Source organism: Cupriavidus sp. H19C3, from assembly GCF_049393815.1.
Classification (GTDB): Bacteria; Pseudomonadota; Gammaproteobacteria; order Burkholderiales; family Burkholderiaceae; genus Cupriavidus.
In genome coordinates, this window is sequence record NZ_CP184985.1 from 3601166 (window position 1) to 3657064 (window position 55899).

Genomic DNA, 55899 nt, shown 5'->3' on the forward strand with positions numbered 1-55899 from the left:
ATTTCTCGATCGGCATCGAGATCGAAGGCACCGACGATCAGCCGTTTACGCCGGCCCAGTACGACACCGCCGCCGCGCTGGTGAGGGCCCTGCGCCAGGCGTATCCGGTGGCGGCCGTGGCCGGGCACAGCGATATCGCGCCCGGGCGCAAGACCGACCCCGGACCGCATTTCGACTGGGAGCGTCTGGCCCGGCTGCCGGCCACGCTCTTGCCGTACCATACCGGCCCGGCCGACGGCCCAGGCCGCTGAGCGCTTTGGCGTGGTGCAGGCGCTGGTGGCGCGTGCCTCATATGCGATCCGTCACGCCGTGTCGGTCGTGTGAATTCCCCGCTACGGGGAAGCCTATCGACGCACCCCTGCCATAGAAAAAAATTTAAGTTTGTGTGCGGCAGCGGACGAACAGGCGGCATCCCTTGGCCTAGCGCGGCTGGCGGGAATGTGGCGCTGCCGCATCCGAGGAAAAGCGGGCGGAATGGCCCTTGTCAAGACTGTTCATCCGGCAACGATTCACTATACTTAGCCCAGTTTTTCGCGATGACCACTACATCTAGTGGTTATCTTCGGGGACCGCCCCAGATGTGAGGCCCGCGCCGCAAGCTCTTGCGACGCCGGCGCCACAGCAGCGGATGGGGCGGTAAGCATTACCAAAGTCCCTAGCAGAATGAACGCCTGTGCAGTTGGGTTCTCGCCCGGCAAAGCCGGATTCGAGAGTGTCTTCTGAAGCGCATTTTGCTAGGGACTTTGTCACTTCAAATACAAGGGGAACTACCTCATGCAAACGGCCCAGAACGAATTCGCCTCCGGCGTATCGGGCGTTGCCGGCGCTACCGGCACGTCGCAGTCCACCCCCGCCGCTGCGGGCGCAGGTTATCAGGACTACAAGATCATTCGCCGTAATGGCGCCGTGGTGGCGTTCGAGCCGAGCAAGATTGCCGTTGCCATGACCAAGGCCTTCCTGGCCGTCAATGGTGGCACCGGCGCCGCCTCCGCGCGCGTGCGCGAGCTGGTGGAACAACTGACCCAGAGCGTGGTGCGCGCGCTGCTGCGCAGCCGTCCCAATGGCGGCACGTTCCATATCGAGGACGTCCAGGATCACGTGGAACTGGCGCTGATGCGCTCGGGCGAACATGAGGTGGCCCGCGCCTACGTGCTCTATCGCGAGAAGCGTACCCAGGAACGCGCGCAAGCCAATGCACAGGCCGTGGCCCGCGTGCAGCAGGGCGGCGTGAGCGTCAATGTGACCGACGGCGGCACCGTCCGTCCGCTCGACCTGGTGGCGCTGCACGAGCTGATCGACACCGCCTGCAGCGGCCTGGGCGAAGGCGTGAGCGCCGAGCCGATCCTGAAGGAAACGCTCAAGAACCTGTACGACGGCGTGCCGATGACGCAGGTCTACGACTCGGCCATCCTGGCCGCGCGCACCCTGATCGAGAAGGATCCGGCCTACAGCCAGGTGACCGCACGCATCCTGCTGCACACCATCCGCAAGGAAATCCTCGGCGCCGAAGTGACCCAGGCCGAGATGGCCACGCGTTACGCCGAGTACTTCCCGAAGTTCATCGCGCGCGGCATCGAGGCCGAGCTGCTCGACGAGAAGCTCGCCACGTTCGACCTGGCCCGCCTGGGCGCGGCGCTGGACGCCTCGCGCGACTTCCAGTTCAACTACCTGGGCCTGCAGACCCTGTACGACCGCTACTTCCTGCACGTCGATGAGGCTCGCATCGAGATGCCGCAGGCCTTCTTCATGCGCGTGGCCATGGGCCTGGCGCTCGAAGAAAAGGATCGCGAAGCGCGCGCGATCGAGTTCTACCAGCTGCTGTCGTCGTTCGACTTCATGTCGTCCACGCCCACGCTGTTCAACGCGGGCACGCGCCGTTCGCAGCTGTCGTCGTGCTACCTGACCACGGTGTCGGACGACCTCGAAGGCATCTACGAGGCGCTCAAGGAAAACGCGCTGCTGTCGAAGTTTGCCGGCGGCCTGGGCAACGACTGGACCAACGTCCGTGCGCTGGGCTCGCATATCAAGGGCACCAACGGCAAGAGCCAGGGCGTGGTGCCGTTCCTCAAGGTGGTCAACGACACGGCCGTGGCCGTGAACCAGGGCGGCAAGCGCAAGGGCGCGGTCTGCGCGTACCTGGAAACGTGGCATCTGGACATCGAGGAGTTCCTGGAGCTGCGCAAGAACACCGGCGATGACCGCCGCCGTACGCACGACATGAACACGGCCAACTGGATTCCGGACCTGTTCATGAAGCGCGTGATGGAAAACGGCGAGTGGACGCTGTTCTCGCCCGCGACCTGCCCGGACCTGCACGACAAGGTCGGCAAGGAATTCGAAGCTGCCTACCTTGGCTACGAAGCCAAAGCGGCCAGCGGCGAACTGAAGCTGTTCAAGAAGATCCCGGCCATGCAGCTGTGGCGCAAGATGCTGGGCATGCTGTTCGAGACCGGCCATCCGTGGATCACCTTCAAGGATCCGTGCAACATCCGCAGCCCGCAGCAGCACGTGGGCGTGGTGCACAGCTCCAACCTGTGCACGGAGATCACGCTCAACACCAATGACAGCGAGATCGCGGTCTGCAACCTGGGCTCGGTCAACCTCGTCGCGCACCTGAAGCAGCAGGCCGACGGCACGCATGTGCTCGACCACGCCAAGCTGCAGAAGACCATCCGCACCGCGATGCGCATGCTCGATAACGTGATCGACATCAACTACTACGCGGTCAAGAAGGCGGAGAACTCGAACCTGCGCCACCGTCCGGTCGGCATGGGCATCATGGGCTTCCAGGACTGCCTGCACGTGCTGCGCGTGCCGTACGCGAGCGATGCCGCGGTGAAGTTCGCCGATACCTCGATGGAAGCCGTGTGCTACTACGCGTACCTGGCCTCGACCGAGCTGGCCGAGGAACGGGGTCGCTACAGCAGCTATACGGGCTCGCTGTGGGATCGTGGCATCCTGCCGCAGGACTCGCTCAAGCTGCTGGCCGAGCAACGCGGTGGCTACCTCGACGTCGACATGTCCGCCACGATGGACTGGGATACGCTGCGCGCCCGCATCAAGCAGCACGGCATGCGCAATTCGAACTGCATCGCGATCGCGCCGACCGCGACCATCTCGAACATCATCGGCGTGTCCGCCTGCATCGAGCCGACGTTCCAGAACCTGTACGTCAAGTCGAACCTGTCGGGCGAATTCACGGTGGTCAACGACTACCTGGTGCGCGACCTGAAGGCGCGCGGCCTGTGGGACGAAGTGATGGTGGCGGACCTGAAGTACTTCGACGGCTCGCTGGCCCGCATCGACCGCATTCCGCAAGACCTGCGCGACATCTATGCCACCGCGTTCGAAGTCGAGCCGACGTGGCTGGTGGAAGCCGCCAGCCGCCGGCAGAAGTGGATCGACCAGGCGCAGTCGCTGAACATCTACATGGCCGGCGCCTCGGGCAAGAAGCTGGACGACACCTACAAGCTGGCGTGGCTGCGCGGCCTGAAGACGACGTACTACCTGCGCACGATCGCCGCCACGCACGTGGAGAAGTCCACGGTGTCGCGCGGCTCGCTGAACGCGGTGTCGTCGGGCGCCGACACCGGCGGCGTCTCCGCGCTGGAAGCCGCCGCCGCCGCGGCCCCGGCCATGCCGGAAGCCGAAGGCGCGGTCTGCACGATGCGCCCGGGCGACCCCGGCTTCGACGAGTGCGAAGCCTGCCAGTAAGCCAGTTCCATACGCTATCACCGCGTCATCACCGCGCCATACCGGTTGCGTACGCGGCGCCCCTGACGCAGGGGCGCCGCCGGCAAAGCGGTCCGGGCCCGACGGTTTGCGCCCGAGGGTCCTGCACCCCAGGTCCGCGCCCGAGAGCCTGCACCTGAGGGTCCGCTTTTCACGCAACCGCGAACACTAATCGGAGAATCATCATGCTGAGCTGGGACGACGACGTTCAAGCCACACCGCAAGCTGCGCCGCAGCCTGCGCTACAACCCGCCACCCGCGCTACCGCCGACGAACAGGGCGCGCTGCCGCCCGCGGCCACGCAGCCGAGCGGGATTCTGGGCAACCACCCCAACGCCGCCGCCGCGCAAAGCGAGCGTCGCGTGAACGCGGCCGACAAGCGCGTGATCAACGGCTCGACCGACGTCAACCAGCTGGTGCCGTTCAAGTACAAGTGGGCGTGGGAAAAGTACCTCGCCGGCTGCGCCAACCACTGGATGCCGCAGGAAATCAACATGTCGCGCGACATCGCCCTGTGGAAGGACCCGAACGGCCTGACCGAGGACGAGCGCCGCATCATCAAGCGCAACCTGGGCTTCTTCGTGACGGCCGACTCGCTCGCCGCCAACAACATCGTGCTGGGCACGTACCGCCAGATCACGGCGCCCGAGTGCCGCCAGTACCTGCTGCGCCAGGCCTTCGAGGAGGCCATCCACACGCACGCGTACCAGTACATCGTGGAGTCGCTCGGCCTCAATGAAGCCGAGATCTTCAACGCGTACCACGAAGTGGCGTCGATCCGCGACAAGGACGAGTTCCTGATCCCGTTCATCGACACGCTGACCGATCCGTCGTTCAAGACCGGCACGCTCGAGACCGACCAGAAGCTGCTGAAGTCCCTGATCGTGTTCGCCTGCATCATGGAAGGCCTGTTCTTCTATGTCGGCTTCACGCAAATCCTGGCCATGGGCCGCCAGAACAAGATGACCGGTGCCGCCGAGCAGTACCAGTACATCCTGCGCGACGAGTCCCTGCACTGCAACTTCGGTATCGACCTGATCAACCAGATCAAGCTCGAAAACCCGCACCTGTGGACCGCCGAGTTCAAGGCCGAGATCGTCGAACTGTTCAAGAAGGCCGTCGACCTCGAATATCGCTATGCCGAAGACACCATGCCGCGCGGCGTGCTGGGGCTGAATGCACCGATGTTCAAGTCGTACCTGCGCTTCATCTGCAACCGCCGCTGCCAGCAGATCGGCCTCGACCAGCTGTTCCCGAACGAGGAAAACCCGTTCCCGTGGATGAGCGAGATGATCGACCTGAAGAAGGAACGCAACTTCTTCGAAACCCGCGTGATCGAGTATCAGACGGGTGGGGCGCTGTCGTGGGATTGAGCGCTCAGCGCTGACCCGGCAGGACGACCGCTACGGTCCGTCCTCGCGCATCGCCAAAAAGCCCGGCAAGATTTGCCGGGCTTTTTGTTTGTGTCGGCCCCTGCCTGGCCATCCATGCCACGCCGGACGGCACGATGCACTCACCGATGCAGTTTCCTCACCACGCTCGACTGGCTGATGCCCAGGGCACGCGCGACGTCGCGGGTGTTGCCGTGGGTGCGCAGGGCGTCTTCGATCAGGCGGCGTTCGAAGCGGCTGACCCGCTGGCGGAAGGAGCTCTCGGGATGGGCTTCCAGTACCTCGGGCGGCAGTACGCCGTCGAGCAGGGCGGGTTCGATCAGGTCGCCCTGGCTGGTCACGACCAGTCGTTCCACCACGTTGCGCAGCTCGCGCACGTTGCCGGGCCAGTCGTGGGCGATCAGCAGGGCCATGGCCTGTTCCGAGACCATGCGGCGCAGGCCGTAGCGCGCGTTGAATTCCTCCAGGAAGCTGAACACCATGGGCGCGACATCGTCCTTGCGCTCGGCCAGCGGGGGCACCTGGATCGGGACGACGTTGAGCCGGTAGTAGAGATCGTCGCGAAAGGTGCGGTCCGCGACCATGGCCTTGAGGTCGCGGTTGGTGGCGGCCACGATGCGTACGTCCACCGGCACCGTGCGCGTCGCGCCCAGCCGCACGATGACGCGATCCTGCAGCACCTGCAGGAGCTTGACCTGCAGGTCGAGCGGCATGTCGCCGATTTCGTCGAGGAACAGCGTGCCGCGGTTGGCCAGTTCGATCAGGCCCGCCTTGCCGTGCTTCTGCGCGCCGGTGAACGCCCCGCCTTCGTAGCCGAACAGTTCCGACTCGAGCAGGTCGCGCGGCACCGCGCCGCAGTTGATCTTGATGAGTGGCCCATTGGCCCGCGCGCTCTCGCGGTGGATCAGGCGCGTGATGACATCCTTGCCGGCCCCGGACGGACCGGTCACCAGCACCGTCGCATCCACCTTGGCGACGCGCATGGCCAGCGACGCCACGCGCTGCATGGCTTCGCTCCGCAGGATCAGTCCGTCCACGCTGAGGTTCTGGCTGCGCAGCGCGCGTACCTCGTCGTCGACGCGCTGCAGTTCGGCCTTGGCCTTGGCCAGCGCGTCCTGCAACTGGACGAGCTCGGTGGTGTCGCGCGAATTGATGATGACCTTGCGCACACGGCCGGTATCGTCGAGCAGCGGGATGCCCGTCACCATGATGGTCTTGCCGGTGTGGGTGCGCTGCGTCGTCGTGATGCGTTGCGCGGTGCGTGCCACGTGTTGCGCGACCACCGGGCGGATCCAGCCCTTCTGTTCGAATTCCGATACATGGTGGCCGATCAGGTCGCTGGCGCGCACATCGTAGTTGCGCTCGCATCCTTCATTGACCATCACGGTCACGCCGTCGCCGTCGGCCACGAAGATGCCGTCGAACGAGTTGCGGAAGATTTCCTCCAGATCCTTGCATAGCTGGCGCTGCCGGCCGAGGTCCGGAAAGATGCCGGCGCAATGGTGCTCCGGCAGCAGCCAGAGCAGATGGCCCTCGGCCGTGGCGGAGGTGCCGACGTAGTACGCGCCGCCGGACACCTGCAGCCGCTCGGGCGCGGCGCCGCGGTCGTCGCCGAGCAACAGCGCGACGGCACGCTCGCCGTCGTCCGTGGTCCTCGCCTCGGCCAGCGCATGGCGCGCCAGTGCGTTCTGCCACAGCAGTTGTCCGTCGCGCACCCAGGCCATGCCGATGGGGACGTCTTCCAGTATCGCCAACATGCTTTCCAAGTGTCTTCCCCGTCTTGCCGCGCGGTACGTGCCGAGCTGGGACTTATACCACCGGCCCGATACGCCTCCGATGCTGCGACGCACCACGCAAAAATGCATCAGCGCGCCGCAGATGCGGTTCAGCCACGCGCGCCTCCATCGTGCGCCCATCCGCGCAGGCAAGCAAACACCGCGATAGCAGGTTCCGGCACGGCGATTGCAGTAGAGAGCCGGCGTCCGGCGCGTTCACACGCGTGACCGAGACGCAGCCCTGCCGGCAGGCGGGCATAACCATGGAGACACGCAATGATTGAGTTATCGCAGGACGCAGCGCTCGTGGGCCAGGCCATCGCGCCAGACGCCCACGCCGCGCGCGGGGCGCGCGACGCCGTGAATACCCCCGCATTCCATCGGCTGGTGGAGGCCAGGCGACGCATCGTGGTGCCGCTGCTGGGCGTGAGCCTCGCCTATATCTTCGCCATGACCCTGCTCGCCGGTTACGGCAAGCCGCTGATGGCCATCAAGGTGTGGGGCGCATTCAATCTCGGCTACCTGATGGTCCTGGCGACCTATCTGCTGTGCTGGGTGGTGGCCGTGATCTACGTGCGTGTGGCCAACCGGACGTTCGAGGCGCTGGGTCAGGAGGCGGTGGCGGAAGTCCGCAGGGGAGCCGCATCATGAAGGCGCTCACGATCGGCATCTTCCTCGTGATCCTCACGCTGACGCTGGTGATCACCTACTGGGCCGCGCGCAAGACCAACACCGCGAGCGAGTTCTACGCAGCCGGCGGCAACCTGACCGCGCGCGCCAATGGCTTTGCGCTGGCCGGGGACTGGATGAGCGCGGCGGCGTTCCTCGGCTTCTCCGGACTGATCGCCACCAGCGGCATGGACGGCTCGCTCTACGCGGTGGCCGCGCTGACGGCGTTCCTGGTGGTGCTGATGCTGGTGGCCGAGCCCGTACGCAATACGGGACGCTTCACCTATGGCGACGTGATCGCCGAACGCATGCGCAGCCGGCATGCGCGCCTGGCCGCGGTGATCGGCACCTTTGTGGTCAACCTCGCGTACATGGTGCCGCAGATGGCCGGCGCCGGCGCGCTGATCAAGCTGATGCTCGGCATTTCGTACGAGGCGGCGGTGGTCATGGTCGGCATCGGCATGATCGTGTACGTCCTGTTCGGCGGCATGATCGCGACGACGTGGGTGCAGATCGTCAAGGCGGTGCTGCTGCTGGCGGCGGCGGCCGTGCTGGTGGTCATGCTGCTCGCGGCCGTGAAGTTCGAACCGCTGACGCTGTTCTCCGCGGTCGAAGCGCGCTACGGCGCTCACATGCTGCTGCCGGGCGGCTACTTCAAGCACGCGCTCGATCCGTTGTCGCTGTTCCTGTCGTTTATCTTCGGCGTGGCGGGATTGCCGCACATCATGACGCGGTTCTATACCGTGCCCGATGCGCGCACCGCACGCAAATCCGTGCTCTGGCTGATGTTCCTCGCCGGCAGCTTCTTCCTCGTGACCACGCTGATCGGCTTTGCCTCGGCGATGTTCGTGGGCCAGGATGCCATCCGCGCGGCGGACAAGGGCGGCAATCTTGCCCTGCCGCTGCTCGCACAGTACCTCGGCGGGGGCCCGGGCACCTTCGGCGGGCAGTTCTTCCTCGCGTGCATCTGCGCGGTGGCGTTTGCCGCCATTCTCGCGGTGGTCGCCGGCCTGACGCTGGCATCGTCGGGTGCGATCGCGCACGACCTGTACGTCAACGTCATCCGCCGCGGCGAGGTGCCCGAGGCGGAACAGGTGCGCGTGGCGCGGCTGGCCACGCTCGCCGTGGGCGTGCTCGCGGTGGCGCTCGGCCTGCTGGCGCAGGGCATCAATGTGGGCGTGCTGGTGATTCTCGCCATCGCGATTGCGGCATCGGCCAACTTCCCGATCATCGTGCTGTCGATGTTCTGGCGCCGCTTCAACACCGCCGGCGTGATCGGGGGTGTCACCGCGGGCCTGGTGTCGTCGGTGGTGCTCGCTTTCCTCGGCCCGGCGTTCCTCAAGGACCAGGCCGTCTTCCCCATCGTCAATCCCACCGTGCTGAGCATGCCGATCGGCTTTCTGGGCGCGTGGCTGTGTACGGTGATGAGCCGGCGCAGCGCCGAGCACGAGAACCGCTTCGACGCGTTCGTGTTCCGGGCGCAGACGGGCGTGGCCCCGGAGTCGGCTACGGGCCGGGATTGAGGTTTTGCATGCGTACGCAGTGACGGGTTTTTTCTTGTTTTTCTTGGAGACATAGATGGATATTCAGGGCGTTGTTTTCGATCTGTACGGCACGCTTTACGACGTGCATTCGGTGGCCGGGCGCTGCAGCGAGTTCTATCCGAGCCGCGGCATGGAGATGAGCATGCTGTGGCGGCAGAAGCAGCTCGAATACACCTGGCTGCGCAGCCTGATGGGGCAATACCTGTCGTTCGAGCAGGCCACCGAGGACGCACTCGTGTACACGTGCAACCGGCTCGGGCTCGACCTCGACGCGCGTACCCAGGCCATCCTGTGCGAGGAATACCTCAAGCTCAGCCCCTATCCGGAAACGCCGGCCGCGCTGGCCACGCTGCAGGCCATGGGGTTGCCGCTGGCCATCCTGTCGAACGGCTCGGTGCATTCGATCCATCGTGTGGTCAGCCATTCCGGCCTGCAGGACCGCTTTGCCCATCTGATCAGCGTGGAGAACGTGGCGGTATTCAAGCCGCATCGCACGGTGTACGAACTCGGCGAGCAGACCTTTGGCGTGGCCCGTGATCGCATCCTGTTCGTGTCGTCGAACGCGTGGGATGCTTCCGGTGCCAAGCACTTCGGCTATCACGTGGCCTGGGTGAACCGCACGGGCAATACGTTCGAGGAGCTCGGCGTGCGCCCCGACATCGAGGTGAAGTCGCTCGACGGGCTGGCCCCCTGGGTACGCGAGCGCGCTGAAGCCTGACCGGCTGACAGGCCATACCGGAGAGCCGGCGGCGTGTGCCGCCGGCTTTTTTTTTCATGACGGCATGCGCCGCGGCGCATAGCCGAGCGCCAGCGAATCGTAGATCGGTGGCGCCAGCCCGCGTGCCACGGCGTGGCCGACCAGCGAAGCGGTCATCAGCGGCAGTGCGGCGTCGAGCGAGCCGGACATCTCCATCACGATCACGAACGACATCACGGGATGGCGCGTGACGGCGGCCAGATAGCCGGACATCGACAGCGCGATCGATGTCGCGCTGTCCGCCATCAGCCACGGCTGGAGCGCCGCGCCGAAGGCTGCGCCGATGGTGAGCGACGGCACGAAGATGCCGCCTGGAATGCCGGCCAGGCAGGTCAGCAGCAAGGCGAGCAGATAAGCCAGCGGATAGGCCAGCGGATACGCCATGGATAAGGCGCTACCCGCGCTCAGCGCCTGGATGGTCTGGTGGCCAGTGCCGAACATGGGAGGGCCCGCCGCCAGCGTCAACGCCGCCACGGCAAGGCCGCAGCAGGCGCTGAACCAGACCGGATGCTGTGTGCGCAGTCGTGCCATGGCAGGCGGCATCCAGCGTGCCGGATGCACCAGCAGCCACGAGAACGCACTGCCGGCCAGCCCTGTCACCAATCCCGCCGCCAGCGCCGCGCCGAGCGTCCAGTGCGCCGATTCGCGCACGCTCACGGCATGGAGCAGCGGCGCGCGCCCAGTCATGGCGGCGCTGGCGCAGGCTACCAGCACGACCATGAAAAGCGGGCCATACAGGCGCGGTTCGAACCGCCGCAGCAGGCGCTCGGCAGCGAAGGCCAGGCCGGCAAGCGGGGTCTGGAACGCGGCGGCAAGGCCGGCGGCAGCGCCGAGCACGATGAACCGGCGTGCCCACGCGCGCGCGGCGGCCTCGTGCGGGGCGGGCGTCCAGCGGCGCAGCCGATGCATGACGACGGCGCCGACGAACACCGTCGGGCCTTGCCGCCCCACCGGCAAACCGCCGGCCGTCGCCAGCACCGTCAGTCCGATCCTGGCCAGCGCCAGCCGCACCGTCAGCAGCCGCAGCCTGACGGCCTCGCCGCCATGCAATGCGGCGAGCGTCTGCGGAATGCCGCTGCCCTCCGCACCGGCAAAGTAGCGCCGGGTCAGCCAGACCGAGGCGGCGCCGACGGCAGGGCAGAGCAGCAGCATGATGGGGGCATGGCCGGTGACGGCGCCGACGAACCACCTGTGCGCCTGCTCGATCAACCATGCGTAGGCCGATGCCATCGCGCCGATCGCCAGCGCGCCAGTCACCAGTGCGCCGATCCATCGCGCGCGTTGCCGCAGCCATTGGCTTTGCATCTCGCGTCGCGGTAACGCGTTCGGTATCCGGCCTGGCATGGTGTCTCCGTACGTTGTTGGGATGGGCATCTGCGATGGGCTGCCGTAACGCAGATACCGTGCCAGCGATGCGAGCACCGTGCGCGATGGCCCGGGGCGTGCGCGGCGCCGCCGTCGGGTGCGCGGTGCCGCGCGACGTTGCGCGTCTCTTGTGCGTCCCCTGTGCGTCCCCTGTGCGTCCCCTGTGCGTCCCTTGCGCGGAGCGCGACCGCGCCGCGCCGGTGAGACGATCGAGCAGATTATCGATCCAGGCGGCACATCGGAGACATGGGCTAGCGTCCTACTCTTCCTGTGTAGACGCGCAGCACGAACACGAACCCCGCTTCAAGGACCGGGCTTCGGTTTTGCGGCGCGGGGGGCGCCACGCACCGGCGTGGTGTCGAATCCAGTCTTGCAGGAGGTATTCATCATGCGTTCCGTTTCTCTCAAGCATCTTGTGTCGGTGGCAGTGGTTGCCGCCGCGGCGTCGGTATCGTTTGCCGCCAATGCGGCGGATGTGGTTGGCAATAGCGCGTCGGCTGGCCCAGCGCCTGTGACGCACGCCAGTCTGATGAAGGAGCTGCAGGCGCTGCGCGACGTTGGTTACGACATGTCGGACGACAAGTTTCCCGAGTCGCTGGAGCGCGCCCAGCGCAAGCTGGAGGCCAAGCGTCGCGGCGAGCCGGTCGGGTCGGTGCAGTGAGGACTTCGTGGGTGTTGTATTTTGTCCGGGTGTAATTGATTCCTACAATAACACCCGGATATAATCTCCTGCATCTCGACCATTGCAGGAGACCTGATGCGTTCCACTCGACCCCCAACTGCCGCCAGGGCCGCTGCGCCCACGGCCTCCCGGGCCTCCACCGCCCCCACCGCCGCGGCATTCGCCACCGCCTTTGCCGATGAGCAGGTGCTCGCGCGCGGGTCTCATCTGCAGGTCGCGCTGGCGATCAAGGCGGCGCTGGAGGGCGGATCCACGGCCACGATCCTGAGCTTCGACGATGCCACCGGCCGCCAGCTCGACTTCGATCTGCGCGGTTCGGCGGAAGACGTCGCCGCGCGCCTGTCGACGTCCGACGCCGGCGCCGAAAAGAAGCGGGCGGGCCGGCCCGCGCTTGGCGTTGCCGCGCGTGAGGTCACGCTGCTGCCACGGCATTGGGAATGGCTCGCGGACCAGCCCGGCGGCGCGTCATCGACGTTGCGGCGACTGGTCGATGCGGCCAGTCAGGCGCCGGAAGCCAGTATCCGCCGCGCCCAGCAGGCAGCGGACCGCTTCATGTCGACCATGCTGGGCAACCACCCCGGCTACGAGGAAGCCGCGCGCGCGCTCTATGCATCGGATCGCGAGCGCTTCATGGCATTGAGCCGGAAGTGGCCGAAGGATCTGCGCGAACATGCGCGCCGGCTGGCGGCGGGGGCGTTTGTGCAGGCCGTTTGATCGCACCCTGTGAGCGGCCCCTGTGAGCGGTCCCTGTGAGCGGGTGCCGGACGCGAGGCGGCCACGGCCATGGTTTCGCCCCGCAATTTTTTACAATCCGGCGGCCGCCGACAGCGCTAGCCTATGGGGTATCGACATTCCCTGTTTGTGACCGATCATGCCAATCGAAGTCCCCGCCCTCGGCTTTAACAGCGACAACATCGCCGGTGCCGCGCCTGAAGTCATCGAAGCCCTCGTCGCGTGCAACGCCGGGCAGAGCGCGCCGTATGGCAACGACGAATACACCGCGCGCGTGGAGCGCAAGTTCGCCGAGCTGTTCGAGCGCGACGTCGACGTCTTCCTGGTGCCCACCGGCACCACCGCCAACGCGCTGTGCCTGGCCACGATGACGCCGCCGTGGGGCAGCATCCTGTGCCATCCCGGCAGCCATATCAACAACGACGAGTGCGGTGCGCCCGAGTTCTATACCGCCGGCGCCAAGATCGTTACCGTCGACGGCCCGGCGGCCAAGATGGATCCGGCGCGGCTGCGACAGGCGGCGACGTCCAAGGTGGGCGACGTGCATACCGTGCAGCCCGCCGTGGCCAGCATCACGCAGGCCACCGAAGTCGGCAGCATCTATCGGGTCGACGACATCGGCGCCATCGCCGAGGTGTGCCGTGCCGCGTCGATCGGCTTGCATATGGATGGCTCGCGTTTCGCGAATGCCCTGGTCGCGCTCGGCTGCACCCCGGCGGAGATGACCTGGAAGGCCGGCGTGGACGCGTTGTCGTTCGGTGCCACGAAGAACGGCGTGCCCTGCGCGGAGGCGATCGTGCTCTTCGACAAGACGCGGGCCGCCGAGATGGGCTATCGTCGCAAGCGCGCCGGACATCTGTTCTCGAAGATGCGTTTCCTGTCCGCCCAGATCGACGCCTACCTCGAGAACGACCTGTGGCTGCGCAATGCGCGCCAGGCCAATGCCATGGCAAAGCGCCTGGCCGACGGCATTCGTCATCTCGATGGCGTGGAGATCCTGGACGGCGCGGAGGCCAATATCCTGTTCTGCCGGTTGCCGGACGCCACCATCAAGGGCCTGCTCGCTGCCGGATTCCGCTTTTACGCGGAACGCTGGGGCCCGGGCGTGGTGCGCTTTGTCACCTCGTTTGCCACGCAGCAGGCCGATGTCGACCACCTCGTGGCCCATATCGTCCGGCTTGCACGCTGACACGGGCGGGACCTCGGCCGTCGGCACGCACATAGGCCAGCAACGGGTCAGTAACGGTCCAGTAGGTAACGATCCAGTACCGGGTCAGTAACGAGACGGAGCGACGCCGAACGCGTGGCGAAACGCGCGGTTGAAATGGCTCTGGTCGTAGAAGCCGACCTCGAGTGCCACCTGCGCGATGCTGCCGCCGTTTCGCTGCAGCAGCGCGCAGGCCTGCTCCAGCCGCAGTCGCACCAGCCAGGCATGCGGCGTCATGCCAACGGTCTGCTTGAAGAGCTTGAGAAACTGAAACCGGTCGACGCCGCACAGCGCGGCCAGCTCGTCGAGCGTGATCTTGCGCGCGAGATGCGCATGACAATACGCCTTGACCTGCTCCCATTGGCGCGGCGACAGGGCTCCCTTGACGGCTTGCGAGACGACACTCCGCGAGCGGGAAAACAGACGCTCCATGAGTGTCAGCCACGCCGACTGCATATGCAGCGGCGACGTGTCATCGCCGCCAAGCAGGGCGTCGTGCAGGCGCATCAGGGAAGCGGCCAGCGCGGGGTCGTCGAGCACGGCGCCAGCCAGTGCAGGTGGCTGCGGTGTGCCGGTGATCTCGCCCGTCACGCTGGCCAGCAGGGCAGGGGAGAGGCGAAACGTCTTGAGCGAATAGGCCTCGCCGCTGTCCGGATCGCCGTCGTGAATGTCGCCCGGCGGCATCAGGCAGATGCGCCCGGGGCCGAGCCGGTAGGTCTCGCCAAGATAATGCTGGCGCTGGACGCCGGCCGTCACGAGCCCCACGTGATAGTCCAGGTGGTAATGACGGCCGAAGCGCAAGCCGACCTGCCGGGCCTCGCTGAGTACGAGGCCGGGCACGGCATCGGCGCGGCGGTATTCGACCTGGTCTGTCATGAGCGTGAGGGTGACCGGAAGCGTGACTGCGCTGGCGGCGGCGGCAGTCCGACCATGCGTGTCAGGAGGGAGTGTGCATGAAGTATGTGGATGGTACCGAGGTCCGCGTCGGCGATCGCGTGCTGCTGGGCGCGGAGGCGCCCGGCGTCGTGGTCTGTTCCATGGAAACCGGCGAGTACAGCGCCGGGCACCCCGAGGCGCAGTGGGGCTATCTGATCCGCGGCGTGATGATCGAATTTCCGAAGTACGGGCTGATCCACTATCTGGAGATGGAATCGGATATCGTCTTTATCGCGCGCGGGACGCTCGCCCCGCCGTAAGCCTGGGTTTGCGCCTGGGCTTGATGGTCGACGGACGGGTCGGCAATTCGGGTCGTCCGATTTCCTGCTGGATGAAATCGATAAACACGCGCAGCTTCATCGGCATGGCGCTGCGGTTGTAGTAGTAGAGGTAGAGCGCCGCGGGCGAGGTCCAGCCCTGCAGCACCTCCACCAGCTGTCCCGCGTCCAGCGCGGCGCCGGCACTGTCGCGGGCCAGATAGGCAAAGCCATAGCCGTCGCACGCGGCGCGCACCAGCAGGTCGGTATCGTTGGAGGAAACCCGGCCGTTGACGGCGAGCCGCACGCGCTTGCCGTTCTCGTCGAACTCCCATTTGTAGAGCGCGCCGGTATCGGCGCTGCGGTAGTTGATGCAGGTGTGCTTGAGCAGGTCGCGCGGATGGCTCGGCACGCCGTGCGCGGCGAGATAGGCGGGCGACGCCACGACCACGAACGGCATCGGTGCGATGAGCGGAATCGCGACCATGTCGTCGCCGAGCACGTTGTCGAAGCGGATACCCGCGTCGAAGCCCTTGGTGACGATATCGACCAGGCTGTTATCGACCGCCACGTCGAGATTGATATTGGGATGGGCGTCCAGAAAGCGCTTGAGCAGCGGCTGCATGATCATGCGACTGGCGGTGCCGGGGATATTGAGCCGCAGCGTGCCCATCGATACGCTCGAGGCCACCGACACATCGTGCATGGCAAGCTGCAGTTCCTCGAGCAGCGGTGCCACGCGGTCCATGAAGGCGCTGCCGGCCTCGGTCAGACTCACGCTGCGTGTGGTGCGGTTGAAAAGGCGGGCGCCGAGCTGTGTTTCCAGCGTGCGCACGGCATAGCTGGCGGCCGACACCGAGATGCCCGAGGCTTCCGCCGCCGCGGTAAAGCTCTGCGTTTCCGCCACGCGCATGAACAGGCGTAGCGAGGGAAAATCGGGTTCGCTCATTGTGAAGATTTATTGCATAAGGCGTCCCGATTATCGCTCCTTTTCTCACAAAGTGTGGCGCGGCTTCGAGGCGGCCGGCGTCGGCTCAGCCTTCCTTCCCATCGACGCGGGCGCGCGACAGATAGGGCGCGTACTTGACCAGATAGAGCACGAACGCCGCCACCCACAGCATGCCGGCGGCGCCAATCGCATATGGCTTGAAGGCCGGCAGCGCGAGCGGCCCGAGCACGCGCACGAGCGCCGCCAGCACGATGGAGGCGTAGGCCAGGTGCTCGATGCGGCCAGTGGCAAGACGCCGGCCGGTATGGCCGAGCGCGGTGCGGGTGATCATCGCCAGAATCGCGCAGGCAATGGCGCCGACGGTCAGCGCGTGCAGTGCGGTCGAACCGTCGAGCCAGCCCACCGCGGCACCTGCCAGCAGCGCAAAACCGAGTGGCAGGAAAGCATAGGCCACGTGCAGGATGGCCACCAGCGGGGTGCGCAACGTTCGTAACGGATCCCAGCCTGCCAGGCGCACCGCATGCGTGGCGGCCGCCGCGAGCGCCAGGGGCACCACCGCGAAGGCCGGCGCGTGCGCGCTGTGGGCGACGATCGCCAGCAGCGTCGCGGCCACCACCACGCGCTCGACCCACGCGCTGCGACGGATGGTAACGCCGGGCACCGCGTTGGCGGTGAACATCGGAATCACGCGTCCGCCAATCACGGTAATGAAGAGGGTGATCAGGCCGGTGGCGGCCTCGGTCACGCGCAGCGCGCCGCCGAGGTCGCCGCGCCCTGCCGCCACATGGAAGGCGAGATTGAGCGCGCCGAGCACGCCGAGGGCGAGTGCCAGGCCGATATTGCGATGGTTCCGCGCGCGCCGCAGGAGGCGGTAGAAGCTGGCCGCGCACAGCGGCAGAAAGACGAGATCGAGCGCGATGGCAAGCCATGCCGGGCCGCTCCACATCAGCACGCGCGCCGCCAGCCAGACGCCGGCAAGCGCGCCGAGCCAGGCGCCTTGCGGGGTTTGCTGGCCGGTCCAGTTCTTGCCCGCGGTGAACAGAAAACCGACCACGACCGCGGCCGCAAAGCCGAACACCATCTCATGCGCATGCCACACCATGGCGCCAAGCCACGGACGCGAGGCCGGCTGCCACCAGCCGAGATAGATCGCCACCCAGGCGGCGATCGCGATGACGCCGAACGCGGCGGCAAGGAGGTAGAACGGGCGGAAGCCGAGCGCAAGCATCGGCACGCCGCGATAGCCGGTGTGGCGCGGGGACGGCGGAGAGATCCGGATCGACGTGGGCATGTTGGTGGCGCGCCGGTGAGGACGCGGTTCTTGATGCGGTTCGCGTGTCGCAAGCGGAAGTGCGACGGGCATGACACTGGCCCGATGCCTCCGAGTCTAGTTATGTTGCATAGAAAATGCAACATATAGGCCGCTATCCCGGACCTGGGATAGGGTGGCATAGGGTGGCAAGCCGTACCGCTCAGGCCGGCGCCAGCGCGCGTGCTTCCTCGGCGGCCCGCGCCGCGCTATGCACGTGCTGGAACAGCAGATCGCGCGCGGCATCGGCGTCGCGCTTCTCGATGGCGGTGACCACCGCATCGAGCTCCTTGAGCGATTCCGCAAGGCGTCCCGCGCGTCCGAGCGAGACGCGCCGCAGCAGCGTGATGCGATTGTTCAGCTGGGTAAGCATCTGGCCGGCAATCGCGTTGCCGCATCCTTCCATCAGGATCGCGTAGAAGGTGTTCTTGCCTTCGAGCAGGACGTCGGTGTTGGCCGAGGCCTCGGGCGAGGCCAGATAGCGCAGCGCCTCGCGCAGGCGGAACACCTGGGCCGCCGTCGCATTGCGCGCAAAACCTTCGCCGATACAGGCTTCCAGGTAGGCGCGCACGGCGTAGATCTGGCGCGATTCTTCCTCGGAGATGGTGGCCACCACCGGCCCCTTGTGCGGCACGAGGTGGATCAGGCCTTCGGCCTGGAGCTGCTGCAGCGCTTCGCGTACGAGCGGGCGGCTCACCCCGAGGTTCTCGCAGAGTTCGCGCTCGACCAGCCGCATGCCGGGCGAGAGATGGCCGGCCAGGATGGCCTGACGTAGCCGCGCCGTCACTTGCTGGCGCAGCGTGGTCATTTCGCGCTTGATAAACAGATCGGTATCCATAGGTCACCCGCAGGTCAGCCGCGATTATCCCAGATTTGCAGCCCGAAAGATTGTCAGACAATCATATTGACTTACTAAATCGGGCGCCATACGATGCAGGCTTCCTTCACCGACCACGGAGCGAGTACATCGTGAACCAGGAACTGTTTGATAAAGGCCTCAAGACGCGCCGCGAAGTGCTGGGCAGCGACTACGTCGATGCCTCCCTCAAGAACGCCGACGAATTCAGCATGGCCATGCAGGAGTTCTCGACCATGTACTGCTGGGGCGATATCTGGAACCGGCCGGGGCTTGAGCGCCGTACCCGCAGTTTCCTCAACCTCGCCATGATTGCCGCGCTGAACCGCCCGCACGAACTCAAGCTGCATGTGCGCGCCGCCATCACCAACGGCCTGACCAAGGAAGAGATCAAGGAGGTCTTCCTGCAGGTGGCGACCTACTGCGGCGTGCCGGCGGGCATCGACTCGTTCCGCATTGCGCGCGAGGCATTCAAGGAAATGGGTATCTGAGGGGCAGCCATGAAGCAGATTGGATTCATCGGCCTTGGCATGATGGGCTTTCCGATGGCCGGCCGGCTGGTGGCCGCGGGCCTCGACGTACTGGCGTATGACGTCGTGCCGGAAACCACGCGGCGCTTTGCCGCCGAGCACGCTGGCGCCAAGGTGGCCGCGAGCCTGCAGGACTTTGGCGGCTGCGAGGTGCTGGTGACCATGCTGCCGAACTCCGACATCGTGGATGCCACGGTGCAGCAGCTCACCGCGGTACTGCCGGCGGGCGCGCTGGTGATCGACATGAGCTCGGCCGATCCCGTGCGCACCCGCAGCCTCGCCGAGGCCGTGGCGGCCGCCGGCAAGGTCATGATCGATGCGCCGGTCTCGGGCGGCGTGAGCCGCGCGCAGACGGGCAAGCTGGCCATCATGGCGGGCGGCGAGGCGGCCGAGGTCGAGCGCGCGCGGCCGTTGCTCGCGCATCTCGGCAGCACCATCACGCATGTGGGCGCGATCGGTGCCGGCCATGCCATGAAGGCACTCAACAACTACGTTTCCGCCGCCGGCCTGATCGCCACCGCGGAGGCCCTGGTGGCCGGCCAGCGCTTTGGCATCGACCCGAACGTGATGGTCGACGTGCTCAACAGCTCGACCGGCAAGAACAACACCACCGAGAACAAGGCCCGGCAATTCATGCTGTCCGGCGCATTCAACTCGGGCTTCTCGCTGGCGCTGATGGCCAAGGACGTGGCGATCGCCGCGGCGCTGGCCGAGGCCGTGCACGCATCGACGCAACTGGGCGCGCACGTCAGCGCGATGTGCAACCAGGCCTCGGAGGCATTGGGCAAGGCGGCCGACCACACCGAAGTCTATCGCTTCGCGCAGCAGCACAAGGCCTGAGGTTCCATGCGCGCGGGCCCCGCGCATGGGGTCTGCGCGCATCGGGTCCGCGCGCATCGGGTCCGCGCTTCAGGAGGGTTGGCGCACGTGTGTCACCACCACCGCAGGGTCGGTGGGGGACGCGTTCGTCCTTTCAATTTTGTCACGCAGATAAGGCGCATCCAGGCAGAGCGCCACAGCAAAGGAGACATCCATGCAACGCATTTCCGCCGCATTGGCCGGCAGGGCTTTCGCCATGGCCACGGTGATGGCCGCCGTCATGACGACGATCTTGACCGCCAGCCAGGCCGAGGCCCAGACCTTTCCCGCCAAGCCGGTCCAGGTCATCATTCCCTATGCGCCGGGTGGCTCGACCGACGTGATCGGCCGCGCCCTCGGCGAGGCGATGGCGCGCGATCTCAAGCAGCCGGTCGTGATCGAGAATGCCGGCGGGGCGGGCGGCACCATCGGTACCGCGCGCGTGGTCAACGCGTCGGCCGATGGCTACACGCTGTTGTTCCACAACATGGGCATTGCCACCGCGCCCGCGCTCTACAAGAAACTGAGCTTCGACGCGACGCGCGACCTGGAGCCGATCGCGCAGGCGGCCGACGTGCCGATGATCCTGGTCGGCACCAAGGGCCTGGCCCCGGCCAACCTCAAGGACCTGATCGCGTATATCAAGCAGAAGCAGGTGGGCGTGCGCTTTGGCCACGCCGGCAACGGCTCGACCTCGCACCTGTGCGCGATGCTGATTGCGAAGGCGCTGGGCACCGAGGTCACGATGGTGCCGTATCGCGGCACCGGTCCCGCGCTGCAGGATCTGCTCGGCGGCCAGGTGGACCTGCTGTGCGACCAGCCGGTGGCGACCGGGCCGTATATCCGCAGCGGCATGCTCAAGCCGTACGCGCTCGCGGCAAAGTCGCGGCTGTCGATCCTGCCCGACGTGCCGACCTTCGCCGAGGCCGGCCTGCCGAACTTCGAGCTCGAAGTGTGGCACGGCCTGTACGCCCCGAAGGGCACGCCGCCGGCCGTGGTGGCGCGCCTCAATCATGCGCTGCGCTTTGCGCTGGCCGATCCCGCCGTGGCGCAGCGGCTGGGCCCGCTGGGCGTGACCGTGCCGGCCGTGGACAAGCTCGATGCGCCGGTGCTGGGCACGCGCACGAAGACCGAGATCGAGCGCTGGACGCCGGTGATCAAGGCCGCCGGGGTGTACGCCCAGTAGTGCCGTTGACGGCGGGGCAGCGGCGACGGTCGCGCCGGTGCCCGGTGCTGCGCCCGCGGGTGCTCGAGGTCGCCGGTGGCGCTGCCGCTGAGCGCACGCGGGGCGGGACGCTGGTCGTTCGACGGTTTGCGTGCACCCGCCGCGTGATCCGTGCGGTCCGGGCCGCCTGATTTTCAGAATCGGCTCATAGGTTTGTGCCGGATGGCTTTCTACGATCGACAGTTCGATCCATCCGTAGGGAGTACGTCCGATGCAAGCCGCCGTTCTTCACCACCTCGGCGAGGTGCCGCGCTTCGAAAGCTTTGCCGATCCCGCAGTCCTTGTCGGCGAAGTGCTGGTGCGTGTGGCCGCCGCGGCCATCAAGCCGCTCGATCTCGTGATTGCCGGCGGGCGCCATCATCGCAGTCCGCTCACGTTGCCGTCGGTCTGCGGCACCGACGGCGTGGGTTACATGGAGACCGGCGAGCGCGTCTACTTCACCGGCATGCGCGCGCCGTTCGGCGCGATGGCAACCTTTGCGCCCGCGCAGTGCGTGGCGATGATTCCCGACGATATCGACAACCTGACGGCCGCGGCCATCGTCAGCCCGGCGCTGGCCGTCTGGTTGCCGTTGCGGTGGCGCGCCGACGTCAGGCCCGGCGAGACCGTGCTGATCGTGGGCGCGACCGGGGCGCTGGGCCGCATGGCGGTACAGGCGGCACGCTCGCTTGGCGCGGGCCGCGTGATCGCGGCGGGCCGGCGCCAGGATGTGCTGGCGCGGCTCGGCGCCGATGCCATCATCGATCTGCGCCTGCCGCCCACATCGCTGCACGAGGCGTTTGCGAGCCATGCGGTGGATGGCATCGATGTCGTCATCGACTTCGTATGGGGCCCCATCGCGGAGGTCCTGATCGCGGCGCTGACCACCTCGGTCGGCCACGGCCAGCGTGGCGTGCGCATGGTATCGACCGGCGATATGGCGGGCGACATGATCGCGCTGTCGGGGGCATCCTTGCGCGATTCGCCGGTGGCGCTGATGGGCAGCGGCCCCGGCAATGGACCGTCGTCGCGCGAGCTGGAAAGCATGATTGAGACGATTCTCAAGCATGCCGCCGATGGTGCGCTACGCATCGATGCGGACATGGTGCCGCTGGCGGATGTCGCGCAGGTGTGGGAACGCGCTGCCGGCCGCGAGCGGCCGATGGTGTTGAAGGTGGGGTAGAGGGCAGGCGCAGGTCGCGCGCCAGGGCCGCCAGCCTGGGTTCGCCCGCCTCGGTTCGCCACCTCGGTTCGGCCGCCTCGGTTCGCCAGCCTCAGTTCGCCAGCCTCAGTTCGCCAGCTTCAGTTCGCCCGCTTCAGGCCGCCCGCTTCTCCTCGACCTGCCGTTCGCCACCGAGCGCCTCGGTCAGGTCGGCCAGCAGGCCGGCCAGCTCGCCGGCCATCAGCGCGAAGTCCGCGTCGAAACGCTCGTCCTCGTCGTGTGCCGTGCCATCGGCCTGCTCCTTGATCACGTCGAGCGGGGCCACGCGCTTGACCGCGAGCGCGTCGGTCAGCACGAACGACACGCGGTCGTTCCACGTCATGGCCAGGCGCGTGCAACGCTTGCCCGCCGCGATATGGCGCTGCAGGTCTTCGGGGTCGAGCGGGTGGCGCACATAGCGGACGGTGGCCTTGCTCTCGCTGCTCGCTTGCAGCTCGATCTCCTGGTCCACGCTGAAGCCGGCCGGCGCGGTATCGGCCGCCAGCCAGCCGGTCATGGCGGCGACCGGGGACTCGTTCACATGCAGGCCGACCAGCGGCAGCGGGTCGATCGCCTTGAACAGCATGCCGCGCACCTCGTCGGCCTTGGCCGCGCCGGCGGCATCGATCGCCAGCCAGCCGTTGACGGGGTCGATCCAGACGCGCGTATCGCGGCGGATGCTGAACGCGCGCGGCAGCAGTTCCTCGGTGACCTGGTCCTTGAGCTCGCGCAACTGCTTGCGGCCCGGCTTGAAACCTTGCTGCTCCTCGAGCTCGGCGGCGCGCGCCTTGGTGACCTGGTTGACCACGGTCGCCGGCAGCAGCTTCTTCTCGGTGCGCAGCACCAGCAGCATCTGGCGATTGACACAGTGGACGAGCTGGCCGTTATCGCGCGGCGAGGCCCAGCCCTGCGTTTGCGGTTCGAGACTGGTGCCGGGGAAGAAGGCGTGCGTGGCGAGGCAGGCTTCCACCTGCTCGGCGCTCAGCGACCACGGGGCGGAGAAGCGATGAAGCTGAAGATTCTTGAACCACATGAGAATTCGGCCACGAGCGGGCGGGAAAAAAACGAGAGGGTCGAATTCTATCCGCTTGCGGCAGGCACGCGGGCGAAATGCCGGACCGCGGTCGCGATGCGCGTAACGCGGCGCAGGCGCGCGAAGGTGCAGCGGGAGCAGAGAATGCGCGAAAACCGGGTAAACCAAGACAAAGAAGGCGAAAAAAAGCGCAAAAAAAGCAGGCCGGGCGCGCCAGCGCCGGGCCTGCCGCCCGTACCGGCCCGCCGCAAGGCGCACCGGCACGGTTTTGCGTCGGAGGCAACGTCAGATGTCGAGCTTCGAGATCTTGGTGCCTTCCAGGCTCAGGCCAGCCATCAGGCCGGCATTGGTCATGGCAAAGCCGACGATCGGCTGCTGGGCCGTGTTGGTATCCAGCTGGCCATTGGCGCCGATCGTCGCCAGCGCGACGGTGGCGTCGGCACCGACGGTCCAGCCGCTGCTGTTGACGAATTTCTGATACGCGTCCTGCGTCATGAACATCAGGATGAAGGCTTTCGACTGGGCGCCGATCTGCCAGCCGATGGAGCCCGAGATGGCGCGGTAGTAGCCACGGTTGGCGCCGCCGGAGCGCAGCACGCCGTCGCCGTACTCGCCGCCCACCACGAAGCCCGCCGAGAGCAGTTTCGGGAAGACCAGGATGCCGCGAGCGCGGTTGCCGAGCTCCTGCGAGCCCCGCACGGAGCTGTACAGGCGATTCAGGGTATCGGTGGCGCCGGCATCGATTTCACGGCGTTTGGCGGCCTTGTCGGTGCCCGAATCCGGGCCGGTGACAGAACATCCCGCGAGCGAGAGCGCGCCGAGGGACAGACCGGAGAGGCCGACAAGTCCGGCACTGCCGGCAGACAGGAAGGTGCGTCGTTTCATTGTTTCCTCCAGGAGGGGGTTCGTGTGTTGCAACCGCCTCTACAGCATAGGCGTGCAACGCACATTCGCCAATGCGATATTGTCTGACACGGACGGGGTGCGCATCTGACACGGCACAGACATACTTTCTTGCAATTACTTGCTCCGTGACTGCCCCATTTCGCCCCGATCCTTTGGAACAATGGAGCCCCCGATCCATGACACGCCGCAGAAGCGCCCCCGCCATCATGCGTACCTTTCCTCTGACTTCCGTCCCCCGTTCCTCCGCGCTGATGACCGCCCCCAGGGCAGCTCTCACCCTGGCCTTCGCGTTGGCCCTGGGCGCGTGTTCCACGGCGCCGACGAACCCGGCCGCCGCTGACGCGTCCGATGCGGGCGGCGCGGCCGCTGCGCCGACCAGCGCGTCCACCCCGGGCCCGGATGCCGCCTGGCTGTCGCTGCGCGCGCGCTATATGGACTGTGTGCAGGAACGCGCCAAGGCCAACCTCGGCGCCAAGGGCGCCGCCAGGGACGTCGCGGCCAGCGCGCTCGATGCCTGCAAGAGCCAGCTCGATGCGATGCACGACGCCTTTCAGGACTACCTCTCGGCGCAGATGTCGTCGTCGCATGGCAAGAGCAGCGCGCGCCAGGCCGCCAATCGTGTCACCACGGATACGCGCGAAAAGGCGCGCTCGTACCTGACGCAGTATGTCGAGCGCCAGCGCTACGAGCTGGGCCAGCGCTGAGCGTTAGCGCCGGCTCTCTCCGCGCCCGGGCGGGAGCGGTCGCGCCGCCTTCATCTGCGGTCAAGCCAGCGGCCGCGCGAGAATATCGGCGTTCGACCGCCTACAGCATCTCCAGCGGCCGCGGCCCGCGCGGCGGCGGAAAGATCGTGTCGAGCTCGGCCAGTTGTGCCGCCGTGAGCGTCAGGTCGAGCGCGCCGATATTCTCGCGCAGCCACTCGCGCCGGCCGGTCTTGGGGATCGCGATCACGTCTCCGCCATGCATCGCCCAGGCCAGCGCGGCCTGCGCCGGCGTCATGCCGTGGCGCCCGGCAAACGCCTGCAGGCTGGCATTGCGCAACAGACGCGCCTGCTCGATCGGCGAATACGCCATCATCGGTATGCCGTGCTCGCGCAGCCAGGGCAGCAGGTCGTATTCGAGCCCGCGCCGGCCCAGGTTGTACAGCAGCTGGTTGACGGCGATCTCACTGCCGCCGGGTACTTCCCACAGCTCCCGCATATCGGCGAGGTCGAGATTGCTGACGCCGAAATGGCGGATCTTGCCGGCCCGACGCAGCGCCATGAATGCCTCCATGGTCTCCGCGAGCGGCACGTCTCCGCGCCAGTGCAGCAGATACAGATCGAGATGGTCGGTGCCGAGCCGGCGCAGGCTGCGCTCGCACGCGGCCACCGCGCCGGCGCGGCTGGCGTTGTGCGGGTAGACCTTGCTGACCAGGAATACCTGAGCGCGGCGGCCCTGGATAGCCTCGCCGATCAGCGCTTCGGACGCCCCCTCGCCATACATCTCGGCGGTGTCGATCAGGCGCAGGCCCAGGTCCAGGCCGAGGTGCAACGTGGCGATTTCCTCGGCGCGCGTGCGGGCGCTGTCGCCGATATTCCAGGCACCCATGCCGAGCGCCGGAATCCGTTCTCCACCAGGTAGGGTGACTTGCTTCATGGGGCCTCCGTAGTCAGGACCGCGCTAGACCAGTCCCGTCACATAGAACACGGTAATCACGAAGAATACCGCCAGCGTCTTGATCACCGTCACCGCGAAAATATCGCGGTAGGACTCCCGGTGCGTCAAGCCGGTCACGGCCAGCAGCGTGATGACCGCGCCGTTATGCGGCAGCGTGTCCATGCCGCCGCTCGCCATCGATACCACGCGGTGCAACACTTCGAGCGGAATCTGCGCGGCCTGCGCACCCTGGATAAAGGTGTCGGACATGGCCGCCAGCGCGATGCTCATGCCGCCCGAGGCGGAACCGGTAATGCCGGCCAGCGTGCTGACCGAGACCGCGGCATTGACCAGCGGGTTGGGAATGCTGCGCAGCGCGTCGCTGACCACCAGGAAGCCCGGCAGCGCCGCGATGACGCCGCCAAAGCCGTACTCGGAGGCCGTATTGAGCGAGGCCAGCAGCGCGCCACCGACGGCGCTCTTGGTACCTTCGGCAAAGCGCGTGCGCACGGTGCCGAACGCCGTCACCAGCACCACGAGAATGCCGAGCAGCAGCGCGCCTTCGACCGCCCAGATGGCGGTCACGCTCGCAATTCTGGTCTCGATCGGATGCGGAATGCCGGGCAGCGACACGGTGCTGGTGGCGCCGTACCAGAGCGGAATCATGCGCGTCAGCCAGAAGTTGGCGACGCCCACCACGACCAGCGGCAGCAGGGCCAGCAACGGTGCCGGCAGTTTGCCGCCGGCGTGTGGTTGAGGTTCGTTCTGCAGGCTGGTGCCATAGCCCTCGCCGGCCGCCATGGACGCGCGGCGGCGCCATTCGAGGTAGCTCAGGCCCACCACGATAATGAACAGCGAGCCGATCACGCCGAGGCTCGGCGCGGCCCACGAGGTGGTCTTGAAGAAGGTGGTCGGGATGATGTTCTGGATCTGCGGCGTGCCCGGCAGCGAATCCATGGTGAACGAGAATGCGCCCAGCGCAATCGCACCCGGCATGAGGCGCTTGGGAATATTGCTCTGGCGATAGAGCTCGGCGGCGAACGGATAGACCGCGAATACCACCACGAACAGCGACACGCCACCGTAGGTCAGCAGCGCGCAGACCGCCACGATCACCGCATTGGCGCGCGAGCGGCCGATATAGCGGATGGCGGCGGCGACGATCGATTCCGAGAAGCCGGACAGCTCGATCACCTTGCCGAACACGGCGCCGAGCAGGAATACCGGGAAATACAGTTTGACGAAGCCGACCATCTTCTCCATGAAGATGCCCGAAAACACCGGCGCCACGGCCGCCGGCTCGGTCAGCAGCACCGCGCCGAGGGCGGCAATGGGCGCAAAAAGAATCACGCTGTAACCGCGATAGGCGGCAAACATCAGGAAGGCGAGGGCCGCCAACACGATGACGAACGACATGGGGTCTCCTGTTACATGCAATCGCAAGGCGGCGACTTTGCCACAGGTTGGAGACACACGTCAGGTCAGGTCTCGCTCCATTGCCGCATCAGATTGTGGTAACAACCGATCAGGCTGCGCCGCGCGCGCTCGTCTGCATGGGTCTGGTTGAGCGTCTGGATCGCGTTGTCCATGTCGAACAGCAGCGCCCGCCGGGCATCGTCGCGGATCAGGCTCTGGATCCAGAAGAAGCTGGCCAGGCGCGTGCCGCGCGTGATCGGCGTGACCTGGTGCAGGCTCGTGGCGGGATAGATCACCATGTCGCCGGCCGCGAGCTTGACCGCGTGGGTGCCGTACGTGTCTTCCACCTGCAGTTCGCCGCCGTCGTAGCTGGCCGGCTCGGACAGGAACAGCGTGGCCGAGATATCGGTACGCAGCTTGCGTCCGTCATGCGGATGGAGGCGAACGCTGCCGTCCACATGGGCGCCGAAGGTCATGCCCTCGCTGTAGCGGTTGAACATCGGCGGATAGACGATATTGGGCAGCGCCGCGCTGATAAACAACGGATGGCGTTCGAGCGCGGACAGGATCAGGTGCTGGCACTGGGCCGCCACCTCGGCGCGCTCGTCGATCTGCTGGTTGAACTTGACCGGGGCGCCCGAGTAGCCGGCCGTGACGCGGCCGTCCACCCAGGCATCGCCCGCATGTTCGAGCTGATGGACCAGCACGGCCAGCTGTTCGGTGTTGAGGACCTTGGGGATGCGGACAAGCATGGATCGTTCCTGGCAGTTGCCGCGCCCGGCGGCGGCCGCCATGGGCCACCGCGGCTGGCCACCGCGGTTGGTCACCGCGGTTGGTCACCGCGATTGGCAACCGCGATTGGCAACCGCGACCGCAACTGCGGTAGCCACCGCGGGCGACGGACTTACATCCGATACGTGAAGGACAACATGGCGGTGCGGCCGGTTCCCGGCACGGAGCGGCCGCCGTCCGACTGGATCAGCGCATCGTAATACTTCTTGTCGAAGAGGTTGAACAGATTCAGGCGCACATCGTATTTCGGTTGATGGAACGCGATCATGCCGTCCCATCGCACAAAGCCGCCCACCTGCGTGGTGTTCTGGTTGTTGGCGTAGCGCTGTGACATATAGAAGGCGCCACCGCCGATCTCCCAGTCCGGCAGGATGGCGTAGCTGGTCCACGCCGTGGCAGTGTGCCGGGGCGTGTTGCCCGGCGTCTTGCCCGCTCCGCCCGACGAAATGCTGCCGCTCTTGATCTCGGCATCGAGGTAGGTATAGCCGGCAAACACCTGCCACCGCGGCGTGATGCGGCCGGTCACGCCGGCGCGAAAGCCGTCCACCTGCACCTTGCCGGTGAGGTCGTAGGTGGTGGCGTCGATCTGGCTGCGCGCATTGTCCTTGGTGATACGGAACAGCGCCGAGGTGATGGACAGGTTGCCAGCCGCCAGGTCCCACTTGCCGCCCACCTCGTAGGACTTGTTCTTTTCCGGGTCGAGGCTGGTCTGGCCCACGGTGCCCACCAGCTGTTCGAGCGACGGATTGAACGAGGTGCCATACGCCACGTAGTAAGACTGCGCTTCCGTCGGCTGCCAGATGCCGCCGAGCCGCACGCTGGTGAAATTGACGGTCTGGTCGGCGTTGGCGAGCGCCGTATTGCCGCGCGTGTTCTGTGCATTGACCGAATTGCTGATGCTGGCGATATAGCGGTCGTAGCGCACGCCCGCCACCAGCTTCCACTGCCTGGTGAACTCGATCGAATCGTTGGCGTACACGGCGACGGTATTGGCCGAGCCGCCCTGCAGGTTGCCCGGCGTCTCCGGCACGTTCGATGGCGAATCGCTGTAGACCGGATTCACTACCGGCGTGCAGGCGACAAAGCCGGGGCAGGCTCCGCCGACGCTGGCGCGTGCGAAGTTCTGGTTGTTGTAGCCGTCGTGACCGAACTCGAGCCCGGTCAGCAAGGTGTGCTTGATAAACCCGGTGGAGAAGGTCGCGGTCAGCTCGGTCTGGTTGAAGATCGAGTAGTCGCGAATGTTGCGGTCATGACTCTGCTGGCGCACGAACAGCGCGGACAGCGGCAGGGTGGTGGTGGTGAGCGGCTGGAAGGTGCCGCCCGGGCCGGTCAGCGATCCGACCGCCTGCGGCGCGGTTTCGCGCGCGTCGGTTTCCACGTAGTTGAACTGGGTCCGGTTGCGCAGGCGCAGGTTCGGCGAAAACCGATGCGTGACGCCCGCGGACAGCATGGCGATGTCCTGCCGCGTGCGGTCGTTGTTGAAGCCGTAGAAGGTGTCGCGGTCGACGTTGACCGGATGGCCGTTGATCGCCGGCAGGCCATAGTCGGCCATGTCCTCGTTGTGCTGGAGCAACGCCGACAGCGTGATCTCGGTGGAGGTGCCGATGCCATAACGCCACGACGGCGCGATGCCGAAATCCTGCACCGTCATCTCGTCGCGCGTGCTCGGCTTGCCGTCCTGGGCCATGGCGGAGATGCGGAAGGCCGAGGTGTCGCCGGTCGGCGTATTGACATCGGCGGTAGCGCGCACCAGGCCGTTGGTAGTGACCGAGCCGCTGACCTCGGTCGCCGCCTTCAGCGACGGCTTCTTGGTGACCTGGTTGATCACGCCGCCGGTGGAGCCGCGGCCGAACAGCATCGACGACGGGCCCATCAGCACTTCCACCTGGTCGAGCGCGAAGGTGTCGCGGTAATACTGGGCACGATCGCGGAAGCCGTCGAGATAGATGTCCGTGCGCGCCGAGAAGCCGTTCAGGTTGATGTTGTTGCCGATCTGCCCGCCCTCGGCGCCGCCGATGGTGATGCCCGGCACATTGCGCAACGCATCGGACAGCGAGCTCACACCCTGCGATTGCATCAACGCCTTGTTCACCACCGTGACCGATTGCGGTACATCGCGCAGATCGGCAGGCAGCTTCGACAGTGACGTGGTGCCCGCGTTGAAGTCGTCGCGCGCGGCCGCGCCCTGCACGGTGACGGGCGCCAGCGTCGGCGTGGCGGTGCCTGCGGTGGGGGTTGTGGCGGGTGCGGTGGTGCCGGGGGCGGGAGCTGTTTGCGCGAACGCGCCGGGGGCGGCGCACAGGGCGAGCAGCGCGGTCGCGACGGGCGTGCGGCCGAGGGCGATGCGGTTCATTCTCTGTCCAGTTCTCCCCTCAGATCCGGGCCCGATACCGTCCCGCGCCGCCATGTGCGATTACGCATGGTCCGACGCGGCCTGAGAGGCAATATGGTGATGGGCGAGCGGAATATAAATGCGAATGATTAGCGTTGCAATTTGCATGCGCCGGCCGTTGCGCGCGTTACACAGACAAGGAGGACCGCGTCCGAATGTTTCCATCTCCACACATCGATGTGCGCGGATATCAACAATCGCGGCGCGCGGTGGGCGGAAATCGGCGCCATTGTTGTTCTGGCAGCACAAATAAAAATGGCCCGCCGGGGCGGACCATCGATGGTGCGGCAGAGACATGGGCGGCCCGTTGCCAGGCGCGCCCCCGGATCAGGGCTCGCCCAAATTCATTCGGCCTGCATATTGGCGTTCCTGGCCAGGCGGCCGAGACGCTCGCGCTCCGACTTGATGAACGCGACAAAGCTCTCCTGCGAGCCGCCCGCGGGTTCAATGCCGTTCGGCAGCAGGCGTTCGCGCGTCTCCGCAGTCTGCATCGCGGCAGTCATCTCCTGGTTCAGCTTCTTGAGAATGGCCGGGTCCGTGCCCTTCGGCGCAAACAGGCCGGCCCAGTGTCCGATGCGAACTTCCGGCATGCCCTGCTCGGCAGTCGTGGGGATATTGGGCGCCGCGCTCATGCGCTTGTCCCACGTGGCACCGAGTGCCTTGAGCTTGCCCGCCTTGATCTGCGGCAGCACCACGACGCTGGCTTCCGATGTTGCCGCGACCTGACCGCCGATCACCGCGGTGATGCTCTCCGAGCCGCTCTTGTATGGCACCACGACCAGCTCGGCGCCTTTCTCCTTGAGCATCTCTTCAACGAAGTGAGGCGTGCTGCCACTACCGGCGGTGGCGAAGTTGGCACCCTTCTCCTTCTTCGAATACTCGATCAGCTCCTTGAGGTTGTTCACCGGCAGCGATGGCGCGGCGACGATCACCGAAGGACTCACGGCGATCAGCGAGATCGGAATCAGATCGTCCGGACCATACGGCATCTTCGGACGGATCAGACTGTTGGTCACGGTGCCGACCGCGCCGACCAGGAAGGTGTAACCATCGGGCCTGGCCTTGGCGACATAGTCGGCGCCCACCACCCCACCGGCACCGGGACGGTTCTCGATGACGACGGTCTGGCCGAGGCGTTTGCCCACCGCATCGGCGGCGGCACGCGCCACCAGGTCGTTGGCGCCGCCGGCGGTGAAGGGCACGACGAACTTGATCACATGATTGGGCCAGGCATCCGCCGCGTGCGCGGCGGCGCTGAACAGCGAGGTGGCGGCAAGCGCCAGCAAGCCGGCGCGAAGGGATGAGCGCATGGGGTGTCTCCGGTAATTTTAGGAATGATCGGGCTGTCGATCTTACCGGAGGCAGCTGTCAATTACCTGTTGGGAACCCCCGCGCGCGTCTTACTGTTCGCGCTCCCAGGTTTGCGTGCGGCCGAGCAGGCTGATGCCGATAAAGCCGCGCACGTTGAGCTTCTTGCCGTCGTCGGCGAGCGACATCTTGCACTTGTACAGCTTGCCCGACTCGGGATCGAGAATCTCGCCGCCGGTCCACTCGTTGTCGGCGGTCTTGCGCAGGCCGGTGAGCAGCGTCATGCCGATGATCGGCTGGTCCTTGCGCGAGTCGGTGCACTTGTCACAGACCTTGACCTTGCCATCGCCGCTCTCGCTCAGGCTCTTCACCAGGCGGCCGCTGTATACGCCGTCCTTCTCGGTGATCTCGATCAGTCCGCGCGCCTTGCCCGTGTGGTCGTCGATGGTCTTCCACATGCCGGCCGGCGTAGTCTCCGCAAATGCGGCGGCGCTGGCGGCCAGGGCGAGTGCGAATGCGCTCGCGCGCAGCAGTCGGGGGGTCAGGGCATGCATGGCAATCTCCAGTTGGTTTCTCGGCGTCGCCAATCTACTGGTGCGCGCGCCTCCCTGCAATCACCTACACCCGTTTGCGTACGCACCAGCACGCCCACGACGGCGACCCGCAGACGCAGCAGGCAAGCGGCCACTGCCGATTTCTGTCATGCAGCAAACGGTGGGCTGAAGCAATCCTCTAGTCGGTGCCGATGCGGGGTCGCTGCGCGACGACTGGCAACGACCCCGCTATGACGACCGCTGACCCGCGATGATCCGCGATGACCCGTGCGCCGCCATTGACCGGTGGTGCGACGGGCATGGTGCCGAGGACGATGGCAAACGTGTCGGCCTGGACCGATCCACGTCGCGCGTTGCACACGGCATGCCGGCACCGTCAACGAACCTGCCGGCACCCGCGCGCGACCCGCCGCTGTCGGACCGCCACGCACACCAGGTGTCGGTCCGTCGCCGACACCGATCCGTCTCTGACTGCGCAGGTGCGATCGGCAGCGCCGACGCCGGTCGGCATCCTGCCGCCACCGCGCGCCGATCGCGCGACGACTTCGTGTCGGCCCCTCGACGACTCCGCAACGACAATGCGACGACGCTTCGGCCACCCTTCGACGACCCTTCGACATCCGTTCGGCCACCACTCGCGACGACATCGGACGGCGCGCGACGACTCGCGACGCGCGTTGAATCGAATCAGCTTGTGACAAACCGTTGCGTTGACGCATCACTCGTCGCGCCGTCGTTCGCGTCGCCACTGCGTGCTCGTGCGTGGTCCGCATGCACGGCGCGGGTGGTCGCCGCGACAACGGTGTCGCGTACGTCGGCGGCGCGCGCGCGCCGCCGCATGCGCATGCTCGCGCGCGCGTCCGAGCGCCAGCGCCGCCGTGCACGGCGGCGTGCTCACGAGGCCCGCGCGTTTTGCCGAGAGCCAATGTTCATGCGGGTTTGCGGCAAGGCGATGGCGCGCGCGCGGCAGCCTGCGAGCACACGCGCATGGCACCGACGCGAGGCCGGACGCGATGCACGCGCACGCGGTTCGCGCGCGTCCGACACCGGTGCGGAACGTCGTCGACGCGGCAAGAAATTCGTCGCGCGGAGGAACTCGAAGACGTCGATCGAAGTCGAGAGCAACGTGTGAGTCGATGATGTCGATGCATCGATGCGAGCGCGATCTAGTCTTAGTCGTTCACGCGTGCAAGTTTTTTTGCACTTTTTTCTTAACATCATCGAACAAACGAATTATGATTCGCCTTGACAAGAGTCTCACTTCATTGCAGCGGGACTTCGATGCGAACACCGACGAAGATGACGACGTGAGCAAGACCGTCGCGGTGCCAGCGGGAAGGAACAGGCAGGGTGCAAGCAGGTGCTGAAGCAACGGTGGTATGTCGAGGCGGGACGCACAACCTCGACGGACGCAAGACTCACCACGAGCGCACAGCTGGACGAACAGCCGGACGAACAGCCGGGCGAACCGGCGGTGACGTAGCAACAGCGATGAAGCCGCGGAAGCAGCCGCCATGGCGATGCTTCCCGATGCAGTGAAACGGATAGTCGAACGGGTAGCCGAGGAGCACCAGAACTTTGACGCAGAACGAGCCGAGCTGGCTTCTTAAAACGCGTGCAGTCTCCTGCAGCCCGGTAACGGGCTGGGCCTGGTACCCCCTGACGATTGCCGTCCGCCGTGCGCGTGGCGATGCCCGCACCGCGGATACGCTGACAGATATCTCCTCTTTTTGGACCGCGCGCCGACCAGAAGCGCGTCGCGGACCGATCGAATATTCCAGGGCGCGGCATGCCTTGGAAACCCGCGCGGGGGCTGCCATTGCGGCCTCCGGCGAGGTTTCCCGCTGCCGCCTGCGCACCGCGCGTCGCGGTGCCCCTGCCACCGAATTCATTAGCGTGCGACCCAGGTTGTGCCGTGCGCCGATGAATCGCTCGCTCGACTGGGGTCATGCGGTATCGCACCTCGGGTCGGTCGGGTCGCCAACTTAGGTCATTCGATATTCACGTTAGTGAAGGAGTTATCCATGGCAACTGCTGCAAAGAAAAAGCCGGCGGCTAAGAAGGCCGCCAAGCCGGCCGCCAAGAAGGCTGCCGCTAAGAAGGTAACCGCCAAGAAGGCCGCTCCGGCCAAGAAGGCTGCTGCCAAGAAGGTCGCGGCAAAGAAGGTAGTGGCAAAGAAGGCCGTCGCCAAGAAGGCGCCTGCCAAGAAGGCTGCAACCAAGAAGGTAGCGGCGAAGAAGGTAGCGACCAAGAAGGTTGCCGCCAAGAAGGCGCCTGCCAAGAAGGCCGCAACCAAGAAGGTTGCAGCGAAGAAGGTAGCCACCAAGAAGGTAGCGACCAAGAAGGTTGCCGCCAAGAAGGCGCCTGCCAAGAAGGCCGCTCCGGCCAAGAAGGCTGCTGCCAAGAAGACCGCTGCCAAGAAGCCTGCCGCGAAGAAGGCTGCTGCCAAGAAGCCGGCTGCCAAGAAGCCTGCCGCCAAGAAGGCTGCCGCGAAGAAGGCTGCCCCTGCCTCGAAGCCTGCCGCTGCGCCTGCCGTGGCGCCTGCTGTTGTTGCCAAGACCGCGCTGAATCCTGCCGCGGCCTGGCCGTTCCCGACGGGCAACCGTCCGTAATCGTTTCGCCGCGTGCGAACGATCACGACAGGGAATTTATCGCGTACGCCTCGTGCGTCGCAGTGACCGGATACGCGGTATCCGGTCAGCATGACGGAAGTCCTGCAACCCGCCGATGGCATCCTTGCCCGGCGGGTTTTTTCTTTGGGATCGCGGCCAGAAAAAAGCGCCGTGGCCTTGCGGCTCACGGCGCCCGGATGGCATCCGTCACGTGACGCGGCGACAAACGCGCTACGCCAGGACGCGGTACCACGCGCCCTCCGGCGCGCATGCGGGTCAGTGCGTGACGCGCGTCACGCCACCCGACGATAGCAGTCGCACGCGCTCGCCCGGCCGAAACACCTCGTCCGCTTCCTGCGTGATGGCGCGCATCTCGCCGTTGTCGAGCCGCACGGTGATCTCGATGCCGCGGCGCTGCTGCAGTCGGTTCTCGGCCGCGCTGCCGGCCAGACCACCGAGCACCGCGCCGATCAGGCCGGCTGCCACCGCACCGTTGCCACCGCCGATGGTGCTACCCGCGGCCACGCCGCCGAGCACGCCGCCGGCCACCGTGCCCGCGCCGGTCTGCTGGCCCTGGATCAGCACCTCGCGTACGCCTTCCACCACGCCATAGCGGACGGTCTGCTCGCGCTGGGCCTGGCCCGGCGAGTAGACGCTGTTGGAGTTGGACCAGCTGGAACAGCCGGCGGTGACCAGGGTGGTGGCAGCCAGGATGGCGATGCCGCCATGGCGAATGCCGTTGCGAGCGCCGTTGCGAACGCTGTTGCGAAGCATGTTGTTCATGGTAAATCCCGTAAATCGCTGACGCGAGACCGGCGCGCTTCACATTGGCATGCGGGTCGCGCCATATTTCAACTGTAGCGGTAACCGAAGGCGGATTGGAAGCGATGGCCAATCTCGTCCTGCGACAGCCAGTGGTTCTGCGGACCCTGCTGCGCGATCTTGAGCGCGCCCATCAGCGACGCCAGGCGGCCGGTGGTCTCCCAGTCCATGCCGCGCTCGATGCCGTACAGGAGGCCACCGCGGAAGGCATCGCCGCAACCGGTGGGGTCGACCACACGTTCGGCCGGCACGGCGGGAATCGCATATTGCTTGCCCTCGGCAAAGACGCTCGCGCCGCGCTCCCCATGCGTCACGATGAACGCGCGGACCTTGGCGGCGACCTCGGCGCTGGTCCACGCGGTGCGCGACAGCAGCACCTGCGCTTCGTAGTCATTGACCGTCACGTAACTGGCGAGTTCAATGAACTGCCGCAGGTCTTCGCCGTTGAACAGCGGCATGGCCTGGCCCAGGTCGAAGATGAACGGGATGTCGGCCTCGGCGAACTGGCGCGCATGATGCAGCATGCCCTCGCGGCTGTCCGGTGCCACGATGCCGAGCGCGGGGCGCTGGCCGCCGGTGAGCGCATCCTGCACGCCCTGCAGTTGCGAGTGGCTCATCGCGCCCGGGTGGAACGCGGTGATCTGGTTGTTCTCCAGATCGGTCGTGATCATCGCCTGCGCGGTAAACATCTCGGGCAGCGTGCGAATGAAGTCGGTGGCGATGCCGAGGTCCCGCAGGTACTGGAGATAGGGGCTCGCGTCCTGGCCGACCGTGGCCATCACGATCGGGTCGCCCCCGAGCATCTTCAGCGTATAGGCGATGTTGCCGGCGCAGCCGCCGTATTCGCGCCGCATGCCCGGAACCAGGAACGACACGTTCAGCATATGGATCTGGTCCGGCAGGATGTGTTCGCGGAAGCGCCCGTCGAACGTCATGATGGTGTCGTAGGCAACGGAGCCGCAAATCAGGCTGGCCATTCTTGCTCCAGAGTGGCCCGGCTGCGCCGGGCGGTGATGTCATGAGGCCGCCCCGTCGGATGACGACGGCGGCCGCGTGGAAAGTCCGGCGCAAGGCCGGATCGTAAAAAAATCAGGGGTAGAAGATCAGCACGCGGTAGTTGGCGGCGGTCTGCTGTGTCCGGAATCGTACCCGAACCGGCAGCTCGCTACCCGCGCGCAGGCCGGTCGCGGCGAAACCGCGCTGGGCAGGCTCAAGATATTCGGACGGCTGCAGCACGCGGCGCAGCAGCAACTGATCCTGCAGATCCGTCATGACCAGCTCGATCGCGGGCAGCGCCGTGGTGGCACGGCCCTGGTTGCGCATGGTGACGGCGAGCTGGTAGACATCGTTGCCGTCGTCCTGCTTCTGCAGCTGCGAGCTGTCGATGCGGAGCGCCTCGAGGTCGCGCCAGGGTGGCACGTCGCAATGCAGCGGTGCGCATGCGGCCTCCAGCAGCGGCCGCAGCGCGGGCACGCTGCCGGCCAGCTGGCTGCGCGCGAGATAGGTACCTTCGAGAAGCGCGCCGAGCGCGAGCACGGCGACCGCGACACGGGCCAGGCCGCGCCGGCTGCCCGGCAGTGCGACCCGATGCGCGCGCTGGCGACCGGGGCCGCGCGTATGGCGCAGAAAGTCGGGGGGCGAACAGCGGACCCGAGCCGCCGTGACGGCGCAGCCAGTGCCGCGCGGTCGGCTCGCCTGCCACCGCGCCAGCGCTGCCGATGCCGCTGCCGCTGCCGGGGCTGGTGCCGACGCTGACGCCCATCGCCGTATCGGGCGCGGCGGTCAGTTCGGTTTCGATGGCTGCCCATGCCGCGTCGGGACCCGCCGGTGCCTCGTGGGACCCCGGCGTGGGGTCGGCCGCGCGCAGGAATTCGCTTGCGCTGCGCACGGGTTCCGGTTCGTGAGCGGCGGGAACCAGCGCGGGCCATGGCTGTTTTGCGCTGTACGCGCCTGCCACCGGCAGTCCGGCGGGCAGTGTCTCGGGGGTGGCCTTGCGATCCGCCGCGGCGTCCGCTGCGGGGGGCGTGGGTATGCGTGCCGGCGGTGCCGTATCGCCGAACGCCGCGTGATCGAGCGTCGGCCAGGGCTCGGGCGGTAACGATGGTTCGATAGGCTCGGGTTCCGGCGTGGCCAGCGCGATGGGCACCATCGCAGGCGGCATCGCCTCGGTCGCTTCCGTCGCCTCGGTCGCCTCGGTTGCCTCGGCGCCGGCATCGCGTCCGTCGTCGCTGCCGCGACCGGGGCCCCAGTCCGGACCGCGATCGGGACCAACGTCGGGACCAACGTCGGGACCATCGTCGGGACCAGGCAGCGCCTCGGGCTCGGCCATCATCATGGTCGGCGAATCGAGCGACGGCACTTCGTAACCCGGGTCGAAGCCAGGGTCGAACGGTTGCGCGGCGGCGTGGGCCCGCGCCACGGCCTGGGTGCGCTCGGCATGGGCCAGCGCGGCCTCCACGGTCAGCGGCGACGTGGAGGCCGGTGTGGTGTTGGGTGTCGTGGCGGGCGCGGTGGTGGATGCAGTGGTGGATCCCGCGGTGGATCCTGTTCCGCCCGTAACTGGCGAGGCGGCAGCGATGCCAGCCGTCGACCCAGTCGCCGAGGTGCTGGTCGCGTTCGTCGCGTTCGTCGCGTCAGGCGCGTTCGTCGCAGCTATCGCGCCGGCCCCCGGGGCAGTGCCACCCGATGCCTGCGCGACCTCGACCAGATGCTCGCGCGCGTCGAAGACCGTCTCGCAATGGCCGCAGCGGACCAGTCCTCCACGCAGGCGCAACTGATCCGCGACGAGCCGGAACGCGGTACGGCAGGCCGGACAACGCGTGACGAGCTTGGCGGCGGCCATGGCGTAGCCTCAGGAGTGCGACGAGACGCTGGTCAGCGGGCGGGTGCCGTGCAGGCACACCCAGCCTTCGTCGCTGCGCCATACCGATAACGGCAACCACGGCGCATAGGCGGCGGCCACTTCGTCGGCCTGGCGCTCGAGCACGCCCGACAGCACCAGGCGACCGCCCGGGCGCACGCGCGCACTGAGCATGGCCGCCATCAGCTTGAGCGGATTGGAAAGGATGTTGGCCACCACCAGGTCGTGGGTGGCTTCCGAGACCGATTCCGGCAACGCGAAGCTGGCCTCCACACGATTGCGCTCGGCGTTGTAGCGCGAGGCCTCCACCGCGTTCGGATCGATATCGATGCCGAGCGTGTCGCCGGCGCCGAGCTTGCGCGCGACGATCGCCAGGATGCCGGAGCCGCAGCCATAGTCGAGCACGGTTTCTCCCGCATGGAGGTTCTGCTCGAGCCACTGCATGCACAGCCGCGTGGTCGGATGGCTGCCGGTGCCGAAGGCAAGGCCGGGGTCGAGTTCAAGCACCACCGCATCGGGCTCCGGTGCCTCGTGCCATGACGGCACGACCCAGATGCGCTCGCCGATGCGGATCGGTTCGAATTGCGATTGCGTCAGACGTACCCAGTCCTGGTCCGCGACCTCGCGCAGCACATGCGCCGGCACCGGGCTGACGCCCAGCGCGTTGGCCGCGGCGGCGAGCGCCAGGGCCGGATCGGTGTCGTCGCCGAACAGCGCGACCACGCGCGAGCGGTCCCAGGCCAGGCGCGTTGGCTCCAGGCCTGGCTCGCCGAACAGCGGCTTTTCATCGGGCGTGTCGGCATCGGCGTCTTCCACGGACACCGACAAGGCACCGAGATCGAACAGGGCGTCGGACCAGGCCTCGGCCTGATCCTGCGCAACCTCGATCACACATTCATGAAAAGCCACGGGTCTCCCTTGCAGCGATGTTGCAGCGATGCCTGGCAGCGCGGCCAGGCCTCAGGCCTCAGGCCTCTGGCCTCTGGCCTCATCAGGCCTTTTCGCCCTTGGCCACGGCCTTCTGGGCCAGGCGGTGTTCCAGATAGTGGATGCTGGTGCCGCCTTCCATGAAGTTGGCGTCCAGCATCAGCTCGCGGTGCAGCGGCACATTGGTGAGAATGCCGTCCACCACCATCTCCGACAGCGCGATGCGCATGCGGGCGATGGCTTGCTCGCGCGTGGCCCCGTACGTGATGATCTTGCCGATCATCGAATCGTAGTTCGGCGGCACGAAGTAGCCATCATACGCGTGCGAGTCCACGCGCACACCAGGGCCGCCCGGCATATGCCAGGCAGTGATGCGTCCAGGCGACGGCGTGAACTTGAACGGGTCTTCGGCATTGATGCGGCACTCGAGCGCGTGGCCGCGCAGTTGCACGTCCTTCTGGCGGAAGCGCAGTTTCTCGCCGTACGCGATGCGGATCTGTTCCTGCACGATGTCGATGCCGGTGATCATCTCGGTGACCGGATGCTCCACCTGCACCCGCGTGTTCATCTCGATGAAATAGAACTCGTTGTTCTCGTACAGGAACTCGAACGTGCCGGCGCCACGGTAGCCGATCTTCTTGCAGGCCTCGGCGCAGCGATCGCCGATGCGCTCGATCAGGCGGCGCGGGATATGCGGTGCCGGCGCTTCCTCGATCACCTTCTGGTGGCGGCGCTGCATCGAGCAGTCGCGCTCGCCCAGCCAGATGGCCTGCTTGTGCTGGTCGGCGAGAATCTGGATTTCCACGTGGCGCGGATTCTCCAGGAACTTCTCCATGTAGACCTCGGGGTTGCCGAACGCGCGGCCGGCTTCCTCACGGGTCATGTTGACCGCATTGATCAGCGCGGCCTCGGTGTGCACCACGCGCATGCCGCGGCCGCCACCGCCGCCCGCGGCCTTGATGATGACCGGATAGCCCACGCGGCGCGCGGTGGCCAGGATTTCCTTGGGGTCGTCGGGGAGGGCGCCGTCGGAGCCGGGCACGCACGGCACGCCGGACTTGATCATGGCCTGCTTGGCCGACACCTTGTCGCCCATCAGGCGGATGCTGTCGGAGGTCGGTCCGATGAACACGAAGCCCGATTTCTCGACACGTTCGGCAAAGTCGGCATTCTCGGACAGGAAGCCGTAGCCCGGGTGGATGGCCTGGGCGTCGGTCACCTCGGCGGCCGAGATGATGGCCGGCATGTTCAGGTACGACTGCGGGGACGGTGCCGGGCCGATACAGACGGCTTCGTCGGCCAGCTTGACGTACTTGGCTTCCTTGTCGGCTTCCGAGTACACCACCACGGTCTTGATGCCCAGCTCGCGGCAGGCGCGCTGGATGCGAAGCGCGATTTCGCCGCGGTTCGCGATCAGAATTTTTTCAAACATGGTCTCTCTCTGCGAGATCAGAAGCGGGCCCGCGCGTCGCCGGGGACGGCACGGCGGGCGCGCGGCCGCCGGCGCGCCGGCAGGGGGCGCCTGCCGGCAGGCCGGTTGCGCATCAGCCGATAACGAACAGGGGCTGGCCGTATTCGACGGCCTGGCCGTTCTCGACCAGGATTTCCTTGATCACGCCGGCCTTGTCGCACTCGATCTCGTTGAGCAGCTTCATGGCTTCGATGATGCAGACGGTCTGGCCTTCCTTGACGGCGTCACCGACGTTGACGAAGGGCGCGGCGCCCGGCGACGGGGCGCGGTAGAACGTACCCACCATCGGCGAGGTCACGATATGGCCGGCCGGCAGTTGCGGGGCGGCGGCGGCATCGGCGGCGACGGGCGCGGCCGACATGGTGGGGGCAGCCGCGGTCGGCAGCGCCTGCATCTGGGGCATGGCCATCGGCGCGGCCACGACCTGCGGCGGCGCCTTCACGATGCGTACCTTGCCGTCGCCCTCGGTCACTTCCAGCTCCGAGATGCCGGATTCGGCCACCAGGTCGATCAGCGTCTTAAGCTTGCGCAGGTCCATCTTCTTGTCCTCCAGAATCGGGTTGTCCGGCCACCATCGCACACGGGGCGTGCGGGGGCGGCGGTGAGTCGTTCATGACAAAGGCGCCTGGCGGTCGCCAAGGCGCCTTGTCTTCAGCTTCGGTCGTTGCGGCTAGCCCTTCGGCGCAGCCGCCTCCTGTGCGAGCGCATATTCCAGCGCCAGCAGGTAGCCCTGCCAGCCGAGTCCGCAGATCACTCCGATCGCCACGTCGGAGAAAAAGGAGTGATGACGGAACGGCTCGCGGCGATGCACGTTCGAGAGGTGGACCTCGACGAACGGAATCGCCACCCCGGCCAGCGCGTCGCGCAGTGCCACGCTGGTATGCGTGTACGCCGCCGGGTTGATGATGATGAATTCGACGCCTTCGGTACGGGCCGCATGGATGCGGTCCACCAGGGCGCCCTCGTGGTTGGACTGGAAGGTATCCAGTGCCAGCCCCGCGGCCGCGGCACGCTGGTGCAGCGCCTCGTCGATATCGGCGAGCGTCGTGTGGCCATAGGTCTCCGGCTCGCGGGTACCCAGCAGGTTGAGGTTCGGTCCATGCAGGACCAGCACCTTGCGGTAGCGGGCAGAGCGGCTAGCGGGACGGTTTGCGGACACGGCGCCTCGACCAGATCAACGAAATTGCGCGGAGATTACCGTAGCTTAGAGGGATTTGTCTAGCGCGGGCGACAATGCGCAGAGCGCACCCGGCTCATTTTTTGCCGATTTCACCGCTTTTGCGCCCCAGTCGGCGCTTGTGGCGAAAATTGGCAGCGCTTTCACGGATGATCGGGGTCAATTGCGTGCAGTTGGTACTGCGCGTCCCTAGCTACGCGGCAGCGCGGCCCGCAATTCCTCCATATGGACGCGCCCCAGCTTGGTGAAACGCACCGCGCCATCGGGCGCGATCACCAGCGTATAAGGCAGGCCGCCCTGCGCATTGCCGAGGTTGCGCGCCAGTTCGGTGCCGCTGAATCCGGCCACTGCGAGCGGATACGCGACTGGCACCTTCTGCAGGAACTGCTGGATGTTGCTGGCGGAATCGATGCCGATGCCGACGAATTCGACATTGCGCCCGCTGTACTCGGCATGCAGCGCGGTGAGCTCGGGCATTTCTTCCACGCACGGTCCGCACCACGGCGCCCAGAAATTGACCACCAGCGTCTTGCCGCGCAATTTGCCGAGGTCGACTTCGCCGCCGCCCGGGGCGGGCAGCCTGGCGGCAAACAATGCCTCGACCGCCTGGTCGGCCACCGGTTTGGGGCTGAATACGAAATGGCTGACCAGGGCGCCGGCGGCGGCGGCCAGCACGGCGATCACAATCCACAGCCAGAGGCGCCCGCGGCGCCGGGTGACAGGAGGGGTGATGGGGGGAGTGTTGGGAGGCGTGGCGGTGGCAGTCATGTTGGCATCCGATGGATGGCGCGCACTATATATAGCGGGACGATCAATGGTGGCCCGGATTGCCACCGGGGTGGCCGGGGCCGGCGGCGTCCGCCGGGTCGGCCGCGGCCGCCGCGAGCGCGCGCACGGCGGCCAGATCGGCGCGGGCCACGCGGCCGCTCGCATCGGCGCGTACCGCGCCGCGTTCGTCGTCGGCGTCATACAGCGCAATGTGGATGCCGACCGGCGCGCCGAGCTCGGCGCGCACTTCGCCCGCCAGCAGACGTGCCTCGCGCTGGGCGGGCCACTGGCCGCGCCAGAGGAAGCTCAGCGTCTCCACCTCGCCGCGGCCGCCGAAGTGGCGCGACTCGCTGGTATCGAAGTCGACGCCGGCGTTGAGCAGGTGCAGGGCAACGTCCTTGGGGCTATCGCAAAAGCACTGCAGATAGACGTCGGAGTGTTCGGTGGCGGTGCCGTTGAGCACCGCGCCGACCAGATAGGGGCGGAACGCCGCAAGGTCGGTCATCGCCAGCACCGCCAGGCGCCGCAGCAGCGCCAGGATGCGCGGCTGGCTGTCGGCGTGGAACAGGGCCTGGTAGGTGCGGACTTCGGCCTCGATGGTCTCGTTGTCGGGCAGCCATTCGCCGGCCACGCGAACGTCGCCGAGCAGCTGGCGCGCGGCTTTGCGCTTGGCCGTGGCGTAGTCGGCGCCATCCTCGGCGATCATGCGCGCGGCGGCTTGCGCAATCTCGTCACGCAGGCGGGTGGGGTCGGTGGGGGCACGTCGGGACATGTCGCGATGATACCGGAGGCGCCGGGCCGGAGGGTCGCGGGCGGCCGTCGCGGCCAGGGCTGCTACAAAGTGTCACACCATGGCCCGGCGCGTACCGCGCGAGGCCGGTGACCCCTCGGGTACAATCCGTGGATTCCTGCCCGGCCGGCCGCATGCCGTGCGGGCCCAAGGACCGGGCGGCCGTGGCGCATGCCGCGCAGCGGGCGTGGCATGGCAACGCCGCCATACGGCCCCCGCCCCGGTCGCCGTTCTAGCTTTCGACGCACCCATGCATATTCATATCCTCGGCATCTGCGGCACTTTCATGGGCGGCCTTGCGGTGCTGGCCCGCCAGGCGGGCCACCGCGTCACCGGTTGCGACGCCAATGTCTATCCGCCGATGAGCACGCAGCTCGAAGCCCAGGGCATCGACCTGATCGAGGGCTTCGACCCGTCCCAGCTTTCCCTCGAACCCGACCTGTACGTGATCGGCAACGTGGTATCGCGCGGCAATCCGCTGATGGAAGCGATCCTCGACCGCAACCTGCCGTACGTCTCGGGTCCGCAATGGCTCGGCGAACACGTACTCGCCGGCAAATGGGTGCTGGCGGTGGCCGGCACGCACGGCAAGACCACCACCACCTCGATGCTTGCGTGGATTCTGGAGGACGCCGGCTACGAGCCCGGCTTTCTGGTGGGCGGCGTGCCGCAGAACTTCGGCATCTCCGCGCGGTTGACGGCATCGGACTTCTTCGTCATCGAAGCCGACGAATACGACACCGCATTCTTCGACAAGCGCAGCAAGTTCGTGCATTACCGCCCGCGCACCGCGATCCTCAACAACCTCGAATACGATCACGCCGACATCTTCCCCGATCTGGCCGCCATCGAGACGCAGTTCCATCACCTCGTGCGCACCGTGCCAGGCCAGGGCCGCATCGTCGTCAATGGCATGGAGCCGAGTCTTGCGCGCGTGCTGGAGCGCGGCTGCTGGAGCGAGGTGGAACAGTTCGGCGCCGGAGACTGGCGCGAAGGCAATGCGGCCACGCCGGTGCCGGCCGGCAAGGACGGCTTCGAGGTCTGGTTCGACGAGGCACTGCAGGGCACCGTGATCTGGGACCTGCAGGGCACCCACAACCGGATGAACGCGCTGGCCGCGATCGCCGCCGCGCGCCATGTGGGCGTGCCGCCGGCACAGGCCATCGCGTCGCTCGGCCGCTTCGCCAATGTCAAACGCCGCATGGAAGTGCGCGGGGTGGCCAACGGCGTGACCGTGTACGACGACTTCGCCCATCACCCCACCGCGATCCAGACCACGCTCGACGGGTTGCGCCGCCGCGTCGGCGCGGCGCGCATTCTCGCCGTGCTGGAGCCGCGCTCCAACACCATGAAGCTGGGGGTGATGAAGGCGCAGTTGCCGGCCAGCCTCGAAGCGGCCGATCTGGTGTTCGGCTATGGCGCCCCAGGCGGCAAGGACGCGCTCGGCTGGGATCTGGCCGAGGCGCTCGCGCCGCTCGGCGACAAGGCCGCCGCATTCCAGGATCTCGTCCCGCTGGTGGCGGCCGTGCGCGCGGCCGCGCGGCCCGGCGACCATGTGCTGGTGATGAGCAACGGCGGTTTCGGCGGCGTGCACCAACAGTTGCTCGACGCGCTCGCGGCCTGACGGAGCGCATCGATGCTGCTGTATCTGCACGGTTTCCGCTCCTCGCCGCAATCGTTCAAGGCCCGGCTGGTGCAGGACCGCATGCGCGCCTGGGGCGTGGGCAAGTACTACGCCTGTCCCGAGCTCAATGTGTCTCCGGCCGCGGCGATCGCGCAGGCCGAGGCCACCATCGCCGGCGCGCGCGCCGGTGGCGCGCAGGACCTCGCCATCGTCGGTTCCTCGCTCGGCGGCTACTACGCGCGCTGGCTCGGCGAGCGCCATGGCTGCCGCACGGTGCTGCTCAATCCGGCCATCCACCCGTGGACCGACCTCGAGGCCTACCTTGGCGAGCAGCCGTTGTGGCATGGCGGCGGTTCGGTGACGGTGGCGCGCCATCACCTGCAGGAGCTGCTCGACCTGCGCGTGGAGACGCTGGCCGATCCCGCGCGCCATTTCCTGCTGGCCGCCACCGGCGACGAAGTGCTCGACTACCGCGAGATGGTGGCCGCCTACCCGGGCGCGCGCATCCAGGTCATCGAGGGCAGCGACCACGGCATCAGCGAGTTTGCCGACTACGTCGACGACGTGCTGGCATTCTGCGGCTACGGGCCGGGCGGCCGTACGCCGGCGACCTCGATGGCATGACCGGTAGTCTGGAACGATGCGCGCGGCCGGGAGCCGGGGCGGACGGCGCGCGCGAGGGGCGGCGTGGACACCAGGGGCCGCCCGCACGCTGGCACGCGCATCTGCCGTACGACGCGGCGATGCCGCCCAACCTGCGCCGCTGGGTCACGGGCGACGGTTCGCTGACGGCGCGGCTGATGGCGGCATCGGCGCGCTTTCGCGTGGCGCGCCTGGCGCAGCGACCGGCCCTGCCGTATGCGGACGAATGGCAGGTACTGGGCCTGGCGTGGCCCGCGCCGGTGCTGACGCGCGAGGTCATGCTGATCTGCGACGGCCGCGCCGCCGTCTACGCCCATACGGTGGTCATGCCGCGCCATGCCCGGCGCGACTGGCCGTTCCTGCGCGGGCTGGGCGAACGCCCGCTCGGCGGGGCGCTGTTCGTCGACCCGCGCGTCTCGCGCACGCCGTTCGCGTTTGCGCGGCTGCGGCCAGCCCACCCGCTGCGCCGCGCGATGCGCGAGGTGCTGCCCGAGCTCGCGGCCACGCCGATGCTGCCCGCGCGGCGCTCGGTGTTTCACCGCGGCGGCGGTGCCATGCTGGTCACGGAGGTGTTCCTGCCGGACCTGCTGACGCGGCCGGCCCCAACGGGCGCGGTCACCATGTAAGACAGCCGCCGTGCACCACGCGCGGGCGTGCCGGCGCGGCGGTGCGGTATCATGCCCGCTCCCCGATCGCGCCCGGTGCGGTGTCCCGGCATTTCTGAAAGTACCGATCCATGCAGTTGCTGTTTGAAGAAGGCGGCGAAATTCGCGCCGGCACCGTGCTTGCCCAGCAGGGCGAGGCCTACCAGGTCGAGTTGCCCGCCGGCAAGCGCACCAAGGTCAAGGCACGCGATGTGCTGCTGCAGTTCGCCCAGCCGTCGGCAATCGAGATGGTGCGGCAAACCGGCGACCTTACGGCCGAGATCGATCTCGACTTCCTGTGGGAATGCGCACCCCCGGACGAATTCGGCTTTACCGAGCTCGCCGAGGAGTACTACGGCGCGGGCGCAGACGCGGTCAAGCAGGCCGCGCTCGCCATGGCGCTGCACGGCAATCCGGTCTACTTCCGCCGCAAGGGCCGTGGCCGCTACCAGCGCGCGCCCGAGGACCAGCTCAAGGCCGCGCTGGCCGCGCTCGAGCGCAAGAAGCAGCAGGCGCTGGTGCAGGCGGAATACGAGACCCAGCTCAAGGCGCGCACGTTGCCCGACGCGTTCCGCGGCAAGGTGCTGCAGCTGCTGTTCAAGCCGGACAAGAACAGCCTCGAATACAAGGCCATGGACGCCGCCTGCACCGCGCTCGGCATGTCGCCGATGCGGCTGATGGTGGCGGTGGGCGGCATCTCCAGCCCGCGCGCGCTGCACGAGGCGAAGTTCCTCGCCGAATGCTTTCCGAAGGGCATCGGCTTTCCCGATGTGACCGTGCCCGACCCGGCCGGCACGCTGCCGGTGGCGGAGGTCGAAGCCTTCTCGATCGACGATGTCACCACCACGGAAATCGACGATGCGCTGTCCGTGACGCCGCTCGCCGACGGCAAGCTGCGCGTGGGCATCCATATCGCGGCGCCCGGGCTGGGCATCCAGCGCGGCGACGCGCTCGACGCGATCGCGCGCCAGCGGCTGTCCACGGTCTACTTCCCCGGCGACAAGATCACCATGCTGCCCGACGCGGTGGTCGAGCGCTATACGTTGCAGGAAGGCCGTACCTGTCCGGCGCTGTCGCTCTATGTGACGGTCGACATGGATCATGACGGCGGCCCGGCCATCCTCGCCAGCGAGACCCGTGCCGAGCTCGTGCCGATCGTACGCAACCTGCGCCACAACCTGCTCGACGATGTGGTGACCGAGGCCGCGCTGGAAGCCGGCACCGGCGACTATCCGTTCCGCGATGCATTGACGCACCTGTGGCGCTTTGCCGGCTTTCTCTACGACGAGCGCCAGAAGGCCCGCCTCGCCAGCGGCCTGCGGCCCGAGTCGCACAACCGTGCCGACTACAGCTTCTATATCGATGCGCTCGACGACGGCGGCGAGCGCGTGCGCATTGAGCAGCGCAGGCGCGGCTCGCCGCTCGACAAGATCGTGGCCGAGCTGATGATCCTGGCCAACAGCACGTGGGGCAAGCTGCTGGCCGACCACGGCGTGCCGGGCATCTACCGCACGCAGAAGGCCTGGGGCATGCATCGCACGCGCATGCAGACCTACCCGGCACCGCACGAGGGGCTGGGCGTGGCCCAGTACGCGTGGAGCACCTCGCCGCTGCGCCGCTATGTCGACCTGGTCAACCAGTGGCAGATCCTGGCGGTGGCGCAGCATGGCGTGACCGCCAAGCTGGTGGCGCCGTTCAAGCCGAAGGACGCCGACCTGCTGGCCGCGGTGGCCGACTTCGAGGGCACCTACGCCGCCTACGCCGAGCACCAGTCGACCATGGAGCGCTACTGGTGCCTGCGCTGGCTGGCCCAGGAAGGGCGCGACCGCATGATGGCCGCGGTGCTCAAGGAAGGCGCGGTGCGCTTTGCCGAGATTCCGCTGGTCACGCGCGTGCCCGAGCTGGTCCAGGCCGCGCGCGGCACGCAGGTCATGCTGGAGATTGCTGACACCGACGAAATCGCGCTGGAAGTGTCCTGCCGCGTACTCGAGGTGTATGCCGGCGAGGCGGTGCCCGAGGAAGATCTCGAGGCCGAGGAGGAGGCCGCCGAGGCCGCCAGCGAAGTGGCCGCCGAGGAAGATGCCGCGGCCAGCGCCGAGGTGGCCGCGGAAGCCGCGGCGGAGGCCGCCGCCGAGGGGGGCACGGAAGCTGCCGCCCCCACCGGCGAGGCGTCGGCGGCGCGCGACACCCCCCCGCCGTCGGCGGGTTGATCGCTTCGGAAAAGCGGGCGGGTCCCTTACAATCCAGTCTGTCCGGACCGCTGCCCGTGGCCGCGGTCCGGACACCCGTCCTGACACGCGTCCTGACACCCGTGTCGACAACTGTCTCGACACCCGTCGCGACTTCATTACCAGGCCGCGCGCCCCAACCTCCAACCACCGCCTGCCGACCGTGAACGCCGCTCCTGCTGCCGTTGCCGCATCCGCCGCATCCAGCCACCCTCGCCAATGGTGGCAATCCAGCAGCACGCTGGTCAAGGCGCTGGTGGTATCGCTGGTCATCCATGCGGTGCTGCTGATGGTGCGGATCGCGGCGCCCGAGGTGTTCGAGATCAAGCGTTCCGATCCGACCCTGGACGTGGTGCTGGTCAACGCGAAGTCCGCCGACAAGCCGCGCAATCCCACCGTGCTGGCCCAGGCCAATCTCGATGGCGGCGGCGATCACGACGTGCAGCGCGCCACCACGCCGCTGCCCGCGCAGACCGAGTCGAAGGACGGCGACCTCGTGCGCCAGGTGCAGCGCCGCGTGGAGCAGCTGGAGCAGGAGCAGCAGCGCCTGATGACGCAGTCGCGCGAGCCCGCGCCGTCGGTGCGCAACCAGCCGCTCAAGCCGGGCGAGCAGCGCCTCGACAACCAGCAGCGCGGCCAGGACGACCGCACCAGCACCGACGAGATGGCCAAGCTCGAGGCCGAGATCGGCCGCAATCTGGAACACTACGCCAAGCGCCCCAAGCGCATGCAGCTGACCGCCACCAGCGCGCAGGGCGTCGACTACGCGCAGTACTACGACCGCCTGCGCCGCAAGATCGAGGCGCGCGGCACGCATGATTTCCCGCAGCGCAACGGCAAGCCGCTCTACGGTCAGCTGATCCTCGTGATCAACGTCAACCGCGCCGGCAAGCTTGGCTACAACCGCGACGGCTACAACGTCGAGGCGATCGATGTGGCCAAGAGTTCGGGCGATCCCGCGCTCGACCGCCAGGCCGTGGCGATCGTGCGGGCAGCCGCGCCGTTTGGCGCCTTTACCCCGGAAATGCAATCCCGCCAGGACATCCTGGAAGTCATTTCCACCTTCAAGTTTTCGCGCAGCGGACTCGACGTCCGGCTGCAGACGCGTTGATGACAGCAGATTCCCCGCTTCAGGCCGATCGCTATGTGGTGATCGGCAACCCGGTGGCGCATAGCCGCTCGCCGGCCATCCATGCCGCCTTTGCCCGCCAGACCGGCGAAGCGGTGCAGTACGACCGCCTGCTGGCGCCGCTCGACGGCTTCGCCGATACCGTGCGCCGTTTCTTTGCCGAGGGCGGCTACGGCTGCAACGTGACCACGCCGTTCAAGCTGGAGGCGTACGACCTTGCTGACCGGCTCACCGAGCGTGCCGAGGCGGCCGGAGCGGTCAACACGATGTGGATCGAGGAAGGTCTGATCCACGGCGACAACACCGACGGCGTGGGCCTCGTGCGCGATATCCAGGACCACCTCGATACGCTGCTCGAAGGCAAGCGCATCCTGCTGCTTGGCGCCGGTGGTGCCGCCATGGGGGCGATGTTGCCGCTGATCGAATGCCGCCCCGAGCGGATCGTGGTGGCCAACCGCACCGCGGCGCGCGCGAGCGACATGCTCGAAGCGTTTGCCGAAGCGGGCGACCAGTACCACGTGGAGCTATGGGGCGGTGGCCTCGATGCCCTCACCGGCCTGTCCGAGGACGAGGCCTGCGACGTGGTGATCAACGCGTCGGCCAGCAGCCTGCAGGGCGAAGTGCCGCCGGTGCCCGCGTTCCTGCTGGGCCCGGACGTGCTTGCCTACGACATGATGTATGGCGCCACGCCCACGGTCTTTCTGGCCTATGCGGCGCAATGCGGGGCGCGTACCAGCGATGGCCTCGGCATGCTCGTCGAGCAGGCTGCCGAGGCGTTTTACAACTGGCGTGGGGTCCGGCCCAAGACCGCGCCGGTGCTGGCCGAACTGCGCGCGGCCCTGCAGGCCGAAGCGGCGCGCTGATACTCGCCGCGTGCCGACCGGCAGCCGACCCAGGCAGGCCACCGGCAGCGCGGCGCAGCGCTGCGCTGGCTCGGTTACGTGGCGGGCTGCCTGCTTGCGGGCGTGCTGGCGATGCAGCTGTACTTCTTCGTGCAGATCGCCAGCTGGCAATACGTGAATCCGTCGTCCACGTCGTTCATGCGCGCCGAGCGCTGGCGCCTGTGCGGCTTCAACCTGTGGAGCTGCTCGCTCGACCGCCGCTGGGTGCGCTACGACGAGATCTCGCGCCACCTCAAGCGTGCCGTCATTGCCAGCGAGGACGCCGATTTCGTCAACCATCCCGGCTACGAACTCGACGCCATGCTCGACGCGTGGGAGCGCAACAAGCAGCGCGGCCATATCGTGCGTGGCGGGTCCACCATCACGCAGCAGCTCGCCAAGAACCTGTTCCTGTCGTCGGAGCAGAACTACCTGCGCAAGGGACAGGAGCTCGTCATCACGTGGATGCTCGAATTCTGGCTCGACAAGCAGCGCATCTTCGAGATCTACCTGAACTCGGTGGAGTGGGGCGAGGGGGTGTTCGGCGCGGAAGCCGCCGCGCAGCATTACTTCAAGACTTCGGCCGCCCGGCTGAGCGTGGGTCAGGCGGCGCGCCTCGCGGCTGCGCTGCCGGCGCCGCGCTGCTTCGACAAGAAGACCAACTGCGCCAATGTGCGCGTCAATTTCCGCGTCAAGGCCGGCATCATCGCGCGCCGCATGGGCGCGGCCACCTTGCCGGACTGAACGCCCGGCCGATACGCGCGCGGGCGCCTCAGCCCAGCCAGCCCTTGCGCCGGAAGTACACCAGCGGTACCGCCGCCGATACCGCCATCAGCGCGATGGCCCACGGATAGCCAGCGGCCCAGTCGAGCTCCGGCATGAACTTGAAGTTCATGCCGTAGATGCTCGCGATCAGCGTGGGCGGCATCAGCGCCACCGACACCACCGAGAACAGCTTGATGATCTTGTTCTGGTTGATGTTGATGAAACCGACCGTCGCATCCATCAGGAAGTTGATCTTGTCGAACAGGAACGCGGTGTGGTTCTCGATCGAGTCGATATCGCGCAGGATCTGGCGCGCCTCGTCCTGCTGCTCGGCCGACAGCATCTGGCTGCGCATCAGGAACGACACCGCGCGGCGCGTATCCATGATGTTGCGGCGGATGCGGCCGTTCAGGTCCTCTTCGCGCGCGATCATCTCCAGCACGTCGGCGGCGGCGGCATCGGTCACGTTCTCGGCCAGCACGCGGCGGCTCGCTTCCTCCAGCCGTTCGTAGATCTCCTCGATCGAGTCCGCCGAATACTCGGCGTCGGTCGCGTAGAGATCCATCAGCACGTCCTTGGCGTTGCGCACCGAGCCGGGCCGCATGCGCGCGCGCAGCCGCACCAGCCGGAACACGGGCAGGTCTTCGTCGTGGATGGAGAACAGCACGTCGCGCGTGAGCACGAACGCGACCCGCACGTTGCGCGAGGCGTCTTCCTCATCGAGCAGGAAGTCGGTGCGGATATGGATATTCTCGTCCTCGCCCTCGAAATATCGCGCCGAGGCCTCGATGTCGCCGAGGTCCTCGAGTTCGGGCAGCACGACGCCGTACGCTTCCTTGATCCAGGCAAGTTCCTCGTCGTCCGGGTTGACGACGTCGATCCAGATCGGCTTGTGCTGCAGCAGTTCGCTGCGTTCGTCGACCTGCTCCTGGGCAAGCCGGCCTTTCTGGAGGACGAACAGGTTGATCATCCCTGTGATTCCTTGTGACTGATGGCGCTGTGTCGATGCTCGACGGAGACAGGCACGCAGGGCAAGGCTCGCCAACCTGACACGGTGTGACCATGGCGCGGCCACGGGCAAGCGTGATCGCGCTGCGCCGCCGGCCGACCGGTACGCGCAAGGCGATGGCGTTTGCCTGGGTTTGGCTGGCAAGCCGGGAGAGGGAAACTCCGAGGAGGCCGGGCGATGCGTCGGACATGACGCGCGGCGCCGGCCGCGATGAACGCCATGGCCGACACCGGCCATCGAGCGATTCGGAAAGACACTCACCCACAGTGTGCTGCGGGCGAGGACGGCGAGGGTGGCGCGCCGGCATCGTCATCGGGGCATGGGATGGACCCGCGAACGATGCATGCGTCACCGGTCGACGTTACGCAGCCCGCAGTGACATGGCATTCGTCGTCGTCGCGGCGCCGCCGCGGCAACTCGAACACCCGATGCTACTGCCCACGTACTTTCTCCGGGATTCTGATGGCCGCGAGTGTAGCCCAACGCAGGGGGGCTTGTTAAGCGAAATCTGGTGGGGAGTCGTGCCTCCGCGCCACATGTCCTCAGCCCCGCCGCAGACGCGGGACCAGCATCACGCTTGCCAGCGCGGCGAACATCAGCACGATGGCCGCGAAGTCCTGCCAGTGCGGGGTTTCGTCGAGCAGCCACATGCCGGAGAACACGCCGATCACGGGGATGAACATGATCGAAAGGCTCGACACCACCGGCGGCAGGCTGCGCGCGAGCGCAAACCACACCAGGTGGCAATAGGCAAACACTACCACCGCGTTGTAGCCGATGGCCGCCCATTCCACGCCGTTGGGCATGCGCCAGCCCGACTCCAGCAGCAGCGTGCCAAGGCCGAGGAACGGCAGCGTGAAAGCCAGCATCCAGAACGTCAGCGCGCCGAGCGGGACCTCGATGCGCGAGCGTTTCATCGCTTGCGTGCCGAAGCCCCATGCGCATGCGGCCGCGAGCATCAGCAACGTGCCAGTCGGGCTGCCGGTCATCGCGGCGATCTCGCCCGACAGCAGCAGGAGCGTGCCCGCCAGCGCGCAGCCGATGCCGAACCACGCCGACGGCGCGAGGCGCTCGCGGTACAGCACCAGGCCCCACAGCACGGCCCAGATCGGCATGGTGTAGCCAAGGATGGCGGCGCGGCCGGACGACAGCATCTTGACCGCGCAGATCGCCAGCAGGTGCCAAAGCACCATGTTCGGAATCGCCAGTCGGATCACGGCCGGCCAGGCCGCGCGCGGCATCGCCAGCGACTCGCCGCGCAGGCGCAGCGCCACGCCCAGCGCCAGCACGCCACCCGCCATGCAGAGCAGGCGGAACCCCATGGCCGGGAAATGCGCGACGCCGAGTTTGAGGATGGGCCAGTTGACGCCCCAGGCGACGGTCAGGATAACGAGCAGCAGAAGACCGCGGCGGTCCAGTGTCATGAGGCGGACGGGCGGCTCGCGTGCGCCGCCTTTCTTGTCGGTGGAAGACGAGCCGAACCATAGCATGCGGCGTTAGAATTGGCGGCAACGACCCTGATGCCGAGTCCCCCCATGACCTTCACCGAGCTGCTGTCCGGCGCCTGGCAGCGCAACGATTCCCTGCTATGCGTCGGCCTCGATCCCGATCCCGCCAAGCTGCCGCTGTCCCTGACCGGCGCGGGCGGTGCGATATTTTCGTTCTGCCGTGAAATCGTCGACGCCACCGCCGACCTGGTCTGCGCCTACAAGCCGCAGATCGCCTACTTCCATTCGCAACGGGCCGAGGACCAGCTCGAGCAGCTGATCGAATACATCCACGACGCCCATCCCGGGATTCCCGTGATACTCGATGCCAAGCGCGGCGATATCGGCTCGACGGCCGAGCACTACGCGCTGGAGGCGTTCGAGCGCTACAACGCCGACGCCGTGACCGTCAGTCCGTACATGGGCTTCGATTCGATGGAGCCTTACCTGGCCTATCCGGAACGTGGCGTGATCGTGCTGTGCCGTACCTCCAATGCGGGGGGCTCCGACGTGCAGTTCCTGCAGGTCGACGGCAAGCCGCTTTACCAGGTAGTGGCCGAGGCCGCGCACGCGCGCTGGAATACCACGGGCCAGATGGGCCTGGTGGTGGGCGCCACGTTTCCGGCGGAAATTGCCAAGGTGCGCCAGATCGTGGGCGACATGCCGCTGCTGATTCCCGGCATCGGCGCCCAGGGCGGCGATATCGAGGCCACCGTCAAGGCGGGCCGTACCGCCGATGGCACCGGCATGATGATCAATTCCTCGCGCGCGATCCTTTACGCGAGCCGCGACAAGAACTTTGCCGGCGCCGCGCGCAACGTCGCGCAGCAGACGCGCGACACCATCAACCGCTACCGGCACGGCTGAGGCTGCCTGCCCCCGGGCAGACGCGGTATCGGCGCCGGGGCCGGCCCCGGGGTGCGGAACCGGCGCGCGCCTCAGGCCTCGTTGCGGATCAATTCCAGCAGGCCGCGCAACGCGTGCTCCGCCGCCTGGCGGCGGATCTGCGCGCGGTCGCCGCGAAAGCGCTGGGTCTCGGTGCGCGTGGTGATGCGATTGCTCCAGCCGAAACAGACCATCCCCACCGGCTTCTCGGCGGTGCCGCCGCCGGGTCCGGCCACGCCGGTAATCGACAGCGAGACCTGCGCGCGGCTATTGAGCAGCGCGCCTTCTGCCATGGCGTGCGCCACCTCCTCGCTGACCGCGCCGTAGTCGCGGATCAACTTGGCCGGCACGCCGATCATGGTGGTCTTGGCCTCGTTGGAATAGGTCACGAAGCCGCGCTCGAACCAGCCCGAGGAGCCCGAGATATCGGTGATGGCGGCCGACACGAGGCCACCGGTACAGGATTCCGCGGTGGCCAGCATCAGCGAACGCTCGGAGAGCGTCACGCCGACCTGGACGGCGAGTTGGTCGAGCAGGCGACTGACAGACATGATGGGATCGGCAGGAAACGAAAACCGGGCGTGGCGTGCTCAGAGCGAGCGCCACAACGCGAACACCAGCAGCGTGTAGAACGCCGCCAGCACATCGTCGAACATCACGCCGAAGGCGCCCAGCAGACCCGGTCCCTTGAGCGTGCGGTCGTAATGGCGGATGGGCGCGGGTTTGGCGATGTCGAACAGCCGGAACCACAGGAACGCGGCAAACTGGCCCCAGAAGCCGGTAGGCGTGACGAACAGCATCACCAGCCAGAACGCGACGATCTCGTCCCAGACCATGCTGCCGTGATCGAACACGCCCATGTCGCGCGCGGTGCGGCGGCAGGCCCACAGGCCCACCAGAAAACTGCCGGCGATGATCCAAAGCCAGGTGGTCGGCTCGATCCACAGCGAGATCACCACGAAGGACAGCCAGCCGTACAGCGTGCCGACCGTGCCGGGGCCTACCGGTGACAGCCCCGAGCCAAAGCCGAGCGCGATCGCGCGGGCCGGGTGGCCGAGCATGAAACGGGCCGTCGGACGCGTGATCCGGACGGTCTGGCCGGCTTCCAGCGTGAGCGGATCGGCGGTGTCGCGCGGGCGGGCACCGGGAGGAAAGGTGGACATCAAGGGTTGGGCTCTTCGGCTG

General features: G+C 67.1%; 53 protein-coding genes and 1 pseudogene (1 of these 54 running past the window's edge). 26 read left to right on the forward strand and 28 right to left on the reverse strand.

Translation table 11 applies throughout. The annotated features are described in order from the left end of the window. The 3 genes from ampD to DFLDMN_RS16675 all read left to right on the forward strand — a co-directional run. On the forward strand, positions 1–251 hold the 3' portion of the coding sequence (gene ampD, locus DFLDMN_RS16665; protein ID WP_423195979.1) for a 1,6-anhydro-N-acetylmuramyl-L-alanine amidase AmpD. It extends 367 nt beyond the left edge of the window; only the last 251 of its 618 coding nucleotides appear in the window; its start codon lies off the left edge, out of view; it ends in the stop codon at positions 249–251. Positions 252–774: 523 nt separating this feature from the next. Further along, positions 775–3714 carry a ribonucleoside-diphosphate reductase subunit alpha gene (locus tag DFLDMN_RS16670; RefSeq protein WP_423195980.1) on the forward strand — a complete coding sequence of 980 codons (2940 nt, stop codon included), beginning with the start codon at positions 775–777 and terminating at the stop codon, positions 3712–3714. 203 nt (positions 3715–3917) lie between these two features. Next, a complete protein-coding gene (locus DFLDMN_RS16675) occupies positions 3918–5105 on the forward strand; it encodes a ribonucleotide-diphosphate reductase subunit beta (RefSeq protein ID WP_423195981.1) in 1188 nt (395 codons plus the stop codon). Positions 5106–5245: 140 nt separating this feature from the next. On the opposite strand, the gene DFLDMN_RS16680 is transcribed toward DFLDMN_RS16675, so the two are convergent. Beyond that, entirely contained in the window at positions 5246–6880 is a 1635-nt protein-coding gene (locus DFLDMN_RS16680) for a sigma-54 interaction domain-containing protein (protein ID WP_423195982.1), read from the reverse strand. A 294-nt stretch (positions 6881–7174) separates the two neighbouring features. Between DFLDMN_RS16680 and DFLDMN_RS16685 the strand changes: the two genes are divergently transcribed. The 3 genes from DFLDMN_RS16685 to DFLDMN_RS16695 are packed head-to-tail and all read left to right on the forward strand — an operon-like array spanning position 7175 to position 9829. After that, positions 7175–7549 (forward strand): DUF485 domain-containing protein, encoded by a 375-nt coding sequence (locus DFLDMN_RS16685; RefSeq protein ID WP_423195983.1) that lies wholly within the window; start codon positions 7175–7177, stop codon positions 7547–7549. Next, positions 7546–9090 (forward strand): solute symporter family protein, encoded by a 1545-nt coding sequence (locus DFLDMN_RS16690; RefSeq protein WP_423195984.1) that lies wholly within the window; start codon positions 7546–7548, stop codon positions 9088–9090. The genes DFLDMN_RS16685 and DFLDMN_RS16690 overlap by 4 nt, the downstream gene beginning before the upstream one ends. 55 nt (positions 9091–9145) lie before the next feature. Next, entirely contained in the window at positions 9146–9829 is a 684-nt protein-coding gene (locus DFLDMN_RS16695; protein WP_423195985.1) for a haloacid dehalogenase type II, read from the forward strand. Between the two features lie 54 nt (positions 9830–9883). Here DFLDMN_RS16695 and DFLDMN_RS16700 read toward each other — a convergent pair whose 3' ends face one another. Further along, complete coding sequence (locus tag DFLDMN_RS16700; protein WP_423195986.1) at positions 9884–11173, reverse strand: chloride channel protein; 1290 nt, start codon at positions 11171–11173, stop codon at positions 9884–9886. A gap of 448 nt (positions 11174–11621) precedes the next feature. Between DFLDMN_RS16700 and DFLDMN_RS16705 the strand changes: the two genes are divergently transcribed. The 3 genes from DFLDMN_RS16705 to DFLDMN_RS16715 all read left to right on the forward strand — a co-directional run bounded on the left by DFLDMN_RS16705 (position 11622) and on the right by DFLDMN_RS16715 (position 13836). Further along, positions 11622–11894 carry a DUF4148 domain-containing protein gene (locus tag DFLDMN_RS16705; RefSeq protein ID WP_423195987.1) on the forward strand — a complete coding sequence of 91 codons (273 nt, stop codon included), beginning with the start codon at positions 11622–11624 and terminating at the stop codon, positions 11892–11894. A 96-nt stretch (positions 11895–11990) separates the two neighbouring features. After that, positions 11991–12629 (forward strand): DUF2239 family protein, encoded by a 639-nt coding sequence (locus DFLDMN_RS16710; RefSeq protein WP_423195988.1) that lies wholly within the window; start codon positions 11991–11993, stop codon positions 12627–12629. 157 nt (positions 12630–12786) lie between these two features. After that, a complete protein-coding gene (locus DFLDMN_RS16715) occupies positions 12787–13836 on the forward strand; it encodes a threonine aldolase family protein (protein ID WP_423195989.1) in 1050 nt (349 codons plus the stop codon). Positions 13837–13920: 84 nt separating this feature from the next. On the opposite strand, the gene DFLDMN_RS16720 is transcribed toward DFLDMN_RS16715, so the two are convergent. Continuing rightward, positions 13921–14730 (reverse strand): AraC family transcriptional regulator, encoded by an 810-nt coding sequence (locus DFLDMN_RS16720; RefSeq protein ID WP_423195990.1) that lies wholly within the window; start codon positions 14728–14730, stop codon positions 13921–13923. Between the two features lie 77 nt (positions 14731–14807). On the opposite strand from DFLDMN_RS16720, the gene DFLDMN_RS16725 reads away from it, so the two are divergent. Further along, positions 14808–15050 carry a hypothetical protein gene (locus DFLDMN_RS16725; RefSeq protein ID WP_423195991.1) on the forward strand — a complete coding sequence of 81 codons (243 nt, stop codon included), beginning with the start codon at positions 14808–14810 and terminating at the stop codon, positions 15048–15050. Here DFLDMN_RS16725 and DFLDMN_RS16730 read toward each other — a convergent pair. The 3 genes from DFLDMN_RS16730 to DFLDMN_RS16740 form a co-directional block, all read right to left on the reverse strand. Further along, positions 15019–15996, reverse strand: coding sequence for a LysR family transcriptional regulator (locus DFLDMN_RS16730; protein ID WP_423195992.1), 978 nt, complete (start codon positions 15994–15996; stop codon positions 15019–15021). The two genes, DFLDMN_RS16725 and DFLDMN_RS16730, sit on opposite strands and share 32 nt — an antisense overlap. Before the next feature lie 85 nt (positions 15997–16081). After that, positions 16082–17287, reverse strand: coding sequence for an NnrS family protein (locus DFLDMN_RS16735; protein ID WP_423195993.1), 1206 nt, complete (start codon positions 17285–17287; stop codon positions 16082–16084). Between the two features lie 181 nt (positions 17288–17468). Beyond that, positions 17469–18143 (reverse strand): GntR family transcriptional regulator, encoded by a 675-nt coding sequence (locus DFLDMN_RS16740; RefSeq protein WP_423195994.1) that lies wholly within the window; start codon positions 18141–18143, stop codon positions 17469–17471. Between the two features lie 131 nt (positions 18144–18274). Between DFLDMN_RS16740 and DFLDMN_RS16745 the strand changes: the two genes are divergently transcribed. The 4 genes from DFLDMN_RS16745 (at position 18275) to DFLDMN_RS16760 (ending at position 21936) form a co-directional block, all read left to right on the forward strand. Beyond that, positions 18275–18652, forward strand: coding sequence for a carboxymuconolactone decarboxylase family protein (locus DFLDMN_RS16745; protein WP_423195995.1), 378 nt, complete (start codon positions 18275–18277; stop codon positions 18650–18652). Between the two features lie 9 nt (positions 18653–18661). Next, the gene (locus tag DFLDMN_RS16750; RefSeq protein ID WP_423195996.1) at positions 18662–19531 is read left to right on the forward strand and encodes an NAD(P)-dependent oxidoreductase; all 870 of its coding nucleotides are present in this window, start codon (positions 18662–18664) and stop codon (positions 19529–19531) included. Between the two features lie 235 nt (positions 19532–19766). Next, on the forward strand, positions 19767–20735 hold the full coding sequence (locus tag DFLDMN_RS16755; RefSeq protein WP_423198449.1) for a tripartite tricarboxylate transporter substrate-binding protein: 969 nt from the start codon (positions 19767–19769) through the stop codon (positions 20733–20735). A gap of 250 nt (positions 20736–20985) precedes the next feature. Then, positions 20986–21936, forward strand: a complete 951-nt coding sequence (locus DFLDMN_RS16760) for a quinone oxidoreductase family protein (protein WP_423195997.1) — start codon at positions 20986–20988, stop codon at positions 21934–21936. Between the two features lie 133 nt (positions 21937–22069). On the opposite strand, the gene DFLDMN_RS16765 is transcribed toward DFLDMN_RS16760, so the two are convergent. Both DFLDMN_RS16765 and DFLDMN_RS16770 read right to left on the reverse strand, forming a co-directional pair. Continuing rightward, the gene (locus DFLDMN_RS16765; protein ID WP_423195998.1) at positions 22070–22987 is read right to left on the reverse strand and encodes a recombination-associated protein RdgC; all 918 of its coding nucleotides are present in this window, start codon (positions 22985–22987) and stop codon (positions 22070–22072) included. Positions 22988–23272: 285 nt separating this feature from the next. Then, positions 23273–23872 carry a BPSL1445 family SYLF domain-containing lipoprotein gene (locus DFLDMN_RS16770; protein WP_423195999.1) on the reverse strand — a complete coding sequence of 200 codons (600 nt, stop codon included), beginning with the start codon at positions 23870–23872 and terminating at the stop codon, positions 23273–23275. A gap of 227 nt (positions 23873–24099) precedes the next feature. On the opposite strand from DFLDMN_RS16770, the gene DFLDMN_RS16775 reads away from it, so the two are divergent. Beyond that, entirely contained in the window at positions 24100–24597 is a 498-nt protein-coding gene (locus tag DFLDMN_RS16775; protein WP_423196000.1) for a hypothetical protein, read from the forward strand. Between the two features lie 100 nt (positions 24598–24697). On the opposite strand, the gene DFLDMN_RS16780 is transcribed toward DFLDMN_RS16775, so the two are convergent. From DFLDMN_RS16780 to DFLDMN_RS16805, 6 genes are all read right to left on the reverse strand, one after another. Beyond that, complete coding sequence (locus DFLDMN_RS16780) at positions 24698–25531, reverse strand: aldo/keto reductase (RefSeq protein ID WP_423196001.1); 834 nt, start codon at positions 25529–25531, stop codon at positions 24698–24700. A 24-nt stretch (positions 25532–25555) separates the two neighbouring features. After that, complete coding sequence (locus DFLDMN_RS16785; RefSeq protein WP_423196002.1) at positions 25556–26947, reverse strand: GntP family permease; 1392 nt, start codon at positions 26945–26947, stop codon at positions 25556–25558. 65 nt (positions 26948–27012) lie between these two features. Beyond that, entirely contained in the window at positions 27013–27699 is a 687-nt protein-coding gene (locus tag DFLDMN_RS16790) for a Fe2+-dependent dioxygenase (protein WP_423196003.1), read from the reverse strand. Positions 27700–27851: 152 nt separating this feature from the next. Further along, positions 27852–30092: a TonB-dependent receptor gene (locus tag DFLDMN_RS16795; RefSeq protein WP_423196004.1), complete on the reverse strand. Its 2241-nt coding sequence runs from the start codon at positions 30090–30092 to the stop codon at positions 27852–27854. 383 nt (positions 30093–30475) lie between these two features. Then, on the reverse strand, positions 30476–31441 hold the full coding sequence (locus DFLDMN_RS16800) for a Bug family tripartite tricarboxylate transporter substrate binding protein (RefSeq protein WP_423196005.1): 966 nt from the start codon (positions 31439–31441) through the stop codon (positions 30476–30478). A 90-nt stretch (positions 31442–31531) separates the two neighbouring features. After that, positions 31532–31993 carry a DUF2147 domain-containing protein gene (locus tag DFLDMN_RS16805; protein ID WP_423196006.1) on the reverse strand — a complete coding sequence of 154 codons (462 nt, stop codon included), beginning with the start codon at positions 31991–31993 and terminating at the stop codon, positions 31532–31534. Between the two features lie 250 nt (positions 31994–32243). On the opposite strand from DFLDMN_RS16805, the gene DFLDMN_RS16810 reads away from it, so the two are divergent. Then, positions 32244–33125, forward strand: a complete 882-nt coding sequence (locus DFLDMN_RS16810) for a hypothetical protein (protein WP_423196007.1) — start codon at positions 32244–32246, stop codon at positions 33123–33125. Positions 33126–34017: 892 nt separating this feature from the next. Further along, on the forward strand, positions 34018–34605 hold the full coding sequence (locus DFLDMN_RS16815; RefSeq protein ID WP_423196008.1) for a histone H1-like DNA-binding protein: 588 nt from the start codon (positions 34018–34020) through the stop codon (positions 34603–34605). A gap of 276 nt (positions 34606–34881) precedes the next feature. On the opposite strand, the gene DFLDMN_RS16820 is transcribed toward DFLDMN_RS16815, so the two are convergent. The 3 genes from DFLDMN_RS16820 to DFLDMN_RS16830 all read right to left on the reverse strand — a co-directional run bounded on the left by DFLDMN_RS16820 (position 34882) and on the right by DFLDMN_RS16830 (position 36963). Next, positions 34882–35379 (reverse strand): hypothetical protein, encoded by a 498-nt coding sequence (locus DFLDMN_RS16820; protein WP_423198450.1) that lies wholly within the window; start codon positions 35377–35379, stop codon positions 34882–34884. Positions 35380–35456: 77 nt separating this feature from the next. After that, entirely contained in the window at positions 35457–36404 is a 948-nt protein-coding gene (locus tag DFLDMN_RS16825; RefSeq protein WP_423196009.1) for a carbohydrate kinase family protein, read from the reverse strand. A 112-nt stretch (positions 36405–36516) separates the two neighbouring features. Next, positions 36517–36963 (reverse strand): DUF3426 domain-containing protein, encoded by a 447-nt coding sequence (locus DFLDMN_RS16830; RefSeq protein WP_423196010.1) that lies wholly within the window; start codon positions 36961–36963, stop codon positions 36517–36519. Positions 36964–37145: 182 nt separating this feature from the next. Here DFLDMN_RS16830 and DFLDMN_RS16835 point away from each other — a divergent pair, with 182 nt between their 5' ends. Further along, the gene (locus DFLDMN_RS16835) at positions 37146–37331 is read left to right on the forward strand and encodes a hypothetical protein (protein ID WP_423196011.1); all 186 of its coding nucleotides are present in this window, start codon (positions 37146–37148) and stop codon (positions 37329–37331) included. Between the two features lie 791 nt (positions 37332–38122). On the opposite strand, the pseudogene DFLDMN_RS16840 reads toward DFLDMN_RS16835, so the two are convergent. From DFLDMN_RS16840 to DFLDMN_RS16870, 7 genes and pseudogenes are all read right to left on the reverse strand, one after another. Then, a pseudogene (locus DFLDMN_RS16840) lies at positions 38123–38269 on the reverse strand (zinc-ribbon domain-containing protein); the annotation flags it as partial. Positions 38270–38278: 9 nt separating this feature from the next. Beyond that, positions 38279–39196, reverse strand: a complete 918-nt coding sequence (prmA, locus tag DFLDMN_RS16845) for a 50S ribosomal protein L11 methyltransferase (protein ID WP_423196012.1) — start codon at positions 39194–39196, stop codon at positions 38279–38281. Between the two features lie 82 nt (positions 39197–39278). After that, a complete protein-coding gene (accC, locus tag DFLDMN_RS16850) occupies positions 39279–40646 on the reverse strand; it encodes an acetyl-CoA carboxylase biotin carboxylase subunit (RefSeq protein WP_423196013.1) in 1368 nt (455 codons plus the stop codon). Between the two features lie 112 nt (positions 40647–40758). Next, positions 40759–41223: an acetyl-CoA carboxylase biotin carboxyl carrier protein gene (accB, locus tag DFLDMN_RS16855; protein ID WP_423196014.1), complete on the reverse strand. Its 465-nt coding sequence runs from the start codon at positions 41221–41223 to the stop codon at positions 40759–40761. 132 nt (positions 41224–41355) lie between these two features. Continuing rightward, a complete protein-coding gene (aroQ, locus tag DFLDMN_RS16860; RefSeq protein WP_423196015.1) occupies positions 41356–41844 on the reverse strand; it encodes a type II 3-dehydroquinate dehydratase in 489 nt (162 codons plus the stop codon). A gap of 207 nt (positions 41845–42051) precedes the next feature. Further along, positions 42052–42630 carry a TlpA family protein disulfide reductase gene (locus DFLDMN_RS16865; protein WP_423196016.1) on the reverse strand — a complete coding sequence of 193 codons (579 nt, stop codon included), beginning with the start codon at positions 42628–42630 and terminating at the stop codon, positions 42052–42054. Between the two features lie 43 nt (positions 42631–42673). Continuing rightward, positions 42674–43402 carry a UDP-N-acetylmuramate--alanine ligase gene (locus DFLDMN_RS16870; RefSeq protein WP_423196017.1) on the reverse strand — a complete coding sequence of 243 codons (729 nt, stop codon included), beginning with the start codon at positions 43400–43402 and terminating at the stop codon, positions 42674–42676. A 268-nt stretch (positions 43403–43670) separates the two neighbouring features. On the opposite strand from DFLDMN_RS16870, the gene mpl reads away from it, so the two are divergent. The 7 genes from mpl (at position 43671) to mtgA (ending at position 51312) form a co-directional block, all read left to right on the forward strand. Further along, a complete protein-coding gene (gene mpl, locus DFLDMN_RS16875) occupies positions 43671–45044 on the forward strand; it encodes a UDP-N-acetylmuramate:L-alanyl-gamma-D-glutamyl-meso-diaminopimelate ligase (RefSeq protein ID WP_423196018.1) in 1374 nt (457 codons plus the stop codon). A gap of 12 nt (positions 45045–45056) precedes the next feature. Further along, complete coding sequence (locus tag DFLDMN_RS16880; protein ID WP_423196019.1) at positions 45057–45668, forward strand: YqiA/YcfP family alpha/beta fold hydrolase; 612 nt, start codon at positions 45057–45059, stop codon at positions 45666–45668. A gap of 119 nt (positions 45669–45787) precedes the next feature. Next, positions 45788–46312: a chorismate--pyruvate lyase family protein gene (locus DFLDMN_RS16885; RefSeq protein WP_423198451.1), complete on the forward strand. Its 525-nt coding sequence runs from the start codon at positions 45788–45790 to the stop codon at positions 46310–46312. A 110-nt stretch (positions 46313–46422) separates the two neighbouring features. Next, entirely contained in the window at positions 46423–48540 is a 2118-nt protein-coding gene (locus DFLDMN_RS16890) for a ribonuclease catalytic domain-containing protein (RefSeq protein ID WP_423196020.1), read from the forward strand. Between the two features lie 181 nt (positions 48541–48721). Beyond that, on the forward strand, positions 48722–49669 hold the full coding sequence (locus tag DFLDMN_RS16895) for an energy transducer TonB family protein (protein WP_423196021.1): 948 nt from the start codon (positions 48722–48724) through the stop codon (positions 49667–49669). Continuing rightward, positions 49669–50550, forward strand: coding sequence for a shikimate dehydrogenase (gene aroE / locus DFLDMN_RS16900; protein WP_423196022.1), 882 nt, complete (start codon positions 49669–49671; stop codon positions 50548–50550). Before DFLDMN_RS16895 ends, aroE begins: the two co-directional genes overlap by 1 nt. Positions 50551–50610: 60 nt before the next feature. Continuing rightward, positions 50611–51312, forward strand: a complete 702-nt coding sequence (gene mtgA / locus DFLDMN_RS16905) for a monofunctional biosynthetic peptidoglycan transglycosylase (RefSeq protein WP_423198452.1) — start codon at positions 50611–50613, stop codon at positions 51310–51312. Positions 51313–51340: 28 nt separating this feature from the next. Here mtgA and corA read toward each other — a convergent pair whose 3' ends face one another. Together corA and DFLDMN_RS16915 are read right to left on the reverse strand one after the other, a co-directional pair. Then, complete coding sequence (corA, locus tag DFLDMN_RS16910) at positions 51341–52303, reverse strand: magnesium and cobalt transport protein CorA (protein ID WP_423196023.1); 963 nt, start codon at positions 52301–52303, stop codon at positions 51341–51343. Between the two features lie 581 nt (positions 52304–52884). Continuing rightward, positions 52885–53766, reverse strand: a complete 882-nt coding sequence (locus tag DFLDMN_RS16915) for a DMT family transporter (protein WP_423196024.1) — start codon at positions 53764–53766, stop codon at positions 52885–52887. Between the two features lie 111 nt (positions 53767–53877). Between DFLDMN_RS16915 and pyrF the strand changes: the two genes are divergently transcribed. Further along, positions 53878–54696, forward strand: a complete 819-nt coding sequence (gene pyrF / locus DFLDMN_RS16920; protein WP_423196025.1) for an orotidine 5'-phosphate decarboxylase — start codon at positions 53878–53880, stop codon at positions 54694–54696. Positions 54697–54767: 71 nt separating this feature from the next. Here pyrF and DFLDMN_RS16925 read toward each other — a convergent pair whose 3' ends face one another. Next, positions 54768–55265 (reverse strand): CinA family protein, encoded by a 498-nt coding sequence (locus DFLDMN_RS16925; protein WP_423196026.1) that lies wholly within the window; start codon positions 55263–55265, stop codon positions 54768–54770. A gap of 39 nt (positions 55266–55304) precedes the next feature. Further along, complete coding sequence (locus tag DFLDMN_RS16930; RefSeq protein ID WP_423196027.1) at positions 55305–55877, reverse strand: phosphatidylglycerophosphatase A family protein; 573 nt, start codon at positions 55875–55877, stop codon at positions 55305–55307. Positions 55878–55899 lie beyond the last annotated feature (22 nt).

Bases quoted from the DNA above. Each gene is read 5' to 3' on its own strand.
- DFLDMN_RS16915 (WP_423196024.1), bottom strand. From the start codon at position 53,766: ATGACACTGGACCGCCGCGGTCTTCTGCTGCTCGTTATCCTGACCGTC.
- DFLDMN_RS16820 (WP_423198450.1), bottom strand. From the start codon at position 35,379: ATGCTTCGCAACAGCGTTCGCAACGGCGCTCGCAACGGCATTCGCCAT.
- DFLDMN_RS16810 (WP_423196007.1), top strand. From the start codon at position 32,244: ATGATCCGCGATGACCCGTGCGCCGCCATTGACCGGTGGTGCGACGGG.
- DFLDMN_RS16705 (WP_423195987.1), top strand. From the start codon at position 11,622: ATGCGTTCCGTTTCTCTCAAGCATCTTGTGTCGGTGGCAGTGGTTGCC.
- aroE (WP_423196022.1), top strand. From the start codon at position 49,669: ATGACAGCAGATTCCCCGCTTCAGGCCGATCGCTATGTGGTGATCGGC.
- DFLDMN_RS16870 (WP_423196017.1), bottom strand. From the start codon at position 43,402: ATGTCCCGACGTGCCCCCACCGACCCCACCCGCCTGCGTGACGAGATT.
- DFLDMN_RS16740 (WP_423195994.1), bottom strand. From the start codon at position 18,143: ATGGATACCGATCTGTTTATCAAGCGCGAAATGACCACGCTGCGCCAG.
- DFLDMN_RS16700 (WP_423195986.1), bottom strand. From the start codon at position 11,173: ATGCAAAGCCAATGGCTGCGGCAACGCGCGCGATGGATCGGCGCACTG.
- DFLDMN_RS16795 (WP_423196004.1), bottom strand. From the start codon at position 30,092: ATGAACCGCATCGCCCTCGGCCGCACGCCCGTCGCGACCGCGCTGCTC.
- DFLDMN_RS16825 (WP_423196009.1), bottom strand. From the start codon at position 36,404: ATGGCCAGCCTGATTTGCGGCTCCGTTGCCTACGACACCATCATGACG.
- DFLDMN_RS16695 (WP_423195985.1), top strand. From the start codon at position 9,146: ATGGATATTCAGGGCGTTGTTTTCGATCTGTACGGCACGCTTTACGAC.
- DFLDMN_RS16890 (WP_423196020.1), top strand. From the start codon at position 46,423: ATGCAGTTGCTGTTTGAAGAAGGCGGCGAAATTCGCGCCGGCACCGTG.
- DFLDMN_RS16670 (WP_423195980.1), top strand. From the start codon at position 775: ATGCAAACGGCCCAGAACGAATTCGCCTCCGGCGTATCGGGCGTTGCC.
- DFLDMN_RS16720 (WP_423195990.1), bottom strand. From the start codon at position 14,730: ATGACAGACCAGGTCGAATACCGCCGCGCCGATGCCGTGCCCGGCCTC.
- DFLDMN_RS16735 (WP_423195993.1), bottom strand. From the start codon at position 17,287: ATGCCCACGTCGATCCGGATCTCTCCGCCGTCCCCGCGCCACACCGGC.
- DFLDMN_RS16775 (WP_423196000.1), top strand. From the start codon at position 24,100: ATGCGTACCTTTCCTCTGACTTCCGTCCCCCGTTCCTCCGCGCTGATG.
- DFLDMN_RS16690 (WP_423195984.1), top strand. From the start codon at position 7,546: ATGAAGGCGCTCACGATCGGCATCTTCCTCGTGATCCTCACGCTGACG.
- DFLDMN_RS16760 (WP_423195997.1), top strand. From the start codon at position 20,986: ATGCAAGCCGCCGTTCTTCACCACCTCGGCGAGGTGCCGCGCTTCGAA.
- DFLDMN_RS16815 (WP_423196008.1), top strand. From the start codon at position 34,018: ATGGCAACTGCTGCAAAGAAAAAGCCGGCGGCTAAGAAGGCCGCCAAG.
- DFLDMN_RS16925 (WP_423196026.1), bottom strand. From the start codon at position 55,265: ATGTCTGTCAGTCGCCTGCTCGACCAACTCGCCGTCCAGGTCGGCGTG.
- accC (WP_423196013.1), bottom strand. From the start codon at position 40,646: ATGTTTGAAAAAATTCTGATCGCGAACCGCGGCGAAATCGCGCTTCGC.
- DFLDMN_RS16835 (WP_423196011.1), top strand. From the start codon at position 37,146: ATGCCGCTGCCGCTGCCGGGGCTGGTGCCGACGCTGACGCCCATCGCC.
- DFLDMN_RS16930 (WP_423196027.1), bottom strand. From the start codon at position 55,877: ATGTCCACCTTTCCTCCCGGTGCCCGCCCGCGCGACACCGCCGATCCG.
- DFLDMN_RS16880 (WP_423196019.1), top strand. From the start codon at position 45,057: ATGCTGCTGTATCTGCACGGTTTCCGCTCCTCGCCGCAATCGTTCAAG.
- DFLDMN_RS16805 (WP_423196006.1), bottom strand. From the start codon at position 31,993: ATGCATGCCCTGACCCCCCGACTGCTGCGCGCGAGCGCATTCGCACTC.
- DFLDMN_RS16800 (WP_423196005.1), bottom strand. From the start codon at position 31,441: ATGCGCTCATCCCTTCGCGCCGGCTTGCTGGCGCTTGCCGCCACCTCG.
- corA (WP_423196023.1), bottom strand. From the start codon at position 52,303: ATGATCAACCTGTTCGTCCTCCAGAAAGGCCGGCTTGCCCAGGAGCAG.
- DFLDMN_RS16785 (WP_423196002.1), bottom strand. From the start codon at position 26,947: ATGTCGTTCGTCATCGTGTTGGCGGCCCTCGCCTTCCTGATGTTTGCC.
- DFLDMN_RS16755 (WP_423198449.1), top strand. From the start codon at position 19,767: ATGGCCACGGTGATGGCCGCCGTCATGACGACGATCTTGACCGCCAGC.
- accB (WP_423196014.1), bottom strand. From the start codon at position 41,223: ATGGACCTGCGCAAGCTTAAGACGCTGATCGACCTGGTGGCCGAATCC.
- DFLDMN_RS16715 (WP_423195989.1), top strand. From the start codon at position 12,787: ATGCCAATCGAAGTCCCCGCCCTCGGCTTTAACAGCGACAACATCGCC.
- DFLDMN_RS16780 (WP_423196001.1), bottom strand. From the start codon at position 25,531: ATGAAGCAAGTCACCCTACCTGGTGGAGAACGGATTCCGGCGCTCGGC.
- pyrF (WP_423196025.1), top strand. From the start codon at position 53,878: ATGACCTTCACCGAGCTGCTGTCCGGCGCCTGGCAGCGCAACGATTCC.
- DFLDMN_RS16685 (WP_423195983.1), top strand. From the start codon at position 7,175: ATGATTGAGTTATCGCAGGACGCAGCGCTCGTGGGCCAGGCCATCGCG.
- DFLDMN_RS16710 (WP_423195988.1), top strand. From the start codon at position 11,991: ATGCGTTCCACTCGACCCCCAACTGCCGCCAGGGCCGCTGCGCCCACG.
- DFLDMN_RS16725 (WP_423195991.1), top strand. From the start codon at position 14,808: ATGAAGTATGTGGATGGTACCGAGGTCCGCGTCGGCGATCGCGTGCTG.
- DFLDMN_RS16790 (WP_423196003.1), bottom strand. From the start codon at position 27,699: ATGCTTGTCCGCATCCCCAAGGTCCTCAACACCGAACAGCTGGCCGTG.
- mpl (WP_423196018.1), top strand. From the start codon at position 43,671: ATGCATATTCATATCCTCGGCATCTGCGGCACTTTCATGGGCGGCCTT.
- DFLDMN_RS16730 (WP_423195992.1), bottom strand. From the start codon at position 15,996: ATGAGCGAACCCGATTTTCCCTCGCTACGCCTGTTCATGCGCGTGGCG.
- DFLDMN_RS16680 (WP_423195982.1), bottom strand. From the start codon at position 6,880: ATGTTGGCGATACTGGAAGACGTCCCCATCGGCATGGCCTGGGTGCGC.
- DFLDMN_RS16765 (WP_423195998.1), bottom strand. From the start codon at position 22,987: ATGTGGTTCAAGAATCTTCAGCTTCATCGCTTCTCCGCCCCGTGGTCG.
- DFLDMN_RS16770 (WP_423195999.1), bottom strand. From the start codon at position 23,872: ATGAAACGACGCACCTTCCTGTCTGCCGGCAGTGCCGGACTTGTCGGC.
- DFLDMN_RS16750 (WP_423195996.1), top strand. From the start codon at position 18,662: ATGAAGCAGATTGGATTCATCGGCCTTGGCATGATGGGCTTTCCGATG.
- DFLDMN_RS16865 (WP_423196016.1), bottom strand. From the start codon at position 42,630: ATGACTGCCACCGCCACGCCTCCCAACACTCCCCCCATCACCCCTCCT.
- DFLDMN_RS16675 (WP_423195981.1), top strand. From the start codon at position 3,918: ATGCTGAGCTGGGACGACGACGTTCAAGCCACACCGCAAGCTGCGCCG.
- DFLDMN_RS16885 (WP_423198451.1), top strand. From the start codon at position 45,788: ATGCCGCCCAACCTGCGCCGCTGGGTCACGGGCGACGGTTCGCTGACG.